At 67.7% G+C, this 51,164-nt stretch carries 44 protein-coding genes, 4 tRNA genes and 1 pseudogene; 21 read left to right on the forward strand and 28 right to left on the reverse strand.

Annotated features, from left to right (window positions below):
- A pseudogene (locus IRT45_RS27955) lies at positions 1 to 673 on the reverse strand (glutamate synthase subunit alpha); the annotation flags it as partial.
- Between the two features lie 755 nt (positions 674 to 1,428).
- Positions 1,429 to 1,995 carry a gamma subclass chorismate mutase AroQ gene (gene aroQ / locus IRT45_RS27960; RefSeq protein WP_194808838.1) on the reverse strand — a complete coding sequence of 189 codons (567 nt, stop codon included), beginning with the start codon at positions 1,993 to 1,995 and terminating at the stop codon, positions 1,429 to 1,431.
- A 472-nt stretch (positions 1,996 to 2,467) separates the two neighbouring features.
- Between aroQ and IRT45_RS27965 the strand changes: the two genes are divergently transcribed.
- The 5 genes from IRT45_RS27965 to IRT45_RS27985 all read left to right on the forward strand — a co-directional run bounded on the left by IRT45_RS27965 (position 2,468) and on the right by IRT45_RS27985 (position 8,823).
- The gene (locus IRT45_RS27965) at positions 2,468 to 4,417 is read left to right on the forward strand and encodes a DUF4407 domain-containing protein (RefSeq protein ID WP_228535305.1); all 1,950 of its coding nucleotides are present in this window, start codon (positions 2,468 to 2,470) and stop codon (positions 4,415 to 4,417) included.
- A 166-nt stretch (positions 4,418 to 4,583) separates the two neighbouring features.
- Complete coding sequence (locus IRT45_RS27970; protein WP_194808839.1) at positions 4,584 to 5,498, forward strand: hypothetical protein; 915 nt, start codon at positions 4,584 to 4,586, stop codon at positions 5,496 to 5,498.
- A complete protein-coding gene (locus IRT45_RS27975) occupies positions 5,495 to 6,532 on the forward strand; it encodes a DUF4129 domain-containing protein (protein WP_194808840.1) in 1,038 nt (345 codons plus the stop codon). Before IRT45_RS27970 ends, IRT45_RS27975 begins: the two co-directional genes overlap by 4 nt.
- Before the next feature lie 10 nt (positions 6,533 to 6,542).
- Complete coding sequence (locus IRT45_RS27980) at positions 6,543 to 7,526, forward strand: MoxR family ATPase (protein WP_194808841.1); 984 nt, start codon at positions 6,543 to 6,545, stop codon at positions 7,524 to 7,526.
- Positions 7,527 to 7,530: 4 nt separating this feature from the next.
- A complete protein-coding gene (locus tag IRT45_RS27985) occupies positions 7,531 to 8,823 on the forward strand; it encodes a DUF58 domain-containing protein (RefSeq protein ID WP_194808842.1) in 1,293 nt (430 codons plus the stop codon).
- A 4-nt stretch (positions 8,824 to 8,827) separates the two neighbouring features.
- Here IRT45_RS27985 and IRT45_RS27990 read toward each other — a convergent pair whose 3' ends face one another.
- The gene (locus IRT45_RS27990) at positions 8,828 to 9,658 is read right to left on the reverse strand and encodes an RDD family protein (protein WP_194808843.1); all 831 of its coding nucleotides are present in this window, start codon (positions 9,656 to 9,658) and stop codon (positions 8,828 to 8,830) included.
- A gap of 78 nt (positions 9,659 to 9,736) precedes the next feature.
- Between IRT45_RS27990 and IRT45_RS27995 the strand changes: the two genes are divergently transcribed.
- Together IRT45_RS27995 and IRT45_RS28000 are read left to right on the forward strand one after the other, a co-directional pair.
- Complete coding sequence (locus IRT45_RS27995; RefSeq protein WP_194808844.1) at positions 9,737 to 10,729, forward strand: stage II sporulation protein M; 993 nt, start codon at positions 9,737 to 9,739, stop codon at positions 10,727 to 10,729.
- A gap of 710 nt (positions 10,730 to 11,439) precedes the next feature.
- On the forward strand, positions 11,440 to 11,778 hold the full coding sequence (locus IRT45_RS28000; protein WP_194808845.1) for a GNAT family N-acetyltransferase: 339 nt from the start codon (positions 11,440 to 11,442) through the stop codon (positions 11,776 to 11,778).
- Positions 11,779 to 11,806: 28 nt separating this feature from the next.
- On the opposite strand, the gene IRT45_RS28005 is transcribed toward IRT45_RS28000, so the two are convergent.
- Positions 11,807 to 12,430, reverse strand: coding sequence for a TetR/AcrR family transcriptional regulator (locus tag IRT45_RS28005; RefSeq protein ID WP_194808846.1), 624 nt, complete (start codon positions 12,428 to 12,430; stop codon positions 11,807 to 11,809).
- A gap of 79 nt (positions 12,431 to 12,509) precedes the next feature.
- Between IRT45_RS28005 and IRT45_RS28010 the strand changes: the two genes are divergently transcribed.
- Positions 12,510 to 13,517 (forward strand): GlxA family transcriptional regulator, encoded by a 1,008-nt coding sequence (locus IRT45_RS28010; RefSeq protein WP_194808847.1) that lies wholly within the window; start codon positions 12,510 to 12,512, stop codon positions 13,515 to 13,517.
- 109 nt (positions 13,518 to 13,626) lie between these two features.
- The gene (locus tag IRT45_RS28015) at positions 13,627 to 14,592 is read left to right on the forward strand and encodes an alpha/beta hydrolase (RefSeq protein ID WP_194808848.1); all 966 of its coding nucleotides are present in this window, start codon (positions 13,627 to 13,629) and stop codon (positions 14,590 to 14,592) included.
- A 53-nt stretch (positions 14,593 to 14,645) separates the two neighbouring features.
- Here IRT45_RS28015 and IRT45_RS28020 read toward each other — a convergent pair.
- Positions 14,646 to 14,728, reverse strand: a tRNA-Leu gene (locus IRT45_RS28020).
- A gap of 280 nt (positions 14,729 to 15,008) precedes the next feature.
- Here IRT45_RS28020 and IRT45_RS28025 point away from each other — a divergent pair.
- The 7 genes from IRT45_RS28025 (at position 15,009) to pknB (ending at position 25,025) form a co-directional block, all read left to right on the forward strand.
- The gene (locus tag IRT45_RS28025) at positions 15,009 to 16,460 is read left to right on the forward strand and encodes a DUF3662 and FHA domain-containing protein (protein WP_194808849.1); all 1,452 of its coding nucleotides are present in this window, start codon (positions 15,009 to 15,011) and stop codon (positions 16,458 to 16,460) included.
- 186 nt (positions 16,461 to 16,646) lie between these two features.
- Positions 16,647 to 17,114, forward strand: a complete 468-nt coding sequence (locus IRT45_RS28030) for an FHA domain-containing protein (RefSeq protein WP_030516711.1) — start codon at positions 16,647 to 16,649, stop codon at positions 17,112 to 17,114.
- Complete coding sequence (locus tag IRT45_RS28035; protein ID WP_194808850.1) at positions 17,111 to 18,595, forward strand: PP2C family serine/threonine-protein phosphatase; 1,485 nt, start codon at positions 17,111 to 17,113, stop codon at positions 18,593 to 18,595. The genes IRT45_RS28030 and IRT45_RS28035 overlap by 4 nt, the downstream gene beginning before the upstream one ends.
- Positions 18,595 to 20,079: an FtsW/RodA/SpoVE family cell cycle protein gene (locus tag IRT45_RS28040; protein ID WP_194808851.1), complete on the forward strand. Its 1,485-nt coding sequence runs from the start codon at positions 18,595 to 18,597 to the stop codon at positions 20,077 to 20,079. Before IRT45_RS28035 ends, IRT45_RS28040 begins: the two co-directional genes overlap by 1 nt.
- Entirely contained in the window at positions 20,076 to 21,542 is a 1,467-nt protein-coding gene (locus IRT45_RS28045) for a penicillin-binding protein 2 (RefSeq protein ID WP_194808852.1), read from the forward strand. The genes IRT45_RS28040 and IRT45_RS28045 overlap by 4 nt, the downstream gene beginning before the upstream one ends.
- Positions 21,543 to 21,624: 82 nt before the next feature.
- Positions 21,625 to 23,127 carry a protein kinase gene (locus tag IRT45_RS28050; RefSeq protein ID WP_194808853.1) on the forward strand — a complete coding sequence of 501 codons (1,503 nt, stop codon included), beginning with the start codon at positions 21,625 to 21,627 and terminating at the stop codon, positions 23,125 to 23,127.
- Positions 23,124 to 25,025: a Stk1 family PASTA domain-containing Ser/Thr kinase gene (pknB, locus tag IRT45_RS28055; protein WP_194808854.1), complete on the forward strand. Its 1,902-nt coding sequence runs from the start codon at positions 23,124 to 23,126 to the stop codon at positions 25,023 to 25,025. Before IRT45_RS28050 ends, pknB begins: the two co-directional genes overlap by 4 nt.
- A 13-nt stretch (positions 25,026 to 25,038) precedes the next feature.
- On the opposite strand, the gene IRT45_RS28060 is transcribed toward pknB, so the two are convergent.
- The 3 genes from IRT45_RS28060 to IRT45_RS28070 all read right to left on the reverse strand — a co-directional run bounded on the left by IRT45_RS28060 (position 25,039) and on the right by IRT45_RS28070 (position 26,986).
- Complete coding sequence (locus IRT45_RS28060; RefSeq protein WP_309241182.1) at positions 25,039 to 25,545, reverse strand: dCMP deaminase; 507 nt, start codon at positions 25,543 to 25,545, stop codon at positions 25,039 to 25,041.
- On the reverse strand, positions 25,542 to 26,252 hold the full coding sequence (locus IRT45_RS28065; protein ID WP_194808855.1) for a dihydrofolate reductase family protein: 711 nt from the start codon (positions 26,250 to 26,252) through the stop codon (positions 25,542 to 25,544). The genes IRT45_RS28060 and IRT45_RS28065 overlap by 4 nt, the downstream gene beginning before the upstream one ends.
- A gap of 95 nt (positions 26,253 to 26,347) precedes the next feature.
- The gene (locus IRT45_RS28070) at positions 26,348 to 26,986 is read right to left on the reverse strand and encodes an aminodeoxychorismate/anthranilate synthase component II (RefSeq protein WP_194808856.1); all 639 of its coding nucleotides are present in this window, start codon (positions 26,984 to 26,986) and stop codon (positions 26,348 to 26,350) included.
- Between the two features lie 82 nt (positions 26,987 to 27,068).
- Here IRT45_RS28070 and crgA point away from each other — a divergent pair, with 82 nt between their 5' ends.
- Positions 27,069 to 27,332, forward strand: a complete 264-nt coding sequence (gene crgA, locus IRT45_RS28075) for a cell division protein CrgA (protein ID WP_030516702.1) — start codon at positions 27,069 to 27,071, stop codon at positions 27,330 to 27,332.
- 88 nt (positions 27,333 to 27,420) lie between these two features.
- A complete protein-coding gene (locus tag IRT45_RS28080; protein ID WP_194808857.1) occupies positions 27,421 to 27,939 on the forward strand; it encodes a PH domain-containing protein in 519 nt (172 codons plus the stop codon).
- A 13-nt stretch (positions 27,940 to 27,952) separates the two neighbouring features.
- Here the strand turns inward: IRT45_RS28080 and IRT45_RS28085 are convergent, their stop codons facing one another.
- The 7 genes from IRT45_RS28085 to IRT45_RS28115 all read right to left on the reverse strand — a co-directional run bounded on the left by IRT45_RS28085 (position 27,953) and on the right by IRT45_RS28115 (position 33,771).
- The gene (locus tag IRT45_RS28085; RefSeq protein WP_309241183.1) at positions 27,953 to 28,822 is read right to left on the reverse strand and encodes a rhomboid family intramembrane serine protease; all 870 of its coding nucleotides are present in this window, start codon (positions 28,820 to 28,822) and stop codon (positions 27,953 to 27,955) included.
- 14 nt (positions 28,823 to 28,836) lie between these two features.
- Positions 28,837 to 29,364 (reverse strand): peptidylprolyl isomerase, encoded by a 528-nt coding sequence (locus IRT45_RS28090; protein WP_194808858.1) that lies wholly within the window; start codon positions 29,362 to 29,364, stop codon positions 28,837 to 28,839.
- Positions 29,365 to 29,409: 45 nt separating this feature from the next.
- Positions 29,410 to 29,628: a hypothetical protein gene (locus IRT45_RS28095; protein WP_194808859.1), complete on the reverse strand. Its 219-nt coding sequence runs from the start codon at positions 29,626 to 29,628 to the stop codon at positions 29,410 to 29,412.
- 53 nt (positions 29,629 to 29,681) lie between these two features.
- Entirely contained in the window at positions 29,682 to 30,524 is an 843-nt protein-coding gene (locus IRT45_RS28100; protein WP_194808860.1) for an ABC transporter permease, read from the reverse strand.
- On the reverse strand, positions 30,521 to 31,525 hold the full coding sequence (locus IRT45_RS28105) for an ATP-binding cassette domain-containing protein (protein WP_194808874.1): 1,005 nt from the start codon (positions 31,523 to 31,525) through the stop codon (positions 30,521 to 30,523). The genes IRT45_RS28100 and IRT45_RS28105 overlap by 4 nt, the downstream gene beginning before the upstream one ends.
- A gap of 750 nt (positions 31,526 to 32,275) precedes the next feature.
- The gene (locus tag IRT45_RS28110; RefSeq protein WP_228535306.1) at positions 32,276 to 33,283 is read right to left on the reverse strand and encodes an adenylate/guanylate cyclase domain-containing protein; all 1,008 of its coding nucleotides are present in this window, start codon (positions 33,281 to 33,283) and stop codon (positions 32,276 to 32,278) included.
- A gap of 74 nt (positions 33,284 to 33,357) precedes the next feature.
- Positions 33,358 to 33,771 (reverse strand): hypothetical protein, encoded by a 414-nt coding sequence (locus tag IRT45_RS28115; RefSeq protein WP_036496921.1) that lies wholly within the window; start codon positions 33,769 to 33,771, stop codon positions 33,358 to 33,360.
- A 206-nt stretch (positions 33,772 to 33,977) separates the two neighbouring features.
- Between IRT45_RS28115 and IRT45_RS28120 the strand changes: the two genes are divergently transcribed.
- The gene (locus tag IRT45_RS28120; RefSeq protein WP_194808861.1) at positions 33,978 to 34,208 is read left to right on the forward strand and encodes a hypothetical protein; all 231 of its coding nucleotides are present in this window, start codon (positions 33,978 to 33,980) and stop codon (positions 34,206 to 34,208) included.
- 12 nt (positions 34,209 to 34,220) lie between these two features.
- Here IRT45_RS28120 and IRT45_RS28125 read toward each other — a convergent pair whose 3' ends face one another.
- Complete coding sequence (locus IRT45_RS28125) at positions 34,221 to 35,333, reverse strand: AI-2E family transporter (protein WP_194808862.1); 1,113 nt, start codon at positions 35,331 to 35,333, stop codon at positions 34,221 to 34,223.
- Between the two features lie 316 nt (positions 35,334 to 35,649).
- Here IRT45_RS28125 and IRT45_RS37870 point away from each other — a divergent pair, with 316 nt between their 5' ends.
- The gene (locus IRT45_RS37870) at positions 35,650 to 38,211 is read left to right on the forward strand and encodes a LuxR C-terminal-related transcriptional regulator (protein WP_194808863.1); all 2,562 of its coding nucleotides are present in this window, start codon (positions 35,650 to 35,652) and stop codon (positions 38,209 to 38,211) included.
- On the opposite strand, the gene IRT45_RS28135 is transcribed toward IRT45_RS37870, so the two are convergent.
- From IRT45_RS28135 to IRT45_RS28155, 5 genes are all read right to left on the reverse strand, one after another.
- Positions 38,145 to 39,278 carry an alpha/beta fold hydrolase gene (locus IRT45_RS28135; RefSeq protein WP_194808864.1) on the reverse strand — a complete coding sequence of 378 codons (1,134 nt, stop codon included), beginning with the start codon at positions 39,276 to 39,278 and terminating at the stop codon, positions 38,145 to 38,147. The two genes, IRT45_RS37870 and IRT45_RS28135, sit on opposite strands and share 67 nt — an antisense overlap.
- 161 nt (positions 39,279 to 39,439) lie before the next feature.
- A complete protein-coding gene (locus tag IRT45_RS28140; protein WP_194808865.1) occupies positions 39,440 to 40,981 on the reverse strand; it encodes an FAD-dependent monooxygenase in 1,542 nt (513 codons plus the stop codon).
- Positions 40,982 to 41,047: 66 nt separating this feature from the next.
- Complete coding sequence (locus IRT45_RS28145) at positions 41,048 to 42,112, reverse strand: lipocalin-like domain-containing protein (RefSeq protein ID WP_194808866.1); 1,065 nt, start codon at positions 42,110 to 42,112, stop codon at positions 41,048 to 41,050.
- Positions 42,109 to 43,365: an oxygenase MpaB family protein gene (locus IRT45_RS28150; RefSeq protein WP_194808876.1), complete on the reverse strand. Its 1,257-nt coding sequence runs from the start codon at positions 43,363 to 43,365 to the stop codon at positions 42,109 to 42,111. Before IRT45_RS28150 ends, IRT45_RS28145 begins: the two co-directional genes overlap by 4 nt.
- 6 nt (positions 43,366 to 43,371) lie before the next feature.
- Entirely contained in the window at positions 43,372 to 45,165 is a 1,794-nt protein-coding gene (locus IRT45_RS28155) for a multicopper oxidase family protein (RefSeq protein ID WP_194808867.1), read from the reverse strand.
- A gap of 178 nt (positions 45,166 to 45,343) precedes the next feature.
- Between IRT45_RS28155 and IRT45_RS28160 the strand changes: the two genes are divergently transcribed.
- Entirely contained in the window at positions 45,344 to 45,982 is a 639-nt protein-coding gene (locus tag IRT45_RS28160) for a TetR/AcrR family transcriptional regulator (RefSeq protein WP_194808868.1), read from the forward strand.
- A gap of 38 nt (positions 45,983 to 46,020) precedes the next feature.
- Here the strand turns inward: IRT45_RS28160 and IRT45_RS28165 are convergent.
- From IRT45_RS28165 to IRT45_RS28190, 7 genes are all read right to left on the reverse strand, one after another.
- A tRNA-Ala gene (locus tag IRT45_RS28165) sits at positions 46,021 to 46,093 on the reverse strand.
- Between the two features lie 16 nt (positions 46,094 to 46,109).
- Positions 46,110 to 46,217, reverse strand: coding sequence for a DLW-39 family protein (locus IRT45_RS37200; RefSeq protein WP_210743954.1), 108 nt, complete (start codon positions 46,215 to 46,217; stop codon positions 46,110 to 46,112).
- 148 nt (positions 46,218 to 46,365) lie between these two features.
- Positions 46,366 to 46,438, reverse strand: a tRNA-Ala gene (locus IRT45_RS28170).
- 33 nt (positions 46,439 to 46,471) lie between these two features.
- Positions 46,472 to 46,545 (reverse strand) — tRNA-Ile (locus IRT45_RS28175).
- A gap of 146 nt (positions 46,546 to 46,691) precedes the next feature.
- Positions 46,692 to 47,666: a DUF3566 domain-containing protein gene (locus IRT45_RS28180; protein WP_194808869.1), complete on the reverse strand. Its 975-nt coding sequence runs from the start codon at positions 47,664 to 47,666 to the stop codon at positions 46,692 to 46,694.
- Between the two features lie 79 nt (positions 47,667 to 47,745).
- Positions 47,746 to 50,244, reverse strand: coding sequence for a DNA gyrase subunit A (gene gyrA / locus IRT45_RS28185; protein ID WP_194808870.1), 2,499 nt, complete (start codon positions 50,242 to 50,244; stop codon positions 47,746 to 47,748).
- A 73-nt stretch (positions 50,245 to 50,317) separates the two neighbouring features.
- Positions 50,318 to 51,164, reverse strand: an 847-nt coding sequence (locus IRT45_RS28190) for a toprim domain-containing protein (RefSeq protein ID WP_255535617.1), incomplete at its 5' end; no start/stop codon positions are given.

Genomic DNA, 51,164 nt, shown 5'->3' on the forward strand with positions numbered 1-51,164 from the left:
AGAACGCCCGCAGCTGCGGGGTGGTGAACATGCCCTTGTAGACGAAGGTCTGACCGGACAGGCTCGGAAAGTAGACGGTCTCGCGGCCGACCGCGCCCTCGCCGGCGCCCTGCTTGCCGAGTTCGTGCTCGACCCGCTTGCGCACGACGTAGGCACGCCGCTCCAGATCCATGCCGCTGAGCTGCTCGGCAGCGTCGGGGGGCGAGGCGATGAACAGCTGCCGGAACGTCGGCATGGCGTCCCGCGACAGCGCGCCCAGGGAGGACTCGTCGATCGGAACCTCGCGCCAGCCCAGAACGGCCAGGCCCTCTTCCTTGACGATCTTCTCGACCCGGTAGCAGGCGCGGGCGGCCTCGCGGCGGGCCTGCGGCAGAAATGCGATACCGGTGGCGTAGGAACCTTCCGGCGGCAACTCGAACGCGGCACCGCTCTCGGCCAGCGCGGCCCGGAAGAACGCATCCGGGAGCTGGATCAGGATGCCCGCACCGTCACCGGAGTTCGGTTCCGCACCCGCAGCACCACGGTGCTCCAGGTTCAGCAGTGCCGTAATAGCCTTGTCGACGATGTCGCGGCTACGACGGCCATGCATGTCGACGACGAACGCGACACCGCAGGAGTCGTGCTCGTTCGCCGGGTCATAAAGACCAGTGCGGCCAGGTGACCGGTGTCCCATTCGCGGCTCGCCGCGGTGGCCAGGAAGTTGCGTCATGCCTCTGCCTTCAAGAAATAGGCGCCTTCAACGAAGAGGCCTTCGATTTCGATGCCTTCTTTCCGATGGCCCTCGTCGAAACGCCTCCGCCTAGACTGCGTCCGGACGTTGCGGCGACCAGCGGCGCTGATGGTCATCCCGTGCAGTCAAACTCTCCAGTTGTCCACCCGCTTCGGTTTCGTAGTCGGGTGCTCGGTGGTAGCGGAACTCTGAGGAGTTCCATACCCACCGCGCCGTGCTCGCCCGCTAGGCTGATGCTTGCGGCTCGTGGCCGAGTCGGGGCGACGAGTCGGACATTTCACGTCCGACACCTAGAGCAAACGATAAGTCAGGACCGGAGCCCAACCAACTTAGGTTGTGCTAAATACTCCGCCTACCTGGGCATCTTCATCGGTCCTCCACTACCTGCGCGTTCTCCAGTGTAAAGCAGCCAGCGCGGATCGCTGAGTCGCGTTCGCCACTGCCGCCGATAGCGCCTGAGCATCGGCCACGAGCTGGGAGCCCGGTTCTGCGCAACGCTCTCACCTGCGTCGAAACAGATTTCCCAGTACGCGGCGGCGGCAAACCGGGATGTAAGGCGGCTAACTCTCCGGACACCTGGAGGAGACATTCCGGATACCGGAGCGACAAGCCACGCCAATGTGCGGACCGTACGGCATCGTTTGCGAATGTGGAGTTCAGCACATTCCGGGCAAACCAAGATCGAGAATGACTGTGGTTTATTTCACATCCATTGCTGGACAAAGCGTTACGGTCGCGCGGACCAGCGCCGCGCCGTGCAGCGCATCAACCCGGCCCGAGGTCAGAACGGGGAATACGGCGGCCGCGAGCTGCGGCGCACAATCCGGCGCACCCAGCACGGTGCGATGCGCCGCCAGTTGATTCAGGATTTCGCCGTTCACCTCGTCGATCACTGGCCGCACGGCCGCCAGATCCGACGCATCCGATGCGGGCGCGGCAGCCGGATCGAACCGCCACCGGGTGAGCAGCCCGTACTGCACGGTCTTGTTGGCTTCGATCTGTCCGGTGAACACCTGCCGCACCCAGTCCTGCGGCAGCCCCGAGCGGGTGCCGGCGGCGGCCATCGCGTCGTAGACCTGCGCCTCGCGCACCGGATCATCGACCACGGGAGCCTGGCCGGTCCGCTGCGAAGTGGTCCATTTCGCGGCGGCGACGGCATCGGCGGTGTTCAGGCGGCGCAGCACCAACTCCACCAGGGGACTCATCGCCGACCGGCCTTCCGTGGGAACCGCCTGCGCTTGCGGAAGTACCTGCTCGGCGGTCATCGGCGCCACGATCGCGAATGCCGAGGTGAGAAGCACGGCGACCGCGACCGGACGAGCGCGGCTTCGCGGGCGGCGACCATCGCATCGCGACAGTGCGGCGTGGGCGTCGGCCGCCGCCGCGGAGTCGCCGGTTCCGGCCGCATATGGTCCCCCGCTCCGATGAGCGCCGACTTCCGGAGTCGCTCGCACTTCCGTCCTCCTGTCACGGCCGCACCCACGTGTCGATCGGTGCCGCCTACCCGAGAGTAGGGTTTCGCTCCCCGACCGTCTGTGAGGCTTACCACATCGATGCCGTCGCACTCGGTGGTTCCCCGGTCGGCCTGTCACTCTGAACCTGATTGCGCGCTGCCGGGGCGCCTCGGCGGATTACCCGCTCCGCCCGCGCGCGGGGGCACACCACCGCCCTGACCACGATGCAACGACCGTTTCGCCCGGTGGCGACAACGATTGGGACCCAGAGGATGTGAATCCGTTGACCGATCCCCGCGTCTTCGATCAATCCGCCACCGGACGCCCAGCGTCCGAAGCCCCGGGCACCGAAGCCCCGGCCCACGAACCCCTGGCCCCCGAATCCCCGGCGTCCGGCTCCCGCACGACCGAACCGCGAGCGACGTCCCGGTGGACGCCGACCGGTGTGCTGACCTGGCTCGGCGGCGCGGAAGCCGGCCGCGGTGACCGGCACGAGGCGTCGACCTACGCCGTCACCGGCGGGGTGGTGCTGTTGTTCGCGGTGCTGTCCGGGATCGTCGTCGCGGCAGCGGGTGCGGCGGCGCACTGGCCCGCCGCGGTCGTGGCGATCGTCGCGTCGGCGGCGACACTGCTGGTCGGCGCGATATCGCGCGCGCTGGCCACCGCGCCACTGTCGGACCGGGCCGGCCGGGCCGAGCGGTTCGGGCGGATCGCGGTCGCGGTGATCACCGGTGTGCTGGTGGCCGAGCTGGCGAGCACGGTGATTCTCGCCGGATCCGTCGACCGCACGCTCGACGATCGGTCCCGCCGCGACGCCGAATCCGCCGCGACCGTGGTCACCGCGCGCACCGAACTCGACCGGGCGACGGCCGAACGCGCCGCCCTCACGCAGACCATCGCCCAGGCTCAGGCCGATATGGATCAGGCCCTGGTCGTCGCCCGCTGCGAATACAACCCGACGCCGCAGTGCCCGCAGACCAAGATCACCGGGGTGCCCGGCCGGGGCCCCGAATCACAGACCGCCAACGCGATGCTCGACGACGCTCGCGGGCGGTTCAACACCGCCCAGGCGCGCATCCAGCCGTTGGACGCGGAGATCGCCGCCCGCCAGAGCGCCCTGGAGCAGGCCCGTACCGCGGCCTTCCACACCGGGGACCGTGGCCTGGGCGCGCGCTGGCTGGCCATGAACGACTACACCACCGGGCATCTCGGCGCGCTGCTGTTGCGCCTGCTCACGATCGCGATCGCGGTGGTACTGGCCCTACTGCCGCTGATACTGCGGTCCTGGCGTGGCGAATCGTCGTTCGACCGCGCCGTGGCCGCGCGGGCCGAAGCCGACCGGGCCGCGCGGGCCGCCGACACCGCGGTCGCGGTCCAGCACGCCGAACACCGGGTGGCCACCGCACAACTGGCGCTGCACGCCGACACCGCGATCGATCGCGAACGCCAGCGCACACGGGTGATCGCCGCGATCGGCAACCTGGAAATCGGCATCACCGAACCGCAGCGCCGGGCGGTGGCCGAATTCGAAACGCTGGCCGCCCTTCCCCCGGGATCGCAGACCGCCCCGAACGCATTGCCCACCGCCGAATCCACGGCCCGAACCGACCCCTCACAGGAGGCGACCGTGACCGCACGGAATCTGCCCGCACAGCTGCCCTCGACCGGCCTCGCGCCGCATTCGCCCGCCGCGGTGCCCGCCCCCCGCGAGGATGCGAAAAAGGGTGGTGGACTGGAACTTCCGGTCATCGGCACGGTGCCGTTCACCGATACCGCGGCGCGCTGGATCCGGCCGCTGGTGCCCGGATTCGTCACCTCCGCACTAGACCGGACCATCGACACCGCGACCGCACCACTGCGGACCGTCCGTCAGGTCTTCGAAGAGGCGGAGGAGATCACCTTCACTCTCAAACGCACCCGCAAGGTGACGGTGAACTCCGAGGATTCGCACGATCCGGCGGCGGGCTACGCGCATCCGGGCCAGGCGCTGCCGAACGCGCCGTACGCCCAGGTCACCGCGTCGTATCCGTACGACGCCCACCAGCACGACCCGCGCTACGCCGCCTACCGGCACGACCCTCGCTATGCGCGCTATGCGGCGCTCCCGTACCGGGACGCGGCCCACTCCGGTCTGCCGGAATCCGGCCCGGACGGCGAATTGCCCGCCGCCGACGCGACCGAACTCGGCTACCGCGCCCCGCGCGAACTGCCGCCCGGCTCCGGCCGCGACTGACCGCGGGCTGCGACCGGACGCGCCCGGGATCACGGCCCGTCGCAACGGCACGGCGTGTCGGCGCGTCGGTGTGGCCGAACCGGGTCGCGTCAGCTCGTGGGCGGCCCCGGCCGGGTGGCCGCTCGGATAACCGTCACGCGTCCGGGTCCGTGGATAGACTCGGCCCGTGTTTCCAGCCGTGACCGGTCGAGAGGGGCGATCGTCCGCCCACCGCGTGGTGCCGCCGCGCGGTGCCGACGACCGTGACTCCGGAGGCGGCGGTGGAGACGACGCCGAACGAATTCCGGTGCGGCCGCTGTCGTGGCGCGAGCTGGCCGATCTGCCCTTCGCGGTGTTGCAGCATCGCATTCGGCTGATCGCCGGGCTGGCGGGGGCGGGATCGGCCGTGGCCCTGGGGATCGTGGCCGGGATCACCGCACTGGTGTCGTTCGCGACCGACGGCTCGAGCGCCGGAACCGCCTGGGCGGCAATTCTTTCCACCGCCTGCTGTGCATGGGCGCTGCGGCTGTGGACAGTCGGCGTTACCGTGCCGATCGGGCTCGCCGTCGTCGACGACCAGCCGATCACCGCGCGCACCGCCGTCGAGCGCCTGTTTCCGGTCTCGGGCCGGCTGCTGCTGAATCAGGTGATTTCCACATCGATCGGCTTCGGCATCCTGCTGCTCGGCACGCCGCTGATCGTGACCCTGATCCCGGCGGTGATCTGGCTGGCCCGGGTGCGCGGGACGAGGTGGCCGATCGCGCCGGTCCTGTTCACCGAATCGATCCCGTACCGGGCGGCGGTCCGACGAGCGAAACTGCTCGCCACCGGCCGCGTGATGCCGTTGGCCGGGCTGTGGCTCTGTCTGCGCGCGGTGCTGCTGGTGCTGGCGGCGCCGGTCGCGGGACTCCTGGGCTTCCTCTCCGATATCTCCGGAACCCATCGCTGGGCGGTCGTCACCCTGCTGTCCGGTGCGGTGCTACTGATTTCGGCGTTCGCCGCCGCGGTGGACGCCGCGACGGCGGTGGTGGTCCATCTCGACCGGCGCTGTAGCCGCGAGGGTTCCGATATCCGGATACCGACCGGGCAGGCGGCACGGTGACCGACGACGACGCCCGGCCGGATCGGCCCTCGGCGCCGCCTCCACCGACACTCGGGCCGGCCGCCCAGCACCGCGCCGCGGCCGAATCCGCCGCCGGGCACGACGACTTCGATACCGCACTGCGCGAACGCTTCCGCGCCGTCGTCCGCGGTCTCGAACAGGGCGGGGTGCTCGAGGTCCGGCGTTCGCGCACCGCGCGCGAAACCGCATCGGCCGCGGGGCGCGTCCTCCCCGGCGCCTCCGCCGAATTCGACGGCGCCGCCCACAGTTTCGAGGAGATCGTCTACGGCGGGCGCAGCGCCACTCCGGACGAATATCAGCGCCTCACCTCGGCCGACCGGTATTCGCTGGCGCCGCCGCCACCGCCGGACCCGATCGAACAGCAACGCTCGGCACGCAAGCGGCGCGGCCGTCGTCAGCTGCCGCCACTGCCACAGTTGTTGCGCGACAAGCGTTTCTGGGCGGTCGTCGTGGGCGCGCTCGTCGTCGCGCTGGTGGTGTACCTGCTGTTCCGGCTGGCCGCCGCACCGACGGCCCCGCCGCAGCCGACACAGCCGCACGCGCCACCACCGCCCGATCACCCGGATGTCCGCCCACCCGATGTGGGTGAGGGCAGCGATTCGATCTTCCAGCGCCTGCCGCCCTGGCTGGCATACGGCGGAGCGCAGGCGCTGATCTTCGCCTTGGTCGTGGTCTGGTGGCGCGCCCGCCGCCGCGGTGCCGTGGTGGGTGAACCCCGCCCGGTGCAGGTGGCTGCGGGTGAGCTGCTCGCCGGTCAGGCCGCGCTCTATCACAGAACCAAGGATCGCGACCATGTCGCGGCGAAATTGCGCGCGGCCACCTTGCGGCGCGTCCGCGGCCGTGTGGACCTGCGCGCCGATGCCGCGCCGGAACGGGTGAGCGCGGTGATCGGAGCCCGGATCGGCATCGATCCCGGACGCGTCGCCGCGGCCTTCTACGGGCCCGTCGCCGACGATGCGGCGCTGGAATACGTGGCGGCACAACTGGACTGGATCGAATCGGAAATAGGATGACGGAGACCGGATGACAACGGCGCAGACCAACCACACCCCCACCGCCGACCAGGCGCTCCGGGCGCTCGGCGAGGTGCGTGCCGAGATCGGCAAGGCCGTCGTCGGCAACGACCACGCGGTGCTGTACCTGGTACTCGCGCTGCTGTGCCGGGGCCACGTGCTGTTGGAAGGTGTTCCGGGCGTGGCGAAGACGCTGCTGGTGCGATCGCTGGCCGCGGCGCTGGAACTCGAGCACACCCGGGTGCAGTTCACTCCGGACCTGATGCCCGGCGATGTCACCGGCTCCCAGATCTACGATCCGCATTCGGCCGAATTCACCTTCCGCCGCGGCCCGGTCTTCACCAACCTGCTGCTCGCCGACGAGATCAATCGCACGCCGCCGAAAACCCAATCGGCACTGCTGGAGTCGATGGAGGAGCGGCAGGTGTCGGTGGCAGGCGTGCCGCAGCCGCTGCCCGACCCGTTCGTGGTGATCGCGACCCAGAACCCGATCGAACAGGAGGGCACCTACCCGCTGCCGGAAGCGCAGCTGGACCGGTTCCTGTTCAAGGTGGACATCCAGTTGCCCGGCCGGGACGACGAATTCCGGATTCTGCAGCGCCACGCCGCCGGCTTCGATCCACGCGATCTGGGCGCGGCGGGTGTGCGGCCGGTCGCGGGGGCGGCACATATCGCGGCGGCGCGTGCCGCCGTCGCGCAGGTGACGGTCAATCCGGAGGTGCTGGCCTACATCGTCGATCTGTGCCGCGCCACCCGCACCTCCCCCGCGGTTCAGCACGGCGCGTCGCCGCGTGGGGCGACCGCGGTGCTGGCCTCGGCTCGGGCGCTGGCCTGGCTGAACGGGCGCGGCTTCGTGACTCCCGACGACGTCAAAACCGTGGCGGTGACGGTCCTGCGGCATCGTCTGCAGCTGCGTCCCGAGGCGGAACTGGACGGCGTGACCGGTGACGGCGTGATGTCCTCGCTGTTGGCCGCGGTCCCGGTTCCGGTGTAGCGCGATGATCGTCACGGGTCGGCTCGCCGTCTGCGCGGCCGTGGCAGCGGTGGTCGTCGGTGTCGCGCTGCCGTCCTGGGCCGGAGTCGTGGTGCTGACGGGGGTGCTGGCCCTGCTGGTCGCCGGCGACGTGATCGCTTGTCGCACCGATGATCTCGAGTTGTGCCGGGTGCCGCTCACCACCGTCCGCGTCGGCCGTCCCGCCACCGTCGAGCTCATCGTCCTGAACCGCGGCCGCCGTGTGGTGCGGGCGCTGCTGTGGGACGACTGGCCGCCCAGTACGCAGGCACCGGCCGAGACCCACCGATTGCGTCTACCGCCGAACACCACCACCCGGCTGGCCACCACCGTCCGCCCGGCTCGCCGCGGCGATCGGATCGCGGGGCCGGTCACGGTCCGGCTGGTCGGACCGCTCGGCCTGGCGGGCCGGCAGTTCCGCCGCACCGTTCCCGCCACCGTTCGTGCGCTGCCGCCGTTCCGGACCGAACGGATCCTGGCCGCCAAGGTGAAACGGCTGCAGCATCTGGACGGCCGATCGGTCGCCAACCTGCGCGGCCCGGGCTCGGAATTCGACTCCTTCCGCGAATACGTGGCCGGTGACGATGTGCGTTCCATCGACTGGCGAGCCACCGCCCGCGCGACCGATGTGCTGGTCCGCACCTGGCGGCCCGAACGCAACCGCCACGTGCTGATGTTGATGGACACCGGCCGGATCAGCGCCGCCCGGCTCGGCGAGCAGACCCGACTGGACACCGCCATCGAGGCCGCGCTGCTGCTGGGCGGATTGGCGGCCGCGGCCGGGGACACCGTCGATCTGCTGGCCTTCGATCGCGAGATCCGCGCCGAGGTGCGGGGCGCGCGCGGAAAAGCCGTGCAGCCCACGTTGATGCACGCCCTCTCGGGCGTCGTGCCCGCACTGCTGGATGCCGACACTCCGGCGATGGTCCGTACCGCGGTTCGCCACACCCGCCGGCGCAGCCTGGTGGTCTGGTTCACCAGCCTCGACGGGGCGATGGTCGAAGAGAATCTGCTGCCGGTACTCCCGGTGCTCAGCAGTCGGCACCGGGTGCTGCTGGTGTCGGTCACCGATCCGGAGATCGCCGCGACCGCCACCCGTCGCGACTCCGCCGCCGAGGTCTATGCCGCGGCGGCCGCCGAACATCTGCTCACCGAACGCGCGATCGTGCGAGAAACCCTGCAGCGCCAGGGAATCGACGTGGTGGCCGCGGCGCCGGATCGAGTGCCGGAGGCGCTGGCCGACGAGTACCTGGAACTGAAACGGTCGGGAGCGCTCTGAGCGTTCACGCCCCCGGCCGGACCGCCGGGGCGTACGGCTGCGCGGGTGCCGCCCACTGCGGGGGCATCGGCCAGAAGGGCAGGCGCGGTGGCGGCAGAATCCGGCGCTGCCGCTCCCCGATCACCGCGCCGAGAATCTGCAGCGGCGGATATCCGGCCGGTGGCGCCACCCGCAGTTGCTCGCAGACCGCGACCACCAGCGCCGCACCGAGTTCCGCCTGTACCTGCGGGGTGAGGTGCGGGAAACGGGTCAGATACCGGCGCACCGGCAGCGCGAGATCCTCGGTGAGCCCGGACAGATCCAGCCGTCCCACCCAGTCGACCAGCCACGGCGGCGCGACGGCCAAGGCGGGCATCGGAATTCGCGCCCGATCCGACACCACGACGGTGCCGGCCAGGATGTCGCCGACGCGCCGCGCCCGCGGCGAACACAGCGAGGTGACCACCGCGACCAGACCGAACCCGCCGAGATTCCAGAAATCGACGAGCGCGCCCGCGAGGCCGCGGGTCAGCGCGTGCCGGAAATCGACGGGACCGCCGTCGCCGCGCACCACACGCAGGCCCAGTGCCATTTTCCCGACGGTCCGCCCGCGCATCAGGGTTTCGCTGACGACCGGGTATCCGACGAGGACGGTCACCATCGTCACCAGCACGGCCACATCGACCCAGGCACCGTCGGGTTCGAATCGGAACAGCACGCCGACGACGGCCGACAACAACAGGAGCGCGAGAAGGAGCTGCAGCACCAGATCGATCGCGAAGGCCGCGGCGCGGGTGGGGATGCGCGCGATCGGCAACTGCAGGGAGACGGCCTCCCCCGTGGTGAAATCGGCCATGATCGCTCCAGTATCCCGAATCGGGCGCGTGCGAACTAGCCTTCGGAGGGCAGGTCGGCATGAGCACAGGAGGAGCCGATGGACGTCGATGCCTATTCGTTCGCGCAGCGGCGGCATTGGGATCGGCTCGACCGGCTGACCGCGCAGCGGCGCCTCAGCGGCGCCGAGGTCGACGAATTCGTGGCCCTGTATCGCCGCACCTCCCAGCAGCTGGCGCGACTGCAATCGCATTCACCGGATCCGGAGTTGATCAACGGTCTGAGCGCGGTCCTGGCGCGAGCCCGGGGGCGGCTGCTGGGTGCGCGGACCGACACCTGGTCGCAGATCGGCTACTTCTTCACCCACCGGTTTCCCGCCGCGGTGTATCGAGCGTGGCCGTGGTGGGCCGGGGTGGCGGTGGCGTTCCTGGCCGTCTCGGCCGGAATCGGCACCTGGGTGTCCGGTTCCGGTTCGGCGCGAAGGACTTTGGGGTTGCCGTCGGACGCGGCATCGCTGACCGCCCCCGGCGGTCGCTTCGAGTCCTACTACTCCGAACACCCGCACGACGCCTTCGCCGCACAGGTGTGGACCAACAACGCCTGGGTGTCGGCGATCGCGTTGTTCACCGGCATCCTGATCCTCCCGGCCGCCTATCTGCTGTTCATGAACGCGCTGAACGTGGGGGTGTCCGCCGGGCTGATGGCGGATGCCGGGCGGCTCGACTCGTTCTTCGGTTTCCTGCTGCCACACGGCATGCTCGAACTCACGGCCGTTTTCGTCGCCGGCGGTGCGGGGTTGAAACTGGGGTGGACGCTGATCGATCCGGGGCGGTCGTCGCGGGCCGAGGCACTGGCCCGGCAGGGCCGGACGACGGCCACGATCGCACTCGGTCTGGTGGTGGTCCTGCTGGTCTCGGGCCTGATCGAGGGGTTCGTCACGCCCGCCGGCTGGCCTGCGCCGGTGCGAATCGGTATCGGGCTGGTTGCCGAGCTCGGATTTCTGACCTACGTCTTCGGCCCCGGACGCCGTGCGGCGCAGGAAAGTGTGGCGTTGCGGGCCGCGGCGGACGCGGGCGAGCGCATATCGAGCTAACGCCGACCGGGTTGTGCTGAGGCTGAGAAAATCCCTTGCGAGAGGGCGGGGATTCGAAGGATCATCGGAGTGCCGATTTGAGATCCACTGGCCGCAGCGAGTCCAGCTCAGCTGCGGCCAGCGTTACCGTCGACTCTACACAATCGTTATCCCTACGCAACCTCCCGCACACTCCGTCTGCCCGGCCGTAACCGAGTCGAAACCCGCAGCCAGACAGCACTTCCGGAGACCGGGCGCAAATACCTGGCGGGCGGTCGGAAATAGCGGTGGACACCGAACCGCAACGCTCGAGTAGCCGGGATTTTTCTGCCAATTCCGCCGTCGGTCCCGCTGCCGGTTACGTGGATCGCGATCCTTCCCCGGCGCGTCGCCTGCTGCTCACCTGTTCGTCATCACCGCAGGTCAGACCATCAACCGAAGGTCCTGTGGCGCCATCCCCACGGGCAACGCGACCGGAAAACAAACTTCAAGTTTGTTAACGCCGGAGATTCCAAGTCTGCCGTCAGGTAATTCTCAGAAAGTTGCGGATGTGCTTCCATTGAATTGTGCAATTATTTCGACAGCGAACACGAACAACAATTCTTCGCCAGTAATACTGGAAACGAATAACGACCGGTCAGCCGCCGAGAATGCGGCGAAGATCACACTGCCGCGCGCATCCTCGCCCGAACCTGCCCGAATCCGGCCGGCCGGGCCGCAATACTGAGACCATGACCGCCGAACAGCAACCCTCCCCGGTCGTCACGCAGGCCGCGGAGCGGTTCGACATCAGCGTGGACGATCGGCTCGCCGGCTTCACCGAATACCTCGACCACGACGGCCGGCGGATCTTCTACCACACCGAAATCGACTCCGACTTCGCCGGACGCGGTCTGGCCGGCGCCCTGGTCTCGCAGGCACTGGACCGTACCCGCGAGGCCGGTCTGCGCATCGTGCCGATCTGCCCGTTCGTGGCGGGCTACATCCAGAAGCACGCGGAATTCGCCGACATCACCGACGCTGTCACACAGGACGCCGTCGACTACGTGCGCACCCAGCGAGGGCGCTGACGAACGGCACCCCCGCAGGACGACACCGTCAGAGAACTCCGCCCGCGACCGGAGCGTCCCACGCCCCGGGCAGATTGCGACTCGACACCTCGGCGATATCGCGCAAGCGCGAGAGCGGAGTTCCCAAGCGACTCAACTGAATGAGGCCCTGCGCGGTCATCACCACCGCGGCGCTGTAGGCGGCCAGAGTCGCCGCGTCCAACTCGGCGCCGGATTCCTCGGCGGCGCGGCGTAACCGCTCGGCGACACTCTGTTCCATGGCGGCGGTGGTCCGATTCCCGATGCCGATCACCTCGGGCAGGCGTGAGCCGAGCTGGGCGATGCTGTTGAGCATCAGGCAGCCGCGCCGATCGGGCTGTGCGACGCAGTCGTCGATGATCGCCTCGAACAACGCGCGCACGGCCGCGCGCGCCGAACCGGGAGCCGAGGTCACCACCTCGCGAACCAAGCGGGCGCGGCCTTCGCAGTAGCGTTCGAAGGCCGCGAGGAACAGTCCGCGTTTGCTGCGGTAGGCGGCGTAGATGCTGCCGTTTCCGATGCCGCTCGCGCGCGAGACGTCCTCGACCGACGTCTGCTCGAAACCCCGCGACCAGAACAGTTCGGTGGCGGCGTCGAGCAACGCCGATTCGTCGAACTGCCGTGGCCTCCCCATGGCGCCCACCGTATCAATCACACTGCGACCCCGGCCACAAAGCTTGTTTCTGGAGGCGTTACTCCAGAATGATGGCGGGATGGCCCTCGAACTCGCCCAACTACCGCGCCGGCGGGTAGGAATTCTGGTCTTCGACGGCGTCAAGATGCTCGACTTCACCGGCCCCGCCGAAGTTTTCGTCGAGGCCAACCAGGCCTGCCCGGGATACGAGGTCGTGCTGGTGTCGGCGGACGGCGGCAGTGTGCAGACCTCGATCGGCGCCCGGATCGAATGCGCGGTCGCGGCGGCCGACGCGGGCGCCTTCGACATCGTCGTGATTCCGGGCAGTGAGCTGCCGCCCTCTCGATTCGTCACACCCGAACTGCTCGCGGCGGCGCGGCGGCTGTCCTGGAACACGCGGCGGCTGGCGTCGGTGTGCAGCGGCGCGTTCGTCCTCGCCGAACTGGGCCTGTTCGACGGCCGCCGGGCCACCACGCACTGGAAGTTCGCCGCACATCTGGCGCGGCGCTATCCCGCGATCGACGTGGCCGCCGACGACATCTACGTACGCGACGGAAACCTCTACAGCTCGGCCGGAGTGACCGCCGGCGTCGACCTGGCACTGGCGATGGTCGAGGAGGATTTCGGCCCCGACATCGCACGCCGGATCGCCCAGCTGATGGTGGTGTACATGCACCGCGCGGGCGGGCAGTCGCAGTTCTCGGCCTCGCTGTCGGGGCCGGCGCCGCGCAGCCCGCTGGTGCGCAAGGTGGTCGATCTCATCTGCGCGGAACCCGCCTTCCCCCATACCGTTCGGACCCTGGCGGCCCATGCCAACGTCAGCCCGCGGCATCTGACCAGACTCTTCCGCGCCGAACTGGAGCGTTCCCCCGCCGAATACGTCGCCTTCATCCGCTTCGGGGTCGCCCGGGACATGCTGCATGCCGGCTGCGGAGTGACCGAGGCGGCGATGGCGGCGGGCTACGGCAGCAGTGAGGCGATGCGCCGGGCGTTCGTTGCCCGGCTCGGGATATCGCCCAGTAAATATCAGCGCCGGTTCCGGTCCACCGGTTCCGGCGAGGCGCCGCTGGTGGCGGCCGTGTCTTGATCCGGTGTTTTCCCGTCCCGTAGCGAGGGGCGCATCGCCCTCCGACCAGCGGAAACTGATCGGGCGCCGCGTTGTTCGCAGCCGCACACCCCGCTGAAAGGAATAACCGATGACCGGAAATCCGCTGGGCGTTTCCCTGGAGCAGGCCGCTCAGGAGTTCGTCGACGCGACCTCACAGCCGCCGTTCCTCTACCAGCTGCCGCCCGAGGAGGGCCGCAAAGCCGTTGACTCGGTGCAGGATTCGCCGATCGAGAAGCCGGCGATCGACGAGGAGTGGATCACCGTCGACGGCGGCCCGACCGGGTCGGTGCGGGCCCGCATCGTCAAACCGCAGGGTGTGACCGAAATCCTGCCCGTCATCGTCTACACCCACGGCGCGGGCTGGGTGTTCGGCGATGCGCACACCCACGACCGGCTGGTACGCGATCTCGCCGTGGGCGCGCACGCGGCCGTCGTCTTCCCCGAATACGACCGCTCCCCCGAGGTGCGCTACCCCGTCGCCAACGAGCAGTCCTACCGAGTCGCGCAGTGGGTGCGCTCGAACGGCGCCGAGAAGGGCCTCGACACGGACCGGATCGCGATCGCCGGCGATTCGGTGGGCGGCAATATGGCCATCGCGCTGACGCTGATGGCGAAGGAGCGCGGCGACGTCTCGTTCGTCCAGCAGGTGCTGTTCTATCCCGTCACCGACGCCAACTTCGACACCCCGTCGTACGAGCAGTTCGCCGAAGGCTACTTCCTGACCCGGGAAGGGATGCGGTGGTTCTGGGACCAGTACACGACCAGCGAAGCGGACCGCGCCCAGATCACGGCCTCGCCGCTGCGCGCCACCACCGAGCAGCTGGCCGGACTGCCCCCGGCGCTGGTGATCACCGGTGAGGCCGATGTGCTGCGCGACGAGGGCGAGGCCTTCGCCGCCAAACTCCGCGACGCCGGCGTCCCGGTCGTCCAGACCCGGTACGGCGGCATCATCCACGATTTCGTGATGGTCAACTCCATGCACGACACCGAGGCGGCGAAAGCGGCGGTCGCCCAGGCGGTCGCGGTGCTGCGGGCGGCGCTGCACACCGCCTGACGGAGAGAAAAAGAAGAGCCGCAGATCGGATTCGATCTGCGGCTCTTCCTCTGTGGGCGAAGGGGGACTTGAACCCCCACGTCCCGAAGGACACTGGCACCTGAAGCCAGCGCGTCTGCCATTCCGCCACTCGCCCGAGCGACTGGAAGACAGTATCACGCGCCCGCTTCCCACACGAAATCGCCTGCTCACGACGGTTGCGGAGGAGAATTTTCGGGTAACGGGAACCGTGGGTGGCCGGTCGTGAGTTACAGCGGTGGAGGATCGTGGATATCATGCAGTGACCGTGTCCGTTCGACGACACGCCCTATCGGCATGTCGTGTCGCGGGATCGTGACGCCCGGACGACACAGACCGATCAGCTGACGTAGACATACAGCGCAGGCAACGAGGGCGGGCATCGAAGGGAGGCCGGTATGGGCATCGTCTCGCGTTTCGAGCGACGTCTGCAGGGCGCCGTAGGTGACGCCTTCGCCAGGGTCTTCGGCGGCAGCGTCGTTCCCCAGGAGGTGGAAGCGGCGCTGCAGCGCGAGGCCTCGGATCGCCTGAGCGAACTCGAGGGTGGGCATCTGCTCGCTCCGAACCTCTACGTCATCACGGTCAACCCCACGGACCTGCAGGAACTCGATGCAGACCACGAGTTGACCACCCGCGCGTTCGCCAAGCATTTACAGGACTACATCCGCGATCAGGGGTGGCAGACCTACGGTGAAGTGCACGTCGAATTCGAGGCATCCCCTACGCTGCACACCGGACAGTTCAGGACGCACGGACGGGTCGACCCGGATGCGGGCCGCCGGAACCCCCCGGCGCCGCGCCGGCCGCCCGATCGACCTGGACGACCCCCACAACGACCCGCACACCCGCAACCAGGAGCTGGCCCCATGACGCAGAACTCAGGCTACGACCCCAGCCGAGAGCCCGCGGAGTCCGATCCACGCAACCGCGGGTACGCACCCCCGCCGGGGGGCCGCCCCGCGCCGCAATATCAGGACGACTACGGCCGGGGTGGTCAGTACCCCGGTGCCGGTGAGTACGCCGCTCCGGAATCGCAGCCCGCCTACGGCGACTATCAGCAGGGCGGCGACTACCAGAACGGCTACGACTACCAGCAGGGCGGCGCGGGCTACCAGCAGGGTGGTGCGGCCTACGGTCAGCCGGGCTACGAGCAGGGCAGCTACGACCAGAGCAGTTACGACCAGGGTTACGGCCAGCAGGCCTACGCCGACCAGGGGTACGGCCAGCAGCAGGCGTACGAACAGGGCGGCTACGAGCAGAGCGGCTACGACCAGGGTTACGGCCAGCAGGGCTACGCCGACCAGGGGTACGGGCAACAGCAGGGCTATCCGGAGCAGAACTACGGTCAGCAGCCGGGCTACGGCCAGGCGCCCGGATACGACCAGGGCTACCAGGCTCAGGGCGGCTATGGCCAGCAGGGTTACGCCGACCCCGGCTATGCCGATCAGGGGTACGCCGACCAGGGCGGTTACGGGGCCGAGGATCAGGCGTACGGACAGCAGCCGGCCTACGGACAGCAGGGCGGCTACGCCGCGGCCCCGCAGCCGGCGCGCGGCGGGTCCGGCTATTCGGCCACCCTGCACCTCGACGACGGCAGCGGCCGCACGTACCAGCTACGCGAGGGCAGCAACATCATCGGGCGGGGCCAGGACGCCCACTTCCGGCTTCCCGACACCGGGGTGTCCCGCCGCCACATCGAGGTGCGCTGGGACGGTCAGGTCGCCATGCTCTCGGATCTCGGTTCCACCAACGGGACGCTGGTCAACGGCTCGCCCGTCCAGGATTGGCAGCTCGCCGACGGAGATGTGATCCGGGCCGGGCATTCCGAGATCCTGATCCGAATCGTCTGATCCCGTAAGCTCGCCGGTGCAGGTCACGATGGGGCGCGAAAACCGCTCGCCCGTATCGTGATCGCAACCGGTCATCGGCCCTATTATGCTGCCAACATTCGCTCGGCAGCCGGGCCGTGCTGACCAGCACGCCGGTTGGGGGACGAAACGCCACTACGGGACCGGTCGAACAGGAGGTGGAGCGCCGTGCAGGGACTGATCCTGCAGTTGACCCGTGCGGGGTTCCTCTTGTTGTTGTGGCTGTTCGTGTGGGCGGTGCTTCGCACCTTGCGCAGCGACATCTACGCGGCATCAGGCATTCGGATCCAGCCCCGACCCACCCGAGGTTCGGTGGTGCTGCCATCCTTCAGCCGTGGCCAGAAGGGCGCCAAGTATCTAGTGGTGACTCAGGGTTCACTCGCCGGCACTCGGATCACGCTCGGCACCCAACCGGTGCTCATCGGGCGTGCAGACGACTCCACGCTGGTACTGACCGACGACTACGCCTCGACCCGGCACGCACGGTTATCGCCGCGCGGCGAGGACTGGTACGTCGAAGACTTAGGATCGACCAACGGGACCTACCTCGATCGAGCGAAGGTCACCACTCCCGTCCGAGTTCCACTCGGTACCCCTGTCCGTGTCGGTAAGACTGTGATCGAGCTGCGATCGTGACTCAAGTTCTCCGCTACGCAGCGCGTAGCGACCGTGGTCTCGTCCGGGCAAACAACGAGGACTCCGTCTACGCCGGTGCACGCCTGCTGGCGCTCGCCGACGGCATGGGCGGGCACGCCGCCGGTGAGGTGGCCTCGCAGTTGATGATCGCCGCGCTGGCTCATCTCGACGACGACGAGCCCGGCGACGATCTGCTCGGCAAACTCGACCGGGCGATTCGCGAAGGCAATGCCGCGATCGCCGACCAGGTCGAAGAGGAACCCGAACTCGACGGTATGGGCACCACGCTCACCACCATCCTGTTCGCGGGCAAGAAACTCGGCCTCGCCCACATCGGCGACTCCCGGGCCTACATGCTCCGCAATGGCGAGCTCGCCCAGATCACCCGCGACGACACCTTCGTCCAATCGCTGGTCGACGAGGGCCGGATCACCCCGGAGCAGGCCCACACCCATCCGCAGCGGTCACTGATCATGCGGGCACTCACCGGAAACGAGATCGAGCCGACGCTCATCGTCCGGGAAGCCCGCGCCGGTGACCGCTATCTGCTGTGTTCGGACGGCCTGTCCGATGTGGTGAGCGACGAGACGATTGCCAACACGCTGCGCGAGGGCAACACCGACGAGGCGGCCGACCGGCTCATCGAACTGGCACTGCGCAGCGGCGGTCCCGACAATGTGACCGTCGTCGTCGCCGATGTGATCGATCTCGACTACGGCCAGAGCCACCCCATCGTCGCGGGCGCCGCCTCCGGTGAGGACGAGGACACACCGCCTCCCAACACCGCCGCCGGGCGCGCCGCCGCCATGCGTCCACCGCGGGCGGCACCTCGCCGGGCCGCGGTCGCCGCGGAACCGCCCGAGCCGCGCAAGAGCCACAAGGGCCGCTGGATCGCACTGGCCGTCGCCCTCGTGGTGGCCGTCGTGGTCGGACTCGTGGTGGGCTACAAGATGATTCGCAGCAACTACTACGTGGGCGCCGACAACGGCAACGTGGTGATCATGCGCGGTCTGCCCGGCTCGGTCCTGGGCTATTCGATTCAGGATGTGGACCAGCTGGTCTGCGTCGACTCGCGCAACAAGGTCACCCTCATGCGACCGGGCGCGGGCTTCCCCAGCGGGTGTAAGCAGCTGGCGGTGGCCGATCTGCAGCAGACCGGCCGCGACAAGGTCAACAACGGGTTACTGCCGCCGGGTGGATTCGATTCCACGCGTGGGCAACTGGAGAAGCTGGCCGCCACCGATCTGCTGCCCGTCTGCGCGAAGCCGGCGCCGCCGGTCGCGCCGCCGCCCGCCGAGGGCAGCACCGTGGCCCCGGGCAGCGCGGCGCCCGCCACGCCCGCGCCCTCCCCGGCGCCCAACACCCCGGGTACGTCCGCGCCGAACCCGACCAATGCCCCCGCCCATTCCGAGCAGCCGGCACCCACCACCGCGGCGCCGGCCCCTCAGACTCCGGGGGAGAACTGCAGGAAGGCGGACTGATGTCCGCACCGGCACCGCCGTCCGCTGGAGCGTTCCCCAGTCCACCGGGCGGGTTCGCTCCCGCGCCGCCACCCTCGACCCGCCGCAACGTCGAACTGTTGCTGCTGGGTTTCGCGGTGGTCATCACCACGGTTGCGCTGGTGCTGGTGGAGGCCAGTCAGGATCAGGAAATCACCTGGGATCTGGCCAAATTGGGTTTCGCCTATCTGGCGCTGTTCGGTGTCGCTCATCTCGCGGTGCGGCGGTTCGCCCCGTTCGCCGATCCGCTGCTGTTACCGATCGCCGCGCTGCTCAACGGGCTCGGGCTGGTGCTGATCCATCGCCTGGATCTCGCCGACGAGCAGACCGCGATCCACAACTCGTGGTCGATCCCCTCCCCCGACGCCAATCAACAGGTGCTGTGGACAGCGCTGGGGATCACCCTGTTCATCGCGGTGCTGGCGCTGCTGCGCGACTACCGCACCCTGGCCCGCTACGGCTATACGCTCGGGCTGCTCGGTCTGGTGGCGCTGATGATCCCCGCGCTGCTGCCGGGGAGGTTCTCCGAAACCAACGGCGCCAAGATCTGGATCCGGTTGCCCGGTTTCAGTGTGCAGCCGGGTGAGTTCGCGAAGATCTTGCTGATCATCTTCTTCGCGTCGGTCCTGGTCGCCAAGCGCGATCTGTTCACCGCGGCCGGGCGCCACGTCCTGGGGATGGAGTTGCCGCGCCCGCGCGACCTCGGCCCGATTCTGCTGGTGTGGGCGGCCTGCCTGGTCGTGTTGTTCTTCGAGAAGGACCTCGGCACCTCGCTGCTGATCTTCGCGACCGTGCTGGCGATGCTCTACATCGCGACCGAGCGGGTGGGCTGGCTGATCGTCGGCGCCGGACTGCTGGCGCTCGGATTCTTCCTCGCCTACAACGCGTTCGGCCACGTGCGGGTGCGGGTGTCGACGTGGTTGCACCCGTTCGACGACTACAACAGCACCGGCTACCAGATCTCGCAATCGCTGTTCGGGCTCGCGACCGGCGGCCTGGCCGGCACCGGACTCGGCAGCGGCCGGCCCTCGCAGGTGCCGTTCGCCAAGACCGACTTCATCATCGCCACCATCGGTGAGGAGCTAGGCCTCATCGGGCTCACCGTGGTGCTGATGTTGTTCGCCGTCTTCGTGGTGCGCGGCCTGCGCACGGCCCTGGCGGTCCGCGACAGTTTCGGCAAGCTGCTCGCCGCCGGATTGGCTTTCACCATCGCCATTCAGGTATTCGTGGTGGTGGGTGGCGTCACCAAGCTGATTCCCCTGACCGGACTCACCACCCCCTTCGTGTCCTACGGCGGCTCCTCGCTGCTCGCGAACTACGCCCTGCTGGCGTTGCTGGTCAAGATCTCCGACGCCGCTCGGGCGCCTGCGCCGGCTCGCCGCCGGGAAGCCGCGCCGATCGCCGAAGCACAGACCGAGATGATCCGCGCCGAGACGCCCCGACCCGAGAAGGGAGAGCCGGCATGAACACCCCGCTCCGCCGGGTCGCGATGGCGGTCATGGTGATGATCGTCGCGCTGCTGGCGAACGCGACCTACGTCCAGGTCATCAAGGCCGACAGCCTGCGCAACGATCCCCGCAACTCGCGGGTGCTGCTCGACGAGTACAGCCGCCAGCGCGGTCAGATCTCGGCCGGCGGCACGGTGCTCGCCAGTTCGGTGGCCACCGACGACCGCTACAAATACCTGCGCACCTATCCCACCGATCCCTCCGCCTACGCCCCGGTGACCGGCTTCTATTCGATGCAGTACGGCAGCACCGGGCTGGAGCGTTCCGAGGATTCGGTGCTCAACGGCTCCGACAGCGCCCTGTTCGGGCGCCGCTTGATCGACATGATCTCCGGCCGCGATCCGCGCGGCGGCAACGTGGTGACCACCATCGATCCGATGATGCAGAAGGTCGCCTACGACCAGCTCACCAGCAAGGGTTACACCGGTTCGGTCGTCGCGATAGAACCGAGTACCGGCCGCATCCTGACCATGGTGTCGACACCGAGCTACGACCCCAACCAGCTGTCCACGCACGACGGCGCGCGCGCCACCCAGGCCTGGGAATCGCTGAGCGCGGACCCGAGTCAACCGATGTTGAATCGTGCGGTGTCGCAGACGTATCCGCCCGGTTCGACATTCAAGGTCGTCGTCGCGGCGGCCGCGCTGTCGATGGGGATCAAGCCGGAGGACGCGTTCACCGCGGCGCCGAACATCACCCTGCCCGGGACGAACACCACGCTGGAGAACTACAACGGCACCCCGTGCGGCGGCGGCGCGACCGCGACGATGCACGACGCGTTCCGGCTCTCGTGCAACACCGCCTTCGCCGAGATCGGCATGAAGGTGGGCGCGGCCAAACTCAAGGACGAGGCCGCGGCCTTCGGCATCGGCCCGCATTCGGGCATCCCGATCCCGGTGGCCGACAGCACGGTCGGCCCGATTCCGGACAACGCGGCGCTGGCCCAGACCAGCATCGGCCAGCGAGACGTAGCTCTCACCCCCCTCGACGATGCGGTGATCGCGGCTACCGTAGCCAATGGCGGTGTGCGGATGGAGCCGCATCTGGTCGACCGGACCCAGGGTCCCGACCTGCGCGATCTGTCCACCACCAAACCGGTGTCGGTCGGGCAGGCGATCAGCGCCCCGGTGGCCAGCCAGCTGACCGGGCTGATGATCGATTCGGAGAAGGCCACGGCCGGAGGCACCCAGCCGCGGCCGTACCAGATCGCTTCCAAGACCGGCACCGCCGAACACGGCAGCGACCCGCGTAACACCCCGCCGCACGCCTGGTATATCGCGTTCGCGCCGGCGCAGAACCCGAAGATCGCGATCGCGGTCATCGTGGAGAACGGCGGCGACCGCGCGCTGGCCGCGACCGGTGGATCGGTGGCGGCGCCGGTGGCACGGGCGGTGCTGGATGCCGGATTGCAGGGGGGCTGAGGACAATGAGTAAGCGAGGACCAGGACCCCAGGTGGATATGCAACAACGTCGTGCTCGGCGAACCTACCGTCGGGGGCGGCCATGCTGAACAACGGTGCCCTGATCGCCGATCGGTATCGGCTGCAACGTCTCATCGCCACGGGCGGTATGGGCCAGGTGTGGGAGGCATTGGACACCCGCCTGGACCGCCGGGTCGCGGTGAAGGTCCTCAAGGCCGAATTCTCCGCGGATCCGACGTTCCGGCACCGGTTCAAGACCGAGGCCAAGACCACCGCGCAGCTCAACCACCCCGGCATCGCGGGGGTCTACGACTACGGCGAGACCTACGACCCGCAGGGCGGTGAAACCGCCTACCTGGTGATGGAGCTCGTCCAGGGCGAACCGCTCAACGCGGTGCTGAACCGGCTCGGCCGGCTCTCGGTCGGCCAGGGTCTGGACATGCTGGAGCAGACCAGCCGCGCCCTCGAGGTCGCCCATGCCGCGGGCGTGGTCCACCGCGACGTGAAGCCCGGCAATATCCTGGTCACCCCCACCGGACAGGTGAAGATCACCGACTTCGGTATCGCGAAGGCAGTCGACGCCTCACCGGTGACCAAGACCGGCATGGTGATGGGCACCGCCCAGTACATCGCTCCCGAGCAGGCGACCGGCGAGGATGCCACCTCGGCCAGTGACGTGTACTCGCTCGGCGTCGTCGGCTACGAGGCATTGTCGGGCCATCGGCCGTTCACCGGTGACGGTGCCCTGACGGTGGCGATGAAGCATGTGCGCGAGGCGCCGCCGCCGATGCCGGCCGATCTGCCGCCGAACGTGCGCGAGCTGATCGACATCACGATGACCAAGGATCCGACGCGGCGTTATCACAGCGGCGGCGAATTCGCCGATGCCGTGGCCGCGGTGCGGGCCGGTCGCCGCCCACCGCCGCCGCGCGGCGGTGCGGTCCCGCAGACCGGCGCCACTCGCGTCCTTCCGCCCGGACCGACCGCGGTGATCCCGCGCGGTGACTACGACGGCGCGACCGTCCGGTATCCGGCCGCCGAACCGGCCCGGGTGGGCGCGGCGGCTGGTTCGACCGCCATGATGCCGGGTCCCGGCGGCCCGGCCGGTGAGACCGAGAAGCCGGGATTCACCACCGGTCAGAAGGTGATGGCCGGACTCGGCGCGGGCGCGGTTCTTCTCGGCGGCCTGGCCGCCTGGGTGCTGCTCAGCGGTAAGGCCCCGGATTCGACGGTGTCGCCGGTGAAGTCGACCACCTCGGTCGTCGCACCGCCGCCGCCGACCACGGTGTGGACCACGACCGAGGAGCCGACGACCACCACCCAACCGGCTCCGCCGCCGGTGGTGACGACGACTCCCGAGCCGACGACGACCACCACGCCCCCGCCGACCACGACCACCACGGCACCGCCGACGACCACCACTCGGGAGCGGCCGACCCGCACCACGCGCCCCACAACACGCCCGTCCTACCCTTCGCTCGACCTACCATTGCCGGGGGCCGGCGATTCACTGCCGGGGGTCGGCGGTGCGCACGAAGCCGACAGCAGCACAGACCCTCACACCTCCTCACAAGGACTGCCATGACGACCCCGAAGAATCTGTCTTCTCGCTACGAACTGGGCGAGATCATCGGATTCGGTGGTATGTCGGAGGTTCACAAGGCCCGTGACCTGCGACTGGGTCGTGACGTGGCGATCAAGGTGCTGCGCGCGGATCTCGCCCGCGACCCTACGTTCTATCTGCGCTTCAAGCGCGAGGCGCAGAACGCGGCGGCACTGAACCATCCGGCGATCGTCGCGGTGTACGACACCGGCGAGGCCGAGGTGGACGGCGGCCCGCTGCCCTACATCGTGATGGAGTACGTCGACGGCGAGACGCTGCGCGATATCGTGCGCGGCAAGGGTCCGCTGCCGCCGCGCCGGGCGATGGAGATCATCGCTGATGTCTGTGCCGCACTGGATTTCAGCCACAAGAACGGCATCGTGCATCGCGATATGAAGCCGGCCAACATCATGATCAACCGCCAGGGTGCGGTGAAGGTGATGGACTTCGGTATCGCGCGTGCCATCGCGGACAGCTCGAATCCGATGACCCAGACCGCCGCGGTGATCGGCACCGCGCAGTACCTGTCACCGGAACAGGCGCGCGGTGAACAGGTCGACGCCCGGTCCGACGTGTACTCCGTCGGCTGTGTGCTGTACGAAATCCTCACGGGCCAGCCGCCTTTCACCGGTGATTCGCCGGTCGCGGTCGCCTACCAGCATGTCCGGGAGGATCCGAAGCTGCCGTCGCTGGTTCATCCGGGCGTACCGCGTGAACTCGATTCGGTCATCCTCAAGGCGATGAGCAAGAATCCGGCCAACCGGTATCAGTCCGCGGCCGAGATGCGCGCCGATCTGATCCGGGTGCTGGGTGGCCAGAAGCCGCAGGCGCCGATGGTGATGACCGAGGAGGACCGCACCACCTTCCTCAGCAGCATGGATCCCGAACCGCGCAGCTACCGCACGGTCGAACGCAACGACGGCGACGACGAGCCGGAACCCGAAACCGACGGGTCGCGGCGCAAAATGTGGATCGGCATCGGTGCCGCCGCGGTGGTCGCGGTGCTGGTGGCGCTGTTCTGGGTGTTGATCGGTCCGGGCAGCAGGCCCGATCAGGTCGCGATCCCCGATCTGTCCAATCAGCCGGCGGAGCAGGCGCGCAACGATCTCCAGAAACTGGGTTTCACTGTCGCCGTCCAGCCGAAACCGGACGGCAAGGTCGCCAGCGGCAATGTGGTCGCGACCCAGCCACTGGGTGGTGCGCGCGTCGACAAGGGGTCCACGGTGACCCTGCAGATTTCGACCGGTCCGCAGCAGGTGCCGGTGCCACAGCTGACCAAACTCACCCAGCAGCAGGCCGAGCAGAATCTGAACGCGGCCGGGCTACTCCTGGATCCGCAGATCCAGCGCGGCGCCTCCAGTCCGGAGGACAAGGACAAGGTGATCGCCGAATCCCCCGCCGCCGGAACCAAGATCGATGCCGGTTCGAAGGTGACGATCACCCTCGGCAAGGGGCCGGACCAGGTTCGCGTGCCCGATGTGGTGGGCCAGTCGATCGATGTGGCGGAACCGAATCTGGCCGACAGCGCAGGGTTCAAGGTCGTGATCCAGAAGGTCAGCTCGTCGCGGCCCGCCGGTGAGGTGCTGTCCACCGATCCGGCCGGCGGTTCGATGGCCGACAAGGGGTCGACCATCACCGTGCAGGTGTCCAGCGATCAGATCACCATGCCGTCGCTGACCGGTCTCACCCCGTCGCAGGCCGTGGACAAACTGCGCTCGGTGGGCTGGACCGGCGGTGTGGGCCAGATCAGCCAGAGCACCCAGGGCACGTTCGACGCGAGCAATGTCGGCCGGGTGATCGATCAGCAGCCGCGGCCGGGCTCGTCGGTGGCACGCAACGCGACGATCACGATCGTCACGGGAGTGCTGGGGCCGCCCTGACGCGGGCCGGTGATCACAGCGCGAGGTGGCGATTCATCGACATGGCCTCGTCGGCCAGGTCGGAAAGTTCGATCACCTCGACGCCGTGGTCGCGCAGATTCTCCACGCCGACACAGTTCTCCACGAAGGTGCGCGGTTCACGCCACGCGATGACGACGCGCGGAATTCCGGCGGCCAGGATGCGGTCGGCACACGGAGCGCGGCCGACCGAGGCCCGGGTGGAACACGGTTCGAGCGTGCTGTAGAGCGTGGCCTGCGCGAGCCGGGGATCGGCGCCGAGTTTGTCCAGTGCCGATTCCTCGCCGTGCACCTTCGGCTCGGTTTCGCGGGAGTAGCCGTGCGCGAGTTCGACGCCGTCCGGGCCGACGATCACCGCGCCGACCGAAAACGCGGTGGTACTCGGCGGACACAGCCGGGCCAGGCCGATCGCGTGATGCATCCAGAACCGATGCGCCCCGGGCCGGCCGGGGACACGGCTGGCCGACTCGACCGACTCCCACGCATCGGATTCGGTTGTCACTGTGGGTCTTTCATCGCCGAACTCCCATCGGACGGTGTCGGCCGCGGCAGATACCGCAGGACCGCGATATCTCCGAGGCGAGTGATATCCACCAAAGCCATTCTGCGCCGAGAACCGCCGGGAAAGTCGGCCGGATGCAAAAATTTCGGGGCCGCGCTGTCACCGACCAGTACCGGGGCGATCGCCATCAGCAGTTCGTCGGCCAGATCCGCCGCCAGGAAAGCGGTGTGGATGCGGCCCCCGCCCTCGACCATCAGGCGGGCGATCCCGCGCTCGCCCAGATCATCGAGCAGCGCACCGAAGTCGACGGAGCTGCCGAGGGCGACGACCTCGGCTCGGCCGGCGAGCCGATCGCCCAGCCGCTCCCGCCCGGCCGTGGTCGTATAGACCAGCCGCCGCCCACCCTGGTTCCACAGCCGCTGCCCGGGGTCGAGTTCACCGCTCGCGGTGACCACGACGCGCACCGGGAATTCGGGTTTGCCCGCCGCGATCCGCGCCTCGCGCCGCCGCTCGCTGCTCAGCGACAACCGCGGATCGTCGCGACGCAGGGTCTCGGCTCCGATCAGGATCGCGTCGGCCTCGGCACGCACCTGGTCGACGCGATCGAAATCCTCGGCGTTGGACAGCAGCAACCGTTGCGGACCGGCGTCATCGATATATCCGTCGACACTGGTGGCCACCGAGAGCACGACGTACGGCCGGGCCATCAGCGCCGCCGGGGCACGACGACCGCGCCGAGCTCATGCATGCGCAAACTCCTTGTCACAGTGGGGCTTTCGCTTGCCCGGGTGCGACGATCGGGTCAGACCAGCGCGGCGACCTCGGATTCGAGCGTCTGAACCAGGCCCTCGGCCGGACGCTCGCCGCACACCTCGAGCCAGTTCGCCAGCATCCGGTGGCCGCCCTGGGTGAGCACCGATTCGGGATGGAACTGCACGCCGTGGATGGGCAGGTCGCGGTGCCGCATGGCCATCACGATGCCGCTCTCGGTGCGTCCGATCACCTCGATATCACCGGGCAGGGTGTCCTCGAGCACGGTCAGCGAGTGATAGCGGGTGGCGGTGAACGGGTCCGGCAATCCGGCCAGCACTCCGGAACCGATGTGGAAGACCGAACTCGTCTTGCCGTGCAGCAGCTCGGGGGCGCGGGTCACGGTCGCGCCGAATGCCTCTCCGATCGCCTGATGTCCCAGGCACACGCCGAGCAGTGGAGTTCTGGTCCGGGCGCAGGCGCGGACCAGTTCGATACTCGCGCCGGCGCGGTCGGGGGTGCCCGGTCCCGGGCTGATCAACAGGCCGTCGAAATCGGCGGCCACGGCGTCGGTGTCCTGCAACCGGGAGTCGTCGTTGCGCCAGACGGTCGCCTCGGCACCCAGTTGGCCCAGATATTGGACCAGGTTGAATACGAAGCTGTCGTAATTGTCGACGACCAGAACACGCATGGTTCGAGAGTACGTGGCGCCACCATCGATACGCAGCTGAGATAGCCTTTAGGCAGACCTGCACGCCGAATACGAGGACGTCATGCCCAAGTCGAAGGTCCGCAAGAAGACCGACTACACGATCAACCCGACCAGCCGCACCCCGGTGAAGGTGAAGGGCGGTCCGTCGCCGGTCTGGTATGTGGCGATCATGCTCGGCTTCATGCTGGCCGGTCTGGCATGGTTGCTGGTCTACTACCTGGGCGCCGACCACATCCAGTGGATGAGCGATCTCAACGCCTGGAACTTCCTGATCGGCTTCGGACTCATGGTGATCGGCCTGATCATGACGATGCGGTGGCGCTGATCGGGTGGCGTTCACCCTTATTACACGCGTGTGATTCATGCACACCTGTGGATGATTCTGTGGACAACTCGAGGAGCAATTGGGGACCGTGAGCACACCGCCCGAACACCCCGAGTCCGATCGTCCCGGGTCCGCCGGGGAATTCGGTAGTTCGGAGCCGGCGCCCCGGCTCGAGTGGTCCACACCGGCGCCTGCCCTGGTCGCGGTCACCCTCGGCGGAGTGGCGCTGGCCGTGGCTGCCGCCTTCGCCTCCGACGCACCGAGCCGGCTGTTGATCGGCTTGGCCGCGGCGCTGCTGCTGTGCCTGGCCGGACTGGGCTTCCGGCAGCGCCCGCGCCTGACCGTCGTTCCCGGGAAGCCGGCCCATCTGGTGATTCGTGGCCTGTTCGGCCCGGTCGGCTACGGACCCGAGCAGATCCTGCGGGCACGAGTCGTCGGGTTCCGGCGCCTGGGCCGCAGCATCCCCAATCTGGAACTCGACGTCGACCACAAGGGCGAGGAGCGGCTGGTGATCTTCGGCCGCTGGGATCTCGGCACCCATCCCCAGGACGTCCTGGATGTGATGACCGTGCACGGTCTCGTTCCGGCCGAACCGCGCAACAGCTGATACCGGCCCAGAATCACGCGAGAACCGCCGCACCCGCGCCGATCAGCGCGATCGCCAGCACCGCGAGGCCGGCCACCGAACCCCATCCGATCCACCGGATCGAATCCCGGGTCCGCGCCCGCAGCCATTCCGGCAGGAACAGGATTCCGGCGGCGGCCAGCGTGCCCGCCACCAGTCCACCGAGATGGCCCCACAGCGAGATACCCGGCAGGGACACGCTGATCAGCAGGTTGATCGCGATCAGCACCAGCATCTGCACGGGACTCTGCCGCAGCCGCAGCAGAATCACGGTCATCGCGCCGAACAGGCCGTAGATGGCGCCGGACGCACCGGCCGTGGCGGAATCGGTCGCCAGCCACATGACCGCCGCCGATCCGCCGAGCAGCGAAACCAGATAGATCGCGAGGAATCGCGAACGTCCCAGCACGAGTTCGGTATCGCGGCCGAGGATGTAGAGGGCGAACATGTTGACCACCAGGTGCAACGGCCCGTAGTGCAGGAATCCCGAACCGAGGACGCGAATCCACTGCCCCTGAGCGACCCACTGCGGCGCGAGCACCCAGTCGTAGAACAGCCGCGACAGATGGTTGTCGGTGACACTGTGGGCTTGGCTCACGGTGACGGCGAAAACCGCGACATTGATCGCGATCAGCGCGTAGGTGACATACGGCGTGCGGCGATCGGTAGCGAACGGACCGGTGACGGTCGGCCGGCCGGGACGAATATCGCTGCGCCCCCGCGCGACACACTCCGCACAGTGCTGTCCGACGGCGGCCGGTTGCAGACATTGGGGGCACGCCGGCCGCCCGCACCGCGTGCACGCCAGTCCGGTGGTGCGATCGGGATGGCGGTAGCAGGTCGGTGCGGGCGGTTGCGGATTCACGAAACTCCGATGGGTCAGCTCAGGGTGATGCTCGAGATGACGACCGGCTCCTTCGGCCGGTCGTTGCGGTCGGTCGCGGTGGTCGCGATGGCGTCGACGACCTTGCGCGAATCGGCGTCCACCACTTCGCCGAAGATGGTGTGGCGGCGGTTCAGGTGCGGCTGCGCACCGACGGTGATGAAGAACTGCGAACCGTTGGTGCCGGGCCCGGCGTTGGCCATGGCCAGCAGATAGCCGCGGTCGAAGCGCAGTTCGGGATGGAATTCGTCGGCGAATTCGTAGCCCGGCCCACCACGGCCGGTACCCGTCGGGTCACCGCCCTGAATCATGAAACCGTCGATCACGCGGTGGAATACGCTGCCGTCGTAGAACGGCCCGGAGGTGCCGCCGGCGGCGTTCTCCGTCGTGTAGGCCGCGCTGCCGTCGGCCAGGCCGACGAAGTTGCGCACCGTCTTCGGGGCGTGGTTACCGAAGAGCGAGATCTTGATGTCGCCGAGGTTGGTGTGCAGGACGGCCACGGCGGTCTGATTCGGTGAGGTCACGCCGAATATCGTGCCATGTCGGCTGTCCGTACTCGCAGGGCGCGCCTAGCCGGTGTGCGCCGCGTCGTCGGCCGGCTGCGCCGCCGTCCCGGGTGCGGTCGCTCCACCCGCATATCCCAGCCGCGGCGGTTCGGCGGCCGGCTCCGGCAGCTGCGGGCGACGCGAGGCGGCCGCCCATGCGGCACCGCTCGCGGCCGCGGCAACGCCCGCAGCGATGAGCCGATTACGCAACCGACCGGATTTCCGGGAACTGCCCAACTGCATGCCCCCATGCTGTCACAGCCCCGGGCCGCCCGCAGTAGCGCCAGGTGAGAGTCTCACCGGCTGACCGACCGCTTGAACTGGCGCAGTGCCAGCGGCACGAAGATCACCAGAATCGCCACCACCCAGATCAATGTCGTCGCCACCGGATGCTGCAGCGACCACACATCGGGCGTGGGATTCGTCGGACTCGTGTTACCGAACAGATCGCGCGTCGCCTGCGTCACCGCGGAGACCGGATTCCATTCGGCGACGACGCGCAGCGGTGTGGGCAGCACGTCGCTGGGCACGAAGGTGTTGGCGATGAAGGTCAGCGGGAAGATCACCATGAAACTGGCGTTGTTGAACACTTCCGGCGCCCGGACCAGCAAACCGACCACGGCCATGATCCAGGAAATCGCGTAAGCGAACAGCAAGAGCAGGACATAGGCCAGCACGGCTTCGAGGAAGGAGCCGTGGATGCGCCAGCCGACGAGCAGCCCGGTCACCGACATCACCACCAGGCTCACCACATTGATGGCGACGTCGGCCACGGTGCGTCCGACCAGGACCGCCGAGGGCGCCATCGGTAGCGAGCGGAACCGGTCGATGATGCCGCGCTGCATATCCTCGGCCAGGCTGGTGCCGGTGAACGTGGCGCCGAAGACCGAGGTCTGGGCGAAGATGCCGGCGATCAGGAATTCGCGGTACGAGGTGCCCTGCACGCTGATCGCCGAGCCGAAGATGTAGGCGAACAACAGGACGAACATGATCGGCGACAGCGTCGAGAAGATCAGCACATCGGGCACTCGTTTGATCTTGATGACGTTGCGCTTGGCGATGGTCAGACTGTCACCGGCCACGATGGCCGCGCGTTCGGCCAGTGTCGGTTTGCGGGTGTCGATCGCCGCGGTGATCATCTGCTGTGTCCTTCCGTGGCTTGTTCGAGGGTCTGCGCGGCATCGGCCGGGTCGATGGAGTCGGCGGCCTCGTGCCCGGTCAGGGTGAGGAAGACGTCGTCGAGAGAGGGCCGCCGCAGGCCCACGTCCTGGATGCGCACCCGGTGCGCGGACAGCCGCTCGATGGTGTCGACCAGCGCCTGTGAGCCGTCGTCGACGGGGATGGTGAGCCGCCGCAATCCCGGTTCGACGTGGATATCGCCGACGGCGAGCCCGGCCAGGGCCTGCTGTGCGACGGCGAGAACGTCGGCGTGTTCGACGGTCAACTCGATCCGGTCGCCGCCGACCAGGGTCTTGAGCTCGTCGGCGGTGCCGCGCGCGATGACCGTGCCGTGATCGATCACCGCGATCGCATCGGCCAGCCGGTCCGCTTCCTCCATGTACTGCGTGGTCAGCAGCAGGGTGGTACCGCCTGCGACGAGTTCCTCGATCACATCCCACAGATCCAGCCGGGCCCGCGGGTCGAGGCCGGTGGTGGGCTCGTCGAGGAACAGCACCGGCGGATTGGCCACCAGGGCTCCGGCCAGGTCCAGGCGGCGCCGCATTCCGCCGGAGTACCCCTTCACCGGCCGATCGGCCGCGTCGCTGAGCCGGAAGCGTTCGAGCAGTTCCCGGGCGCGGTGCTTACTGCGCTGGATGCCCAGGTGATAGAGCCGTCCCACCATTTCCAGATTCTCGAAGCCGGTGAGGTATTCGTCCACGGCCGCATACTGGCCGGAAGCGCCGATGTGCGCGCGTAACCGCTGCGGTTCGCGCAGGACATCGATACCGGCGACCGTGGCGCGGCCGGCGTCGGGTGTGAGCAACGTGGTCAGCACCCGGACCGTCGTGGTCTTCCCGGCGCCGTTGGGGCCGAGCAGTGCGGTCACCGTCCCCTCGGGAACCGCGAGATCGAGCCCGTCGAGGGCGACGAGCCGACCGTATTTCTTGACCAAACCCTCGGCGATGATGGCGTCGGGCATGCTTTTCCCCTGCCGTTCGATGTGGATGTCAGCGATGTGGATGTGAGGTTTGCTACTGCCGTGCAGTATTGCCCACACCACCGACAAGTTCATCCGAATAAGCCGACATCGGACACCGGCTCGACCGGGCGGGAAGCGGAGGTGGTCGCATCCCGGGATCCGGCGGTGCTCGGGGGTGCCGGCGGGATGCGACCGATTCGATACTCCCGCGCCGGGACTCGGAGGTCGCGAGTAGTGCGCTACTCGAGTACGTCCCGCGCGGCTACCTGCCGTCGCTCACGGAAAGCCTCAAAGGTGTGAAAACGCCCACGACTGTGCGGCGCCACACCCACACAGCTACCGAATTCGATGCCGGCGACGACGCCTCGCCACCGCCGATCGTTTCACGTGGAACACGTTTGTTCCCCTGCGTCGCAACATAATTCGCGATTGCCACCCCGGCGGCTATCGCGCTCTCGGCAAACCGGACGAGGCGCCCCGCAACACGCCAGAGAAAAAAATTTCGAAACTAGCGCCCCTCATGCAGACACAAACGAGAATCGTCGCGTAGGATCAGTCACGTCGGCCCCTCCCCCCCGGGCCGACCCTACGCGGGCCTCGGCTAACTCCCCCCCTTCGCCGAGGCCCGCTTCCAATTCCCGGACTTTTCCGATCGGCGCGGCGACCGCCTTCCCGTTGTGCGACAGCACTTTCAGGACACCGTGCGACAGCACTTTCAGGACACCTTTCTGCTCCGGGAGCAGGTGCCGATCAGCCTCCGTTCCGTCGCAGCACATGCGAGCCCAGACGGTTGATGCCACGCACCCGCACACTGCGCAGATGCCGCAGCGAGAACTCGGGTTCGTCCGCCAATTGTGTTGCCGCGCCGTCGTCCACCAGGACGGAGCCCGGCCGCGCGACACCGGTCAGCCGCGCCGCGGTATTCACCACCGAACCGTAGAGATCACCGAAACGTTGCAACACTTGCCCATAGGCCAGCCCGACCCGCAGTTCAGGGGTGGTTCCGGCACTCGTCGTCGCCTCCTGGATCGCCAACGCGATCCGGCCGGCGGCCACCGCGGATTCGGCCGCGAACATGACCTCGTCGCCGACGTTCTTGATGGTCCAGCCACCGTTCGCGGTGATCGCCCCCGTGGTGACGGATTCGAACGACTCGAGTAGATCGTCCAGTTCATCGGCTTCCAGATGCCTGGTCAGCCGGGTGTAACCGACCATATCCGCGAAGCCGACGGCCAACTCGCGCAACGTTTCTCCGGTACCGTCGCCGGCCAGTGACCGCGTCAGCGCCGCCGCGAGATGCCGCCGCCACGCATACGCCTGCAGTTGCTGCAGCGCGGACACCACCTCGGCGGTCGCCTCCCGGGCCACCTTGTCCTGGTCCACCGCGGGATCGCCCGCCGTGATCGACCGGATCCGGTCGGCGATCTCCTCCGCGACCAGATCGACCTGCCATTCCGCCAATCGCGCCATCGACTGCCCGAGGGTGCGCGCGGCCGCCTGCTGCCGGCGCACATCGGCGCCGGCCAGCGCGTCGAGACTGCGGAAGTTCCGGACCGCCTTCACATCGCCGTCGGTGAATTCCACCGCGGCGTCGTCGTCATGAGCCGGAAAGCCGAGCGAAACCCACAGCCGCCGGGACAGGTCGGCGGGTACGCCCGACAGCTCGGCGACCTCGACCCGGTTGTAGCGGCGCGGACCCTCCAGTAGATACGGCTCGACAACCGACTGGACCAGCTTCGACAGCTCCGGGGAGGCCATAATTCCGACGATACGGATCCCGCCCGAGCCGGGTCGCCCGCTGATGACATGTCACAGCCGAGCGACCCGCTCGGTCACACGCGGTCCGGGCCGGGCTGCCAGGTGGCGACCGCCCAGATCACCACGACATTCAACGCGATCACCAGGATCGACCACGCCGGGTAGTACGGCAGCCACAGAAAGTTCGCGAGAATCGACAACGCCGCCAACGTGATTGCCACGATCCGGCCCCACGTGGTGCCCGCCATCAGACCGAGCGCGGCGATGACCAGCAGGATCCCCAGCACGATGTGGATCCATCCCCAGGTCGTGGTGTCGAACTGGTAGACGTAGTCGATCCCCACGACGAACAGGTTGTCGTTGGCGACCGCCGAAATTCCTTCCAGAATGGAGAGCACACCGACGGTGACCAGCAGGATCGCCGCGCCGATCGAGGTTCCGGCGGCGATGCCCTGACGTACCGGATGCTCCTGCGGGGTTGTGGTCATGGCAGAACTCCTTCCCAGCCGAGGGGCTTTCCCATGAATGTGCCCATCGCGACGCGCGTTGACTTCACCCGTGGCGGGTGAGTGTCGGGCGCGGTCGCTCGGCCGGACCGGTTCGCGGCCGGATCTCGAGCTCATCCCGGGCGGATGAGGCGCCCACCAGCGGTTGTGCACGAGCCTGGAGGCGAGCAGGCAACCCGCCCGAGGAGGTGAGTTGGTCGTTGTCGATCCGCTATCAGTTCGTCATCGATGGTGAATTGTCCGAACGGGCCCTGGCGGCATTTCCGGAATTGAGCCGCAGCGAGCATTCCTCGGCGGGTACGACCACGCTGTTCGGCGCACTCTCCGATGCCACGGACATGCGGGGTGTGCTCGCGCGCATCGATTCGCTCGGCCTGACGCTGCTGGGAATGGCACAACTCCCAGACTCCGCCGGCTGAGGTCGCCGCCGCCTACGGTTCCTCGTCCGGGTCGGGCGCACGGTCCTGGATCAGCACGCCCACCCACCGCGTGCTCGGATCGATATCGAGCAGCAGCGCCTTCATCAGCAGGGTCAGCGGAATCGCCAGCAGCGCACCGAGCGCCCCCAGGACCCACGACCAGAAAACCAGCGACAGGAACGTCACGGTCACGCTGAGGCCGACCGCATCCCCCACGAATTTGGGCTGGATGATCGACTGGATCACGAAATTGATCACCGAGTAGACGACGATTACCCACACCATCAGCATCGGCCCGCTGTCGAGCAGCGCCAGCAGCGCCGGCGGAATCAAGCCGATGACGAAACCGATATTCGGAATGTAGTTGGTGATGAACGACAGCAGCGCCCAGAGGAGCGGAAGCGGGACGCCCATCAACCACAGCGCACCACCGTCGAAAATGGCGACGATCAAGCCGAACACCGTGGAAACAACCAGGTATTTCCGGGTGCCGCTGGCGAATACGCCCAGCGCATAAGCGATTTCGGGTCGCGCCTTGGCGACCACCGCCAATTTCCGATCGATCATCATGCCGTCGATCGCCATGAACAGCAGCAGTGCCAGTACGAAGAACAGATTGGAGAAGATTCCGAGCGCATTGCTCAGCGCGACGGACAGGACATCCACGACCTTGCCCACATCCAGACCGTTGAGCGCGTTGTGGATCTGTTCGGTATCCACCCCCAGATCGGCGAGCGTATCCCGCACACCGTTGAGCATGTCGTCGAGTTTGTCGGAGTATTTCGGCAGCTCGGACGCCAATTGGGCAATCGAGAGCACCAGCGCGCCGAGCAGGACGAGCAGAATCAGTACGACCAGGATCAGGGCCGCCACCATCCCGATCCACGGCCGCCGGCCGCGCCGCTGCACCCAGGTCTGCACCGGCTGAACGGCCATGGTCAGCATCAGCGCCAGGAAGGTGGGGCCGAGCACACCGGCGAACGCCTTCATCCCCAGGACTGCCACCACGGCGCCGGCGACGGACAGCATCACGATCAGTCCGCGCGGAAGCGGCCAGGTACCCCCGGAAGCGGGTGGCGGAGCTGCTCGTTCGGGCCGCGCGGGCCGATCTCGTCGCAATTGCATCGGAATTACCTCGCCGCCACAGACCGGACTGTCGATTCTCCGACCGACACTACGGCTCCGACCGGCCCGGTAGGTCCTGCGCCACGGCCGAATTCGACGGCCCGAGACCGATTCGAAATCATGATGGAACGCACATTTTGACCGATTCCAGCAAATGAGTAGTGTACGTTTCAATTTGAAGAAAGCAGGCTTCACCGACACTGCCTTCGGCGAAGGCACAGCTCCGGGAGGCGCTTTGAACGCTTCGCCCAGAACAACACGATCGCTAGCCGATAGCTCAAACATTGCCACCATCCGCAGTGGCCTCCAACTCGGCGTGCCGGAACTCTCCTTCGTACCGCTGCCGCTTCCCGCCGCCCACTCCCGCATCGACGAGGCGGCGACGACCGGCGCGGGCCAGGCCGTATTGATCTGCGCCCCCGCGGGAACCGGCAAGACCGTCCTGGCCGCCGACTGGGTGACGCGACTGGCGACCCGGCATTCCGACTGCCGAGTGGGCTGGCTGACCTTCACCGGCCGCCGCGGCGAATCGGCCGATCTGTGGCGTGCGATCGCCGGAGTGCTCGACCTCCCCGTCGGATCACCGGACCGGGACCCCACCGGTCCGCTCGCCGAACCGGCGACACTGGTGGACCGGCTGACCGACCGAGCCGAACCGACCGTGCTCGTCCTCGACGACGCCCACCTGCTGACCGACCCCTTGGCCCTGGCGGGGCTGGAGTATGTCGTCGAGAACGCACCGCCCACCCTGACGACGATCGTCACCGGCCGGTTCGATCCGCCGCTGCGATGGCACGGGCTCGAACTGAGTGGCCGGCTGACCCGTCTGACCGCACGCGAACTCGCACTCGACGACGACCGCACCGCGGCCCTGCTCGGCCAGCACGACCTCCACCTGAGCGCCGCCGATATCGCCGGGATCCAACGACTGACCTGCGGCTGGGCCGCACTCGTACGGATCGCCGCGATCTACCTGGCCGCGAATCCGCAGGACCGGCCGACCGCGTTGGCGGCACTGGCCCGCGCGCCCCACGCCATCAGTGATTTCCTCGTCGGCGAGTTGCTGGACGCGCTACCCGACGATGCGCTGCACTTCCTGCTCGCCACCGCGGTGCCGGAGGAGTTCAGTGTCGCGCTGGCCACCGAACTGGTCGGCGAATCCGCTCCGGCCACACTGGAATATCTGCTGCGCAACAATCTGCCGATCACGTGTGTGGCCCGCCACGGCGAACTGTGGCACAGCTATCACCCGATGCTGCGCGCCTATCTGCTCGCCGAGGCCGCGCGCACGCTTGCGAACCGGCTGCCGCGCATTCATCGCAGCTGTTCGGCATGGTTCGTCGATGCGCGAATGCCGTCGGCGGCACTGCATCATGTGCTCGCCGTACCGGGACACCCGCAGTTGTCGCGGTTCATCCGCGAACACGGCCCGAGGTTGGTGTTCGGCGGGGACGGGCCGTCCTTCTTCGCCCGGCTCGACGACGTCGGCGAACTCGCCGACGACCAATTCGTCCAGCTGCTGCGCATCGCCGAGGCCGTGAGCCGCGGGGACGTGGCGGCGTGCACGGCCTATCTGGATCGACTCGAGGCAGAACCCTGTTCGGCCTCCGCCCTGGTGCCCGCGTCCTGGCTGATCGCGCTGCGCACCGCGGTGGTCGCCGATGTCGCGGTGTTGACGGGCGCCGAACCCGCTGCGCCCGAGCCGGCGACGCCCACGCCGACCGGCCATGCCGAACTGGACTGCTACATCGTCCTGCAGAGGGCGAATGCCTACCTGCATCGCGGCGATGTCGCGCCCGCCGAATCGGGACTGTGGCAGGCGCTCGCGCTGGCCGAACATGCCGGACTGGGCCGCTTCGTCGTGCCGGCGGCGACACGATTGGCGCTGTGCGGCGGTATGGGCGGCCATCTCACGGTGATGTGCAAGCGGGCCGAGCACGCCGTGGAACTCGCCGAGAAGTACGGACTGCGAACACATTCCGCGATGACCCACGCCCAGGCGATGATCGCCTATACGCACTATCTGCAGGGCGATCCGATCGACACCCGCGGGCAGCTCCCGCCCGCGACGACGAGCGGCCTCTCCCCCGCGCCGACCGCCGACCGGCAAGCACTGGCGTTGCTCCGGCTGATCGAATTCGATTCCGCCGCGGATCGTTTCCTGGCCGCCGATACGCTGCGGATGCAGCTGCTCGACATGCTCGCCGAGCCGACACCGCCGCGCTCCTGCGGCAATCTGGTCCTGCACACGGTGTCGGCACTGCTGCGGATCCAATCCCGCGTCGGCGCACAGACTCTGGTCGAGCGAGCGATCGCGGTGCTGGGCCACACACCCGAAGTCGTGCTGGCGCAGGCCTGCCTGTCGGAGTACGCGCAGACCTCGTCGACGACACTCGAACTGCTGCGGCCACTGCTGCGCCGGACCGACGGACTGCCGGTGCTCACCGCCGTCACGGGCTGGCTGTTGTATGCCGCCGCATCCGACCACCTGGACCGCCCGGTCAAGGCGTACGAGGCGCTGGCGCAGGCGCTGAATCACGCGGCCGACGACCGGATCGTGCGACCGTTTCTGGAAGTGCCGGGAATCGTTGCGTTACTGGATGGTTCGGTCGGCCGTTTCGGTCACCACGACCGGCTGGTCGATCTGATCCGGTCCCATCCGTCGGCTCGCGGCGCGGCGCACAATCCGGGGCTGACCGAAACCGAGATGTCGGTGTTGCGCCAGCTGCCGTCCGGGATGACGACGCTGAATATCGCCGAGGGCATGGGTGTTTCGATCAACACCGTCAAAACACACCTGCGCGGGATCTATCACAAACTGGCCAGCGGATCCCGGGCCGAGGCCATCGCGCGGGCGCGCGAACTCGGTTTGATCTGATCGGAATCGGCCGGGCCGCCCGAAGAGTCGCCGAGGAAATCGTCGATCGCGGGCCAGGTCGAGCCGGCCGCGTCGGGGCCCACCATCAGGCCCAGATGTCCGCCGGACACCTCCACGAACCGCACCTCGGCGGCGCCGGTGAGCAGGTCCACACCGCGGCGGGTGGAACCGGCGGGCACCAGCATGTCGGTGCGGCTGCCGATCAGCAGCACCCGGCAGGTCAGTTTCGACAGATCCACGACGAGATCCGAGCGCAGTCGAATCACGCCGTCCGCCAATTCGTTTCGCAACACCAGACTGCGATAGATCTGCCACAGCGAACGACCGGGATAGCCGGGCATGGTCGCCATGAAGCGATCGACCGCTTCCATGCGGGCCAGCGCCTCGGTGTCGGCGGCATGCCGGGCGATGAACAACGGACGGGTGAGCTCGCGATCGAAGGCCTGTAAGCGGAAGCCGAGCCGGACCAGCTCGCGCGGGGCCCCGCCGAGCAGTTTGGTCGCCAGGGCGACGCCGCGACCACCGGTCAGCCGCCCCGCCATCCGGACCGGCACCAGGAACGGAGTGCGGCGCTGGTCGAACGGCGTAGCCAGGCCGGTGACCGACGCGATCGGCAGATCCGCATGGGCCGCCGCGGCGATCATCGCGAGCGCGCCACCCAGCGACCAGCCGATCACGTCCACGGGTCGCCCGTGTTCGGCGGCGACGCGGCGCACCGCGTCCGGCACGATGCCGTGGGTCCAGTGCTCGAGGCCGAGAGCCCGGTCGCCGTAATCGAAATCGCCGTAGTCGACCACATACGGCTGCTTGCCGATGCCGAGCAGATAGCGCACGAGGCTCTGGCCGTCGCGCAGGTCGAAGCAGGCCGGCGTGACCGCGAGCGGTGGTACCAGCAGCACCGGATTCCCGGTACCGGGCTCGTCGCGGTCGTAGCGCAGCAGTCGATTGTGCGGCTGCTCGCTGATCGGTGTGGACGGCGCCGGCCGGTAGGGCTCGATTCCGTCGCCGAACGACACCGCCCAGATATTGCGCGCCGCGCGCGGCAGATCCGCAACGATCGCGACCACGGGCTGTTCCCTTCCACTCCCGGCCGCGATTCCCGCAGCACGCGCCGGTTCCACACCGGCACCTCGACGAACGATAGCTATTCGATGGTAGGCAGGCAGCACATCTGCCCGCTACTCGAAGTTACATATAACACGTCCGGTAGGACCTGCGGGAATCGCACTCACCGGCCGAACCAGCGAGTCAGCGCCGTCGTCATGCCGTCGACGCCGTCGGTGGCGGCCCAGGCGACATATCCGTCCGGACGGACGAGCACGCCGGCCGCCTCGCCGGCATCGGTCGCGTCCGAGGCGTCCAGCGGCTTCGCCGTGACGATCCGTATCCGGTTCTGCCACGGCGCCGCCGCGTCCCGCAGCTCCGCGGAGTCGGCGAAGTCGAACAGCACACCCTGGCCGGTGGCGAAGTGTTCGGCCACGCGAGTTCCGTCGGAGAGTTCGCGATCGGGAACTATGGTGCCGACCAGTTCGTGGTCGCCGCCCAGGTGGTAGCGGTGCAGGACGCCGGAGATCCGTTTGAACACGGTGGTCGCGCCGTCGCCGGTGGACAGCAGTTCGGATATCACCGCCCGCAACGCCTTACTGCGCCGATCCAGCCGCATGAGCGCGACCTGCGCCCGAGTCCATTCCAGCACCCAGGCGCCGATCGGATACCGCTCGGCGGTGTAGGTGTCCAGGAGCCGCTCGTCCATCCGGCCGGCGACGACCGCGGCCAGCTTCCAGCCGAGACAGACCGCATCGCCGATTCCGAGATTCAGGCCCTGTCCGCCGAACGGCGAATGCACATGCGCCGCATCGCCGGCGAGCAGCACGCGGCCCTTGCGATAGTCCGGCACCTGACGGGTGTTGTCGGTGAACCGGGTGGCCGAATGCACCGCCGAGACCCGCACCGGTACCCCGGCGACGCGGCGCAGGCTCGCCTCCAGCTCGGCGGCCGTGATCGGCGCGTCACGATCGACGGGCGGTCCGTCCAGTTCGACGGTCAGGAAGCGGCCGGGAGTCGGCCCGTAGACGTAGATGCCGTGCTCGGTGTCGTGCCAACCGAGCTGCAGCCCTTCGGTTTCCGACATCTCCACCACCGCCTGCCGCCCGGTGATCTCCGGCCCGATACCCGGGAAATCGAAGCCGGCGAGTTTGCGGACCGTGCTGCGTCCGCCGTCGCAACCCACCAACCACGAAGCGCGGACCTCGTCCGAACTGCTGTTGTCGTCGGTACAGCGCACCGTCACCGCGTCGCCGTGGTCGGTCAGATCGGTCAGGTGCACGCCCCGGCGCACCACCACGCCGAGTTCCGCCGCGCGCGCACCGAGAATCTCCTCGATGCCCTGCTGGCTCACCAGTACGGCCCGGCCCGCCGGCCCCACACCGGCGAAGGCCGGGTCTTCCGCGTCGATCAGGTCGAACGACAACATGATTCCCGCGAAATGGCCCGCGATCGGCGGCCGGTTCGCGGCGCTCGCCGTCGCACCGGTCAACGCCTTCATCCGCTCGACTGCCGCCTGCTGATGCGACAGCAACTCGGGCAACAGTCCGCGTCGATCGAAGGCCTGTGCCGTCGGCACATTGATCGCTCCGGCCTTGATGGTCCGATCGATCTCGGTCAGCCGTTCCACGACCAGCACCTCGACGCCGGCCAGCCGCAGTTCACACGCCAGCATCAGCCCGACCGGGCCCGCACCGGCGATCACCACATCGAATGTCTCGCTCATGACATCGACCCTGCCGCCGGTCGCTTGCAGCTCCCTTGCACCGCGAATGCGCGGCCCGCGCAAGGCTCAGGTGAGCGCCACCAATTCGTGCAAGGTGGTGCCGGTGCGCCGGACCGGTTCGGCCCCGCCGAGCACGGTCAGCTCGAAGGTGGATTCGAATCGGAAGTAGCCCGGATGACCGATCAACCTGTGCGCCAGCGGTTTCAGCAACCGGGTGCCGACCACCGGAATGTCGTCGAGGAGATCGTGGGCGTGGATCACCCGATCCACGGTCAGCCGCAACTCGACCTGGTCGGGTACCCGCACTTCGATCCATTCCGGATAGCCGCGCCCGGCGGTGGCGTCGAACCGCGCCGGCCCCTCCCGCAAGGTCGTCTCGCCGGTCGAGAGGACGATGCGGTCCCGGTGAGCCAGCATGAGCGGCGCGATCTCGTGCGCGCCGCGCCGCTGCTGGGTCAGCACATCGGCGAACAGCAGCGAATAGTCCTCGACATACAGCCGGCCCCAGTGCCAGCGCTCGATGATCTTGCGCATATCGCCGACGCCCCAGTTGTGGTCGGCGTAACCGCGACCGGTGACCGGCCGCTCGACACCGTCGATGGTCACGGTGCCGCTCACCCGGGCTCGCGGCGCGCCGACCACCCAGCCGAAGGAATCACCGCCACCGAAATGCGTTTCGCCCTGTCCCGGCATCCAGCTGGGCAGTTCGTTGTCGAAGCGCAGGTCGAATTCCAGACCGTCCTCGGCCAGGCGCAGATGGTGCGTCGGCAACCCGTCGGGCCGGAATTCGGTGTGGGCGCGGTTGTCTCCGATCCGCACATCACAGGATCGCGCATCGAACGACGCCTGCTTGCGGGGATATTTCCGCGAGACCTGCCGACGGGTGCCGTCCGGTTCGTAGACCATCAACTCGACCCAGGGACGCGCGTGCGGAAAATCCTCGGGACGGCGTTTGGTGAGGAATCCGACGACGGTATGTCCGCTGTCGAGATGTGCGTCGAAATACCAGTGCTCGAAGGCGAGCGAACTCGCCACGGGATGGAGTGCGTTGTGGCGCGGTTCGACCGTGGTGAGTTCGCCGTCCCGGCGGCCGGGACCGTTCCATGCCTCGACTATGGCTGTGTCGTTCATCGCCGCAACGCTCCGCTCGCATCGAATTCCGCTTCCCGGCCCTGCATTTGGGCGCGATACCAGTTCTCCCGGTGCCGGACCATCACCTTCTCGTGCAGCCGCCCGACCGGCGATATCCGGCGCACGAATTCCATGGCGGTGATCAGCGGGAGCCGCAGCACCGGAATCAGCAACCAGGGAAAGGCCGGGGGCATACGGTATTTGCGCCGGGTGCCGGGTGCCATGTACATCGCCGAATACACCGAGTTGATGCGGTAGTTGTAGGCCGCCCGCAACCGGCTCGCACCGCGGTGTTCGGGACGCGGGGCGAAGGCGGCGGGATAGGACTCGATCAATTCCGCGCCATGCGCACCGGCGTCGTAGGAACGCGAGGCGATCGTCATCGCCAGCACCCGCAGCGAATCGATCACCGTTTCTGGATGCCACTGCAGACGTACGCCCAGGAGATACCCCATATATCTCTGAAAGTGCAGCAGCGCACGAATTTCCGACGGCGTGGTCTGATAACCCAGCGCCCACAACCCGAGTCCGGGTGTCACACTGCCCGCGATCAGGGTCAGCAACTGATAGGTCTGGCTGATCGGCAGTCCCCACTTGTCGATATCCCATTCGGGATGACCGGCCACCCGCGCCCGCACCGACACGTGCATGACCCGGACCTTCAGTGCAGTGGCGCGCCCGGTCGACCCCGGCGTCAGCAGCGCATTCGGCTGCGAGACGTCCATCCAGAATCGGCAGGTCTCCAAATACCGGCGCAGCGCACTGTTTCCGGCGTATCCGCCCGCCAGCGACAGCGGAGTGGCGACCGCGGATTCGGTGTACATCTCCAGAGTTTCCGCACCCGCGAAGCTGAACAACATGGTGCCCCAGCGTCGCCAGATGGCCGCGCCCTGTTCGACCAGTTCCGGACGCACCCAGTCGGGCACGGTGTCGAACTCGGCGAACAGTTCGCGCATCGAATCCGGCGCCTCGGGAACGGCATCGATCCCTTCGGCCAAGGCCCGGTCCAGCAGAGCCCGGCCGGACGCCGAACCGCCGGGACCGTGCATCACCTCGGCGACGAATCGTTCGGCGACCGGATCACCGGCGAACAGATCCTCGGTGAGGGCCCGCGCCTGGTCGTCGGTCGGAAAGAGTTCGGCGCCGGTCACCTTCCGCACGATCGCCTCCAGCCGCTGAACGGCCGGCCGCTGCTTGGCCTCCCAATATCGGAAAGCACTGGGGCATCTCGAGGTTCGTAGTTGTGTCGTCATTCGCATTCACCGCACCGTTCGCAATCGCAGCATCATGTCGTGGTCCTCGTGATCGAGCAGATGGCAGTGCCAGACGAAACCGCGCAGATCCGCATCCTGATACGCGGCATGGTTCGCCGAATGCGCCGCGCCCGGCATCGGCGAACCCATCCTGGGAAACGGCGCGTCGGGATCGAATCCGAGTTCGTCGGCGGTCGGAAATCGCACCACGATGCGGGTGACGGTGCCGCCGTCGACTCGCACCACATCCTTGCGGCCGCTCTCCCACGGCGCCGGCGGCTGCGCCGGGCCCGCGAGGAAACCCTCCGGGTCCGGAGCCCAGCGGGTGCCGATCGCCGGTTGGGGATGAGCGAGTTGATAATCCACAGTCCGCAGCGGCGTCCGGCTCAGGATGCGGAAATCCACCAGGTGGATGTGGATGGGATGGGGATCGGGTGTGATGTTGACGATGTTCCACAGCTCGGTCGTGCCCTGCCGCGGCATCTCGATATCCGGATCCGAATAGCGCAGGTTGTTCAGCGACATGATCGCGGGCGGCATCCGCAGTTCATAGGGCTGGCTGATCGTGAGAATGCGCGACAGCGTCGGCGCCGGCACCGGCGGCAGCACCGCGGGCTGTCGCGGCCCGCCGCGCAGCGTCTGCGGCACCGGTCCGCGCCATCCCGTGCGATCCTCGGCGCGGAAGCGGCAGAACACCGGCATCGCGACCTCCCCGAGGATCGCCGCCTGGAACACCGGTTGTTCGTCGTTGCACAGGTCGACCGTCTCCCCCGGCGCGAGATCGGCGAAATCCACCAGCAGGTCGATTCGTTCGGCCGGAGCGAGCCGCAGATTACGCACCGGCACCGGCGCATCGAGCAGTCCGTGGTCGTTTCCGATCACCCAGAACCGCACCCGATTGCCGAAGAACAGGTTCCACGTACTGAACGAGGCGGCATTGATCGCACGGAACCGATACAGCCCACGCGCGACCGGCAGCTGCGGCCACACCACCCCGTTCACCACACCGACGTCGCCGACCGCACCGCCCTCCCACGAACCCGGCGGCACCACCGCTGTCGAACGCAGACTCTGACGGCCGTCGGGCGTGAACAATTTCTCCTGCAGCACCAGGGGTATTTCGAACTCCCCCGCCGGCAGCCCGAGCGGATTGTCCGGGGCTCCGGTGTCGAATTCGTCGCGCAGCAGCATCATGCCCGTCAATCCGGCGTAGACGTTCGCGCGGGTGATCCCCATCGCGTGATCGTGGTACCAGAGGTGACCGGCCGATTGCCGCAGCGGGAAGTCGTGATCGAGGTGCTGTCCCGGCATGACCAGGCGTTCGGGATGTCCGTCACTGGCGGGCGGCGTCACTCCGCCGTGCAGATGCAGCGAGGCCGGGACCGTGGTCCGGTAACTCTCCGGCACCCCGTGCAGCGTGGTGTCGATATCGGCCGCGAACGGATGGTCGCCGAGCCGGTTGTGGAACCGGACGGTGAGCGGGCGGCCGGCCTCGTGTTCGACGGTCGGGCCCAGGTACGTCCGGTCGTTGTATCCGAATGCGGGCACCGCGGGCAGATCGCGGTGAAAACGATGGCTGGTGGTGGTCGCGACGAGGTCCAGGTGACTCCCGGTGACGACGGGTGGCCGCGGAAGTTCGTCGACGAAGGGCCGCATCGGCGGCGAATGGAATATCAGCGGACTCTCGAACCCGCCCGGTGCGGGATCGGCGGTGGCCGTCGCCGCACGTCCGGCCATCGCGGTCGTCAGACCTGCGCCGAGACCGCGCAGCATCGCGCGGCGGCCGATCGGTCGATACATCCCTCGCACCTTCCGAGGTGACACCGATCGTCACCCGTCGCAGCGACCATACCATTGAGTACAGTGAACGGTACTCTTTTGAATGGTTCGAGGAGGTGCGTCGGGTGCGCGTCGAATTCCCAGCCGACCGGCTCCCCTACGATCGGGTCATGAACCTGGGCGACTCGGCGGTGAATGGATGACGACACCGAAGAAGGCCCCGGTCACCTCGAACAAAGCGGTATCCGAGAAGGCGGTATCCAAAAAAGCGGAGGCCCAACATCGCAACCGCGCACGGACGGCGCGGCTGTCGTACGACGACTGGGTGAACGGTGCCTTGGACCTGCTCGGGCGCGAGGGTGTGACCGCGATCCGGATTCCCCGGCTGTGCGAGGAACTGGGCGTCACCAAGGGCAGTTTCTACTGGCATTTCGACGATCTCGAACAGCTGATGGCCGCGATGGCCGACCGGTGGGGCGATATGCAGAGCGAAGCCGTGCGCGCCCTCTCCGTCTTGGATTCGATTCCGGTCGAGTCCCGCATCGAACAGATGGCGGCCATGCTGGTGGATCCGAAGCACTGGATGGTCGAGGCCTCGGTGCGGGAGTGGTCACGCACCGACGACACCGTGGCGGCGGCGGTCCGAGCCCTGGATCAGCGCATCTTCCGCACCGTGCAGACGGCGATGCTCGATCTGGGTTTCGAGCCGGTTCAGGCTCGGCTGCGCGCGGGCGCGATGGTGTATCTGGGAATCGGGCTGATCCACGGCCGCGACAATCTGCCGGCCCCGACGCCGGAGGAAGTACAGGCGGTCATCGACCTGCTGGCCCGGCCGTGAATGTTGTGGAGCTGGGTATGCGTGGAGCTGGGTATGCGTGGAGCCTAGGGGAATCGAACCCCTAACCCCTGCCTTGCAAAGGCAGTGCTCTGCCAATTGAGCTAAGGCCCCGGTCGAGCGTGGCGGCTCAGCGCGCGGTCACCTCGTGCCACAGATCCGCCTCGCTCCGCTTGCGAACCTTGGTGACGGCGAAGACAACTGCGGCAATGACACCGATCGTCAGAAGAAGTTTCATGCCGTCCACCCTACTGTGCCGCATCGGCCCCGGCAGCCACGACTTCCGACGCCGACGAGGCGATACCGTCGGCGCTGCGTGATGTGGACCGGTGCGACCGGAACCGGCCGACAGTGATCGGATCCCCCCGGATCGTGAGAAGAAGAAGTGGAGCCTAGGGGAATCGAACCCCTAACCCCTGCCTTGCAAAGGCAGTGCTCTGCCAATTGAGCTAAGGCCCCCTCGGCCGTCGACGACGACCAGGTATGTGAATGTGGGCCTAGGAGGACTTGAACCTCCGACCTCTTCGTTATCAGCGAAGCGCTCTAACCGCCTGAGCTATAGGCCCGTGGTGTTCGTCTCGACATGTTGTCGTGACTGACTCGGTAGAGACTACACAACCCCCCGATTGCTCTCCAAAACGCCTGGTCAGAGCGCCCGTAAAGCACGAACGGCCGGTCCGGTGAGAACCGGCCGGCCGCACGTCGCGAGTCGTCAGTCCGGATCGGCCAGTGTCACCTGCACGCCGCCCACCAGATCGGTGCACTGGTTGTAGATGAACACACCCACCGTCGAGAGCGCGGTGAACAGCACCACGTTGATCAGGCCGATGACGGCCGCGTATCCGAAGACGCTGCCGGCGTCGATGATCGTCGTCGCCGAGGAGTTGTTGTCGTTCACCATGTCGGTGAAGGTGCTGTTCAGGCGGTCCCACACACCCATGCCGGACAGCACGATGTAGAGGAATCCGACCGCCAGCATCCACACGAAGAACATGGCGACGCTGATCACCAGCGACACCTTCAACGTCGACCACGGGTCGATATGGCGCACCTGCACGGTCGCGCGCAACGGCTCACCGCTGGTCACCGCCTGAGCGACCGCCGCCTGCGCGGCCGGCGAGACGGTCGGCGCCGCGGGCTTCACCGCCATCGGAACAGACTGTGCCGCACCGGCGTCCGCCTGCGGCATCGGATGACGCAGATCCGACAGATCGGGCAGATCCTTGATCAGTTCCGGGCGGGCGATGCTGCGGGTGGGTCCGTCGATGCCGACGGACTTCACCATCGCCGCTTCCTTGCGCGCCGCCTTGGCCGCGAGGTCGGTGGTGGTGCGGGCGTTCTTCACCCCGCCACCGAGACCGGTCTGCGGATTCGCCCGGCCCTGCACCGGGGCCTGGCCGGGGCGATTCAGATTCGACTGCGGCTCCCGCTGCGGCAGCTGCGACCACCCCTCCTCGAAGCGAGAACCACCACGACCGTCACCAGCCTCGGCGGCCTCCGGCGCCGAACCACCGGATTTCGCGGAATCGCCTTGCGACTCGGGGTTTGCGGGCGAACTACCCGAGCCGTTGTCGGCCGACGACCCCGACCGCGGCGCCGGCCGCGGCGGAATCGGTGACGGTGCGATCCGCTCGGTCACACCGTTGGCGTGGTTTCGCTCGTCGTTCGGCTGATTCGGAGTGGTCAATGCAGAATCCTTCGATCCGTCGTGGCGCCGCTGCTTGTGGAGAAATTACCGCTTCCAGAACCTAACGCTAATCCGAGCCTCAGGCCTCTTCTTCACCGGAAACCTGGTCGGGCTCATCAGCGTTACGAGCGATCGCCAGCAAGGTATCGCCCTCGCCGAGGTTCATCAAACGCACGCCCTTGGTCTGCCGGCCCGCCTTGCGTACCTGATTCGCCGCCGTCCGGATGACACCGCCGCCGGACGTGATGGCATAGAGCTCGTCATCGTCGTCGACGATGAGCGCTCCGACCAGACTGCCACGCTTCGGGTCGTACTGAATCGTCAACACACCTTTACCGCCGCGGCCCTGTGCGGTGTACTCCTCGATCGCGGTGCGCTTGGAGTATCCGCCCGCGGTCGCGACCAGCAGATAGGTGCCGTCGCGAACGACGTTGAGCGACAACAGCTCATCGTCGGCGTTGAACCGCATTCCCTGCACGCCCGAGGTCGCGCGGCCCATGGGACGCAGCACCTCGTCGTTGGCGGTGAACCGGATCGACTGTCCGTGCGCGGACACCAGCAGCAGATCGTCGTCGGCCGAACACAGTGCGGCGCCGACCAATTCGTCGGCATCGCGCAGATTCACCGCGACGATGCCGCCGGTGCGGTTGGAGTCGAAGTCGGTCAGTTTCGACTTCTTCACCAGGCCGTTGCGGGTGGCCAGCACCAGATACGGAGCGTCCTCGTAGGTCTTGATCCGGATGACCTGGGCGATCTTCTCCTCCGGCTGGAACGCCAGCAGGTTGGCCACGTGCTGGCCGCGCGCCGTCCGGTTGGCCTCGGGCAACTCGTAGGCCTTGGCCCGGTAGACCCGGCCGAGGTTGGTGAAGAACAGCAGCCAGTCGTGAGTCGAGGTCACGAAGAAGTGCTTGACCAGATCGTCCTGTTTGAGGCCCGCACCCTGCACACCCTTACCGCCGCGCTTCTGGCTGCGGTACAGATCGGTCTTGGTGCGCTTGGCATAGCCGGTCGCGGTGATGGTGACCACGACGTCCTCGCGAGCGATCAGATCCTCGTCGGCGACGTCACCGTCGGCCGCGACGATCTTGGTGCGGCGGTCGTCGCCGTACTTCTCGACGATCTCGGCCAGTTCGTCGCGCACGATGGCCCGCTGACGTTCCGGCTTCTCCAGGATGTCCTTCAAATCGGCGATCTCGGCCTCGATGCGGGCCAATTCGTCGATGATCTTCTGCCGCTCCAGGGCCGACAGGCGCCGCAGCTGCATATCGAGGATGGCGGTCGCCTGGATCTCGTCGATCTCGAGCAGTTCCATCAGGCCGGTGCGCGCGGTGTCGGTGTTGGCCGAACGCCGGATCAGGGCGATGACCTCGTCCAGCATGTCCAGCGCCTTGACCAGGCCGCGCAAGATGTGCGCCCGCTCCTCGGCCTTGCGCAACAGGTAGCGGGTGCGCCGGACGATGACGTCCAACTGGTGATCGACGTAGAGCCGGATCATCTGGTCCAGCCGCAGGGTGCGCGGCACACCGTCGACGATCGACAGCATGTTGGCGCCGAAGCTGGTCTGCAGCTGGGTGTGTTTGTAGAGGTTGTTCAGCACCACCTTCGCCACGGCGTCGCGCTTGACCGTGACCACGATCCGCATACCCGCGCGGTCGGAGGACTCGTCGTGGATATCGGAGATACCCGCGATCTTGCCGTCCTTGACCTGCTCGGCGATCGAGTTGATGAAGTTGTCGGTGTTGACCTGGTAGGGCAGCTCGGTGATGACGATCGTGGTGCGACCGCGATTGTCCTCCTCGATCTCCACCACACCACGCATCCGGATGGAACCGCGTCCGGTGGTGTAGGCGTCGTGGATCCCCTGGTTTCCTACGATCAGGCCGTAGGTCGGGAAGTCCGGACCCTTGACGCGCTCCATACACGCGGCGAGGGTGGTCTCCTCGTCGGCGTCGTAGTTGTCCAGCGCCCAGTAGATGGCGTCGGCCAACTCGTTCAGGTTGTGCGGCGGGATATTGGTCGCCATACCGACGGCGATGCCGTTGGACCCGTTCATCAACAGGTTCGGCACCCGGCTGGGCAGAACCACGGGCTCCTGGGAGCGGCCGTCGTAGTTCGGCGTGAAATCGACCGTCTCGTGGTCGATTTCGCGGAGCAGCTCCATCGCCAGCGGGGTGAGCCGGCACTCGGTGTACCGCATGGCGGCCGCGCCGTCGTTACCGCGGGAACCGAAGTTGCCCTGCCCGTCGACCAGCGGATACCGCAGTGACCACGGCTGCGCCATACGCACCAGGGTGTCGTAGATCGAGGCGTCGCCGTGCGGGTGGTAGTTACCCATGGTCTCGGCGACCGGGCGCGCGGATTTCACATAACCGCGGTCGGGCCGGTAGCCGTTGTCGTACATCGCGTAGAGCACGCGCCGGTGCACCGGCTTGAGGCCGTCGCGCACATCCGGCAGCGCGCGGCCCACGATCACGCTCATCGCGTAATCGATGTAGCTGCTCTGCATTTCGTTCTGGATGTCGACCGGCTCGATCCGGTCGCCCGCACCACCGTTGGGCGGCAGCGTGGTCTCGGTCATGAAGTCTCCTTAGAGGGCCTGTGCATAAGGGCTCGGCATGTGGACGGGCGCGCAGTGCGCTGCGCAGCGCCGGCTACACGTCGAGGAAGCGGACGTCCTTGGCATTGCGGGTGATGAAGCTCCGGCGCGCCTCGACGTCCTCACCCATCAGCACGGAGAACAACTCGTCGGCCGCGGCCGCGTCGTCCAACGTCACCTGACGAAGCACCCGCACCGAAGGATCCATGGTGGTTTCCCACAGCTCCTTGGCGTTCATCTCGCCGAGACCCTTGTAGCGCTGGACGCCGTCGTCCTTGTTGATCTTCTTACCAGCGGCCAGTCCGGCCTCCAGCAGACCGTCGCGCTCGCGGTCCGAGTAGGCGAACTCCGGATCCGAGCGCTGCCACTTCAGCTTGTACAGCGGCGGCTGGGCGAGGTACACGTGCCCGTGTTCGACCAGCGGGCGCATGAAGCGGAACAGCAGGGTGAGCAGCAGGGTCGAGATGTGCTGGCCGTCGACGTCGTCGTCGGCCATCAGCACGATCTTGTGATACCGCAGCTTCGAGATGTCGAACTCGTCGTGGATACCGGTGCCGAAGGCGGTGATGATCGACTGGACCTCGTTGTTCTTGAGGACTCGGTCGATACGCGCCTTCTCGACGTTGATGATCTTTCCGCGCAGCGGCAGGATCGCCTGATACATCGAGTCGCGACCGGATTTCGCCGAGCCACCGGCGGAGTCACCCTCGACGATGTAGATCTCGGACTTGCTCGGATCCTTGGACCGGCAGTCGGCCAGCTTGCCCGGCAGCCCGCCCAGATCGGTCGCGCTCTTGCGCCGGACCAGCTCACGAGCCTTGCGGGCGGCGACGCGGGCCTGCGCGGAGGACACCGCCTTCTGCACGATCGTCTTCGCGTCGGCCGGATTGGCCTCGAACCAG

The sequence above is a fragment of the Nocardia sp. BSTN01 genome (assembly GCF_015354405.1).
Taxonomy (GTDB): domain Bacteria; phylum Actinomycetota; class Actinomycetes; order Mycobacteriales; family Mycobacteriaceae; genus Nocardia.

Bases quoted from the DNA above. Each gene is read 5' to 3' on its own strand.
- aroQ (WP_194808838.1), bottom strand. From the start codon at position 1,995: ATGACCGCCGAGCAGGTACTTCCGCAAGCGCAGGCGGTTCCCACGGAA.
- IRT45_RS27980 (WP_194808841.1), top strand. From the start codon at position 6,543: ATGACAACGGCGCAGACCAACCACACCCCCACCGCCGACCAGGCGCTC.
- IRT45_RS27985 (WP_194808842.1), top strand. From the start codon at position 7,531: ATGATCGTCACGGGTCGGCTCGCCGTCTGCGCGGCCGTGGCAGCGGTG.
- IRT45_RS27990 (WP_194808843.1), bottom strand. From the start codon at position 9,658: ATGGCCGATTTCACCACGGGGGAGGCCGTCTCCCTGCAGTTGCCGATC.
- IRT45_RS27995 (WP_194808844.1), top strand. From the start codon at position 9,737: ATGGACGTCGATGCCTATTCGTTCGCGCAGCGGCGGCATTGGGATCGG.
- IRT45_RS28000 (WP_194808845.1), top strand. From the start codon at position 11,440: ATGACCGCCGAACAGCAACCCTCCCCGGTCGTCACGCAGGCCGCGGAG.
- IRT45_RS28005 (WP_194808846.1), bottom strand. From the start codon at position 12,430: ATGGGGAGGCCACGGCAGTTCGACGAATCGGCGTTGCTCGACGCCGCC.
- IRT45_RS28010 (WP_194808847.1), top strand. From the start codon at position 12,510: ATGGCCCTCGAACTCGCCCAACTACCGCGCCGGCGGGTAGGAATTCTG.
- IRT45_RS28015 (WP_194808848.1), top strand. From the start codon at position 13,627: ATGACCGGAAATCCGCTGGGCGTTTCCCTGGAGCAGGCCGCTCAGGAG.
- IRT45_RS28025 (WP_194808849.1), top strand. From the start codon at position 15,009: ATGGGCATCGTCTCGCGTTTCGAGCGACGTCTGCAGGGCGCCGTAGGT.
- IRT45_RS28040 (WP_194808851.1), top strand. From the start codon at position 18,595: ATGTCCGCACCGGCACCGCCGTCCGCTGGAGCGTTCCCCAGTCCACCG.
- IRT45_RS28045 (WP_194808852.1), top strand. From the start codon at position 20,076: ATGAACACCCCGCTCCGCCGGGTCGCGATGGCGGTCATGGTGATGATC.
- IRT45_RS28050 (WP_194808853.1), top strand. From the start codon at position 21,625: ATGCTGAACAACGGTGCCCTGATCGCCGATCGGTATCGGCTGCAACGT.
- pknB (WP_194808854.1), top strand. From the start codon at position 23,124: ATGACGACCCCGAAGAATCTGTCTTCTCGCTACGAACTGGGCGAGATC.
- IRT45_RS28065 (WP_194808855.1), bottom strand. From the start codon at position 26,252: ATGGCCCGGCCGTACGTCGTGCTCTCGGTGGCCACCAGTGTCGACGGA.
- IRT45_RS28070 (WP_194808856.1), bottom strand. From the start codon at position 26,986: ATGCGTGTTCTGGTCGTCGACAATTACGACAGCTTCGTATTCAACCTG.
- crgA (WP_030516702.1), top strand. From the start codon at position 27,069: ATGCCCAAGTCGAAGGTCCGCAAGAAGACCGACTACACGATCAACCCG.
- IRT45_RS28095 (WP_194808859.1), bottom strand. From the start codon at position 29,628: ATGCAGTTGGGCAGTTCCCGGAAATCCGGTCGGTTGCGTAATCGGCTC.
- IRT45_RS28100 (WP_194808860.1), bottom strand. From the start codon at position 30,524: ATGATCACCGCGGCGATCGACACCCGCAAACCGACACTGGCCGAACGC.
- IRT45_RS28105 (WP_194808874.1), bottom strand. From the start codon at position 31,525: ATGCCCGACGCCATCATCGCCGAGGGTTTGGTCAAGAAATACGGTCGG.
- IRT45_RS28110 (WP_228535306.1), bottom strand. From the start codon at position 33,283: ATGGCCTCCCCGGAGCTGTCGAAGCTGGTCCAGTCGGTTGTCGAGCCG.
- IRT45_RS28115 (WP_036496921.1), bottom strand. From the start codon at position 33,771: ATGACCACAACCCCGCAGGAGCATCCGGTACGTCAGGGCATCGCCGCC.
- IRT45_RS28125 (WP_194808862.1), bottom strand. From the start codon at position 35,333: ATGCAATTGCGACGAGATCGGCCCGCGCGGCCCGAACGAGCAGCTCCG.
- IRT45_RS28140 (WP_194808865.1), bottom strand. From the start codon at position 40,981: ATGAGCGAGACATTCGATGTGGTGATCGCCGGTGCGGGCCCGGTCGGG.
- IRT45_RS28145 (WP_194808866.1), bottom strand. From the start codon at position 42,112: ATGAACGACACAGCCATAGTCGAGGCATGGAACGGTCCCGGCCGCCGG.
- IRT45_RS28150 (WP_194808876.1), bottom strand. From the start codon at position 43,365: ATGACGACACAACTACGAACCTCGAGATGCCCCAGTGCTTTCCGATAT.
- IRT45_RS28155 (WP_194808867.1), bottom strand. From the start codon at position 45,165: ATGTATCGACCGATCGGCCGCCGCGCGATGCTGCGCGGTCTCGGCGCA.
- IRT45_RS28160 (WP_194808868.1), top strand. From the start codon at position 45,344: ATGACGACACCGAAGAAGGCCCCGGTCACCTCGAACAAAGCGGTATCC.
- IRT45_RS37200 (WP_210743954.1), bottom strand. From the start codon at position 46,217: ATGAAACTTCTTCTGACGATCGGTGTCATTGCCGCAGTTGTCTTCGCC.
- gyrA (WP_194808870.1), bottom strand. From the start codon at position 50,244: ATGACCGAGACCACGCTGCCGCCCAACGGTGGTGCGGGCGACCGGATC.